Consider the following 57,671-nt stretch of genomic DNA (forward strand, 5'->3'; position numbering starts at 1 on the left):
CAACATTCTGGTTACTTCCTGCTTAAAATCAGCGTCATAACTCCTTCGGGTCTTGATCCCTTTGTGAACTCCCATTTCGCATCATGATGTGCAAAAATGTGTGCCGCTTTTCTGAGCCACCTCAACCAGCGCCAACTCCTATTGTACCCCGTCCCCGAAACTAAAACTGCATTGCTATTGGTTTAAGAAGTGACCACATTCTTAATTGTCTTATGCACATTGAACAGATATACACGGGATGCCTTGCCCAGGGTGCTTATTTTATTGTTTCCAACGGGGAGGCGGCTGTGATAGATCCTTTGCGTGAAGTAGAGCCTTACATACGAAAGGCTGAAAAATCAGGAGCAGGTATCAAATATGTTTTCGAGACCCATTTTCATGCGGATTTTGTCTCAGGACATATTGATCTTGCTGAAAAAACCGGGGCGGAAATCGTGTACGGACCCAATGCCAAAACTGGTTTCAAAGCACATATAGCGGAGGACGGGGAGGAATTTCTGCTGGGTAATGTGGTGATCAAAGCACTGCATACGCCGGGGCACACACTGGAATCGACCAGTTATCTGCTTCTTGACGAAAACAGAAAACCTGTTGCCTTGTTCAGCGGGGATACATTATTCATAGGTGATGTAGGGCGGCCGGACCTGGCCCAAAAAGGCGATATTACGATGGAAGACCTGGCAGGAATCCTTTTCGACAGTCTCCGGACTAAAATCATGACGTTGCCGGACGACGTTATTGTGTATCCGGCTCACGGTGCAGGTTCTGCCTGTGGTAAAAACATGAGCAAGGAAACTTACGACCTGCTGGGCAATCAGAAGAAATTCAATTATGCCCTGAGGTCAGATATGACGAAGGAAGAGTTTGTTGCGGAGGTTACGGCCGGTTTGCCCGAACCTCCGCAATATTTTCCTGAAAATGTAAAAATGAACCGGGAAGGATATGAATCTTTCGATGATGTGCTGGAACGCGGAGCACAGCCGTTTTCGGCGGAAGCGTTCGAGGCGAAGGCCAATAATACCGGAGCTCTGATCCTTGACACCCGCAGCGAGTCGGACTTTGCGAAAGGTTTTATTCCTAATTCGATCAACATTGGTATTGACGGCGGCTTTGCACCCTGGGTTGGGGCTTTGATACCCGATTTAAAACAAAATCTCCTGATCGTTACCGAACCGGGCCGGGAAGAAGAAGTGGTAACACGTCTTGCGAGGGTTGGCTACGATTATACCATCGGATATCTCAACGGAGGTTTTGAATCCTGGGAAAAAGCGGGAAAAGAAACGGATTCGGTCGTGTCGATTTCCGCCGAGGAGTTTGAGGAGCGTTTTGGAGCAGGCGAAATAGCGGTGATTGATGTCAGGAAGCCTGATGAATTTGAGTCAGGACATATAAAAGGTGCCAAAAACCTGCCTTTGGACTATATCAATGACCTGATGAAAGAATTTTCGAAAAACCAGTCGCTATATATTCATTGCGCGGGCGGCTATCGTTCCATGATCGCAGCCTCCATCCTCAAATCGAGAGGTTTTGATGATGTAATCAATATTGAAGGCGGTTTCGGAAAAGTGTCGAAAACGGAAGTGCCGGTTGTTTAGGCGCAAAAGGCGAACCCAATAGATTTTGATTTGTAATCCCTGAACTAATCAGGGGTTATTTTTTATTATATTAACCTATAATCTCTATATATTAATTGGGATAATGTTATGAATGTTTTTGAAATTATTCGCGGTCCGTGGCCGTGGTATGTCGCCGGACCGATCATTGGCCTGACAGTTCCGGCACTCCTGCTTTTGGGGAATAAATCCTTTGGTATTTCTTCCACGCTCCGGCACATGTGCGCGGCTGTGATCCCTGCTAATATTTCTTTTTTTAAATATAACTGGCGGAAAGAGGCGTGGAATTTATTTTTTGTAGCTGGAATTGCTTTGGGCGGTTTTATAGCTACTTTTTTCCTGGGCAATCCACATGAAATTGTCATTGCGCCTGAGACGCAAAACGCCCTCGCTCGATTGGGTATCTCCGATTTTTCGGGACTCATGCCGCAGGAGGTCTTTTCTGTATCTCATATTTTTTCTGCAAAAGGCGTTATTTTTCTCGTTTTTGGAGGATTTTTGGTTGGATTCGGAACGCGCTATGCTGGAGGCTGTACCTCCGGACACTCCATTATGGGGCTATCTAATCTCCAATGGCCGTCGCTGGTGGCAACGATCAGCTTTATGGTAGGCGGACTTGTTTCTACGCATTTTCTGCTACCGGTATTATTGGACTGGGTACGTTAGTGCCGGGTTTTAACAGAAAAATAATCGCAACAAATATGGATTTAGCAAACATTCAAAATAAACCACAGCTAGCGGGCGAAGAAGAGATTTTTGACGGAGCCAACCACCAGCGGCAATCCGAAGGTGTTGTGGCCAATCTCAAATATTTGATCGTGGGAGTACTTTTCGGGGTTGTTTTTGTAAAAGCAGAAATTGTCTCCTGGTTCCGTATCCAGGAAATGTTTCGGTTTGACTCATTTCACATGTATGGCGTGATCGGCTCGGCGGTGCTCGTTGGACTTATCTCTATCCAGCTGATCCGGAGATTCAAGATCCAAACGTTTCAGAAGGAAGACGTGGTGATTTCGCCAAAAACATTCGACAAAGGACAGATTTTCGGGGGGATTCTTTTCGGGGTAGGCTGGGCTATTACCGGGGCTTGTCCCGGGCCGCTTTTTGCACAGATCGGCAGCGGCTTTCTAGCTGTGGTCGTGACGTTATTGAGTGCTATTGGCGGAACCTGGACCTACGGATTGTTAAGATCCAGGCTCCCGCACTGATATTATTTTTTTCGCGCGACCAGATACAGCTGCTCATCGCCCAACACAAAAGGATCGGCTTCCAGGTTTCCAAAAGTCCCGGTAACCTGCAGACCGGCCGTTTGGAACATAAAACATATTTCCGCGAGGGTATAAATGTGCTGGCGCACGGTATGCGTCACTTTTTCGGTCCCACGAATAAAGGTCTGTTCAGCCTCGATAAACCCTCCTTCGGGGTGGTATTCGTTTTCGGCAAGGTAAATGATGTCCCCTTTTACCGGCATCCAGTTCCGGGCCTGGAAGTTGGGCAGGATACTTTCGGCAAGATTTTCAGTATGGATCGCAAATTGTCCTCCCGGGGCCAGCAGTTCGGCGATCCGGGAAATGAAACGCTGCATTTCGATGCGCGGAAAAAAACTGAAACTGTTTCCGAAACAATATGCGGCGTGAAATCGCTGTTCTGTAAAAGAGTAGTCAAGGATATCCGCACAGATTACATTGATCGGCAGCCTCTTTTTTTCGGTAATGTCCTGCAATTCGTCGCAATATTCAGTTGAAATGTCGACGCAGGTCAGGTTAATGCCTTCTTCCGCCAGTGGCACTGCATGGCGGCCATAGCCTGCAAGTACGTCCAGAACTTGACTTTCCGACGTTAATTCCAATACATCTCTCAGAAAATCAACTTCGTATTCGGTGAACTCTTCATCCTGATGCGCTTTCCACGCAACCTGAGGAAGCCCTTCAAAATAAGTATGGTACCAGGCCAAGGTCTATAATGGTTAATGTTCCGCAAAAGTATCTATAACTTACTTCCCGTTTCGCATTAATGTGCAGCCGCAGTTTTCCGGCAGCAGCTCGGCAGCTTATCGTGGGCTTTCTGATTGGCCACCTGCTCATCTGCATCATAACCAGTACCGATAATAGTCGCCTTGATCGCCTCGGGAGATGTCTTACCGGGATTATATTTGACCGTCACAACTTTATCTTTCAGATTGAGGTTTGACTCTTTCACACCTTTCGATAATCCGAGGTTACGCTCGATCCGGGCCTTGCACATTTCGCATATTGCCGAAGTTTTGATTTTAATTTCCTTGTCGCCGTCTGCAAAAGCAATGTTGACTCCAAAGAAAACTATGGTCAGAAATAATATGATTGTCTTTTTCATGATAATTGAAATGATAGTGGTCAGTTATTATTGGTGGTCATGTGCAGTGGAATCGGTATCCAGCAGCGCTATTTCCTCTAAATCCATTTTACAAACCGGACATTTGCCGGCCTGGGTGTAAGTTTTATCGCCTTCGCATTGCATCGGGCATGCATAGGTTTTTGCATTGGTCGCCTGTGTTGCGTCGGCGTTCGCTGTTTTTTCCGAACTTTCATTGGTCCCTGAGCAAGCTGCGGAAAAAAATACGATCAAAGCGAATAGTATCCTGTTCATAGTCTTTTAATTAAAAATATATTTTTGATTAATTCCCCACCTGGTCCAGTGCTTTGCGTGGGTGCGCGGTACTCTTTTTAAATTCACCCGGTGTCATGCCGGTTACTTTTTTAAACTGGTTACTTAAATGCGCCGTACTGCTGTATGACAGCCGCCAGGCCATTTCGCTCAATGTAAGTTCATTGTAGGAGAGCAATTCCTTTACTTTTTCAACTTTTTGAGCAATGATATATTGTTCGATCGTGTGCCCGGTTTCCGAGGAAAAAAGATTGCTCAAATACGAATATTCATAACCTATTTTTTCAGAAAGATAATCCGAAAAGTTCATCTGCACCGGCTTGTGGCCCTTGAAAAGCTGTACTTCCTCAATAATCAGGGTTTTGATATGCTCAACCAATGCCGACCGCTTGTCATCCAGCAGTTCAAAACCGCTGCTTTCCAGTACATCTTTTACGGTTTTTAATTTTTCGGGGTCAATTTCAGCCAGAGTTTCTACTTCGCCCAGTTCTACAAATTTAAGATCGACGCCCAGTTTTTCAAGCTCCTCACGGACGACCCGCTTGCAGCGGTCACACACCATGTTTTTTATCCGTAATATCATATTGATTTTGATTTTATCCGTCCCGGGCGATGCCACGGGCCTATGGTATTTGAGCCCGTTGCGCTCTGGTTGTTGGGTTTATTTTAGATTTTTTTTCTGCTTTTGTTCTTCTCCTTCGTCCCGGGCGATGCCGGGGGCCTAAGGTATTTGAGCCCGTTGCGCTCTGGTTGTTTGGTTTATCTTAGATTTTTTTTGCTTTTGTTGTTCTCCTTCGTCCCGGGCGATGTCGCGGGCCTAAGGTATTTGAGCCCGTTGGGCTCTAGTTGTTTGGTTTATTTTAGGTTTTTTTCTGCTTTTGTTGTTCTCCTTCGTCCCGGGCGATGCCGCGGGCCTAAGGTATTTGAGCCCGTTGCGCTCTGGTTGTTGGGTTTATTTTAGATTTTTTTTCTGCTTTTGTTCTTCTCCTTCGTCCCGGGCGATGCCGCGGGCCTAAGGTATTTGAGCCCGTTGGGCTCTTGTGGTTTGGTTTATTTTAGGTTTTTTTTTCTGCTTTTGTTCTTCTCCTTCGTCCCGGGCGATGCCGCGGGCCTAAGGTATTTGAGCCCGTTGGGCTCTTGTTGTTTGGTTTATTTTAGGGTTTTTTCTGCTTTTGTTCTTCTCCTTCGTTTCTCCTTTTCCTTCCTTTCTTCCCCTTCCTCCGTCTTCCCCTTCCTCCATCGTCCCTTTTCTCCTTTATTTTATAATCTTATAACGTATTCCCGCATAAATCATTCGGCCGGTAACGGGTCCCCAGGCCATTCCTGCGTCAAAGTTTTCCCCGAAAGGGTAGTTCGCATTCATGATCGGATCTTTCTGACGGAAATGGGTCAGGTTTTCGCCGCCGATATAAATGTCCCATTTAGGAAAGGTGCGCGTAACCTGGGCATTTAGATTGTAAAATGACGGAGACATGGTAGATTCCATCGTACTCGCCTCATGCTGGTGATCGGAAACCGGTCCCATGTACGGAATGCGTCGTTTTCCATTCCATTGTAAAGTCGCATCAAATTTCCATTTGTCGTAGGGAAGGGCATATCCCGCATTGAAAAGCACCCTGTCGCGGCTTACCATCATGCGCGGCAGCAGTACATTTTCATTGTTCATATCCCGTATTGTCTGCTTCACGTCAAATAGCCGGTAAGCCAGCTTTAATTCGAATCTTTTGAGGGGCGTCAAATTAGCCTCGGCCTGAAAGCTGTTGGCATAGGCTTTACCTTCCAGATTGTAAAATACAATGTAACGAGGATCTTCCATGTCGGCAATAAGCTGATTGTCAAAGTTGGTCCTGTAAAAGTCTACAATCAGATTTCCATCCATCTCGCCGAGCTTGAATTCCTGCGTAACACTTGCCCCGAAATTCCACGACACTTCCGGGCGGATCTGCTCCCGGAAAACAACACTTCTCGAACTGACCAGATTGCCATAATATTCGGCCAGCGGATTGGCTACCCTGAATCCTTTTCCGACCGAGGCACGAAGCGTGGTTTCGTCGGTAAGATTGTATTTCAGGTGCAACCTGGGTGTCCATTGCGTCCCGTACAGATTATGAAAATCGACCCTTCCACCGCCTACAAGCACAAATTTGTCGAGATGATTGTAGGTATACTCGAAAAATGCACCGGGCACCGACTCGTTTCTGGTCAGCGGCATGTCCCGGTAACGTTCTTTGTATTGATCAAGGAGATAGCTCAGCCCGGCTTTGTAAGTATGGTTGGTATTGCCGATGATCGATTGATAGATCAGGTTTCCGTACAAAGTTTCCTGCCGGCCATTGTAATTGGAACGTCCGAAATAGGATTTTGAATCATACAAAGAGGCATTAACTATTAGACCAAGGCCTTTGTAAGGTTTGTCGGGAAACAGCCGCGCGACCTTGGAAAAGAACTCGTAACGGTTTACTTTCGCTCCAAAACCGTAAACGGCATCGCTGCCTTTCATTTCGGATTTAAAATTTTTCTGACCTCCGAGCCTGTCTTCATACAATGCTTTTACGCCAAATTGCGCCATCACCTTTTCACTCTGGTATTTCCAGCGGTTGACCACATTATATTGCGTATAGAGCGGAAGATCCAGGAAACCATCCTTGTTCTGATCGATACGGCTTCGCAGTGCGCTTGCATGGGTTAGCAGGGCAGTACTCCATTTTTCATTCAGCTGATGTGCGAGGTTCAAGTTTGTTTCGGCCCGGCCAAAACTGTTTATATAAGTATTAAGATAAAGTTTCTCGCGGGTGTCCGGTTTCTGAAGTTCCACGTTGATCTGGCCGGTCATGGATTCGTAACCATTTACAACCGATCCTGCACCTTTTCCGATGTCGATGGATTGGATCCAGGTACCGGGCACAAAATTCAGCCCGAATGTAGAAGCAAGCCCCCGGATAGACGGGATGTTTTCAATGTTGGTCTGGATGTAAGTTCCGTTTAACCCCAGCATCTGGATCTGCTTTGCCCCGGTTACTGCATCGCTGTATGAAACTGACACAGACGCATTGGTTTCGAAGCTTTCGGAGAGGTTGCAGCAGGCAGCTTTGGCCAGTGCCCGGGTAGTGATAATTTCGGTCTGGTGTGGGGAGAGCCTGTCGATAGTGGTCGCGTTGCCCCGGACGGTCACTTCATTGAGTGTCTGATCGTTCTGAAGCACAACCTGTAACTCACTCTCGGCTCCGACTCTGACTGTATCGTTTCGAAAGCCGACAAAGCTGATCACCAGCAAGTTGGACTGGGTAATTCTGGGAATACTAAATTTTCCCGCGGTATCCGTTGATACGGCCTGGGACGTGCCAGACCAATAAACATTGGCACCGGTAATCGGTCTTAATGTTTTACTTTCAGCGAGTTGTTCGTTCACGGTGCCGGTAATACGCTGGGCTGAAACCGAGATAGCAATGAGGAACAGCATTCCTCCTACCAAATATTTTACCATCGTTATTTGAAATCATTGAATAAAAGAATTCCGACGCAAAAGGGAATTTAATCCATTTGTGCATTTAAAATACTGATAATCAAATCAATCAAATCAGGAAAGACTGGACGAAAAAGAGCATACTGCGCCCGTGAAAGAGCGAGGAGAAGGATATAATAACGTCAGAACGTTCCGATGAAGGTAAAATCCATTCCGCTTGAATAAACGAAAAGGATCTTACCGACCAGAGCATATCATCGGAAATGGCTTTTGATGCTTTTGCGAGATGCTGCGTAAGCGAAGAAAGGACGTCGAGCTTTTCGAATTTCTGGTTCTCCTTACAGCAGTCGGTTTTTTTAAAAAATACGCCTGTGGACTCTTTCAGTGCTTTGCTTTTCGCGCAGCATGATGAAACGACTTTCGTCTCGCAGGACCCGGATTTTTTTTCAGAAACAAGCTGCACCGACTTACCGCGCATCATACATTGATGCTCGATGAACGCAAACCCGGTGCTGCTCAGCAGGACCAGAAGCGCCATTACGATGGTAAGTGACTGATGTAGTTTGTTTTTCATTTTGATTACGGCTTTCGGCGGTCAGCTATCGGCTTTCGTTTTATCAAATTCTTATTCAAATATATTAATTATCAGGCTATTTCTTCTGCGGTATAGCCTGCCTTATTTACCAGTTCGGTCACTTCTCCGGCGGAATGATCTGTTTCAACTGTCAGAATCCTTTCTGGGCTCAGGAGGTCAACCTGCCATTTTTCGATATTGTCGTCAGCATTCAGGAACGGTGTCACAGTTGCGATACAGCCGCTGCATTTGATATTGGTTTTAAATTTCAGTGTTTCCATTTTCAAGTTTTTACTTCTATGCAAAGATCGCCATCAAATCCCGGCGGACTATTACAGAATTATGAATATGATTTACAGAGTTTTTGGTTTTGGGAAATTTTGGTTTTTTTTTCGAGCGGTCGCGTTACTTTTTTGAAAAGCCACGTCTTAATGTCAATTTTTCGGTAATCTCTTGTGATATCGTACATCATTTCATGGGGATATCTCAAAACTGGATTCGGTGATATTTGTTAACTATGGATATATTAAAAATGAAAATGATGCAGACATCGGTAAAAGGTACATACGAAAACGGGAGGCTGTTTCTGGAAGAACCTCTTCCAATTCCCTATGGAAAAGTAATCGTGACCGTGGTTGAAGATGCTGATATAGTTTCGTCTTCAGCAAATAAGCCAAAACGCAGATTTGGAAGCATGAAAGGAAGCGTTACACTGCCGGATGATTTCAACGAGCCGCTTGGGTAACCCTACAACCTCAGCCCCTTCAGCCGCAAACTATTCAAAACCACCGATACCGAGCTTAATGCCATAGCCCCGCCTGCGATCATGGGATCGAGCAGGAAGCCGTTGAACGGGTACAAGATCCCGGCTGCGACCGGAATGCCGATCACGTTGTAAATAAATGCCCAAAACAAGTTCTGCCGGATGGTAATAACCGTTTTTCTCGACAATTTCAGAGCTTTCGGCAGGGCTAGCAAGTCAGAGGTAATGAGCGTCATTTTTGCAACATCCATCGCAATATCCGATCCTTTTCCCATTGCAACGCTTACATCCGCCTGCGCCATTGCCTGGGAATCGTTGATGCCGTCTCCTACCATAGCCACAATCTTACCTTCGGACTGCAGTTTTTTGATAAACTGCATTTTATCATCAGGTTTCAGCTCTGCCCTATACTCCTGAATGCCCACTTCTTTGGCCACTGCTGCTGCGGTCTGGGCGTTGTCGCCTGTGAGCATAAACACTTCAATTCCCTGCTTTTGCAGCTTCGAAACGGCTTCCGCGGAGGTGACTTTCAACTGGTCTGCAATAGCGATCAGAGCGATGTGTTTTCCGCTGGCCGCCACGCCAATAACAGTCTTAGCCTGGTTCCGAAGATTCCGGGATTGATTTTTCAGCGTATCATCCAGGATTATACCTTCTTTTTCAAGGAAGGAAAATGTCCCGATCAGGTAAGTTTCAGCATTTACAGTTCCCCGTATACCGCTGCCCGTAACGGATTCAAATTGCTCAACGTCAATCTGCCGTAAACCCGATAATTCATTCACAACAGCCTGAGCCAAAGGGTGCTCGGAGCGGCTTTCCAATGCCTTGACGGCGGCTTTACGTGAGTCCTGGCTTTCAACTCCGCCAGCCCAGACCCAGTCGGTGACTTTTGGATGTCCTTCGGTAAGTGTACCTGTTTTGTCAAGGATCACGGTATCAACTTTATAAGCTTTTTCCAGGCTTTCGGCATCCCGGATCAGGATATTGTTTTCAGCTCCTTTGCCTACGCCTACCATCATGGCTGTGGGTGTTGCCAGGCCGAGCGCACAAGGACAGGCTATAACAAGCACAGAAACTGCTGCCAGCAAAGCATGGGTGATAGCGTTTTCCCCTCCCAAAAATATCCAGGCAACAAAAGTCAGGATTGCGATCCCGATCACGACTGGCACAAAAATACCCGCGATTTTATCCACCAGACGCTGAACCGGCGCCTTGCTTCCCTGCGCAGCTTGTACCGTTTTAATGATTTGAGCTAAAACTGTATTCTTCCCGACTTTCTCAGCAATGAAACTGAAACTTCCATTCTGATTGATCGTACCCGCAAATACCGGATCGCCCGCTTTTTTTTCGGCTGGGATAGGTTCACCGGTCATTAAGCTTTCATCTACAAAAGAACTTCCGCTAACTACTTTTCCGTCCACAGGGATTTTTTCACCGGAACGGATAACAATTTCATCTCCTGATCTTACTTCCTTGATGTTCATTTCTGCTTCAACGCCATCCCGGATTACCCGGACAGTTTTGGGCTGCAGTCCGATCAGTTTTTTCAGCGCATCCGAGGTATTTGATTTGGCACGTTCTTCCATGAGCTTGCCAAGAAGAATGAAGAAAATGATAACGGCAGCCGCCTCAAAATATACATGCGGATGCAGTCCCCTGGCATGCCAGAATTTAGGGAAAAATGTGTTGAAAGAGCTAAAAATGAACGCTACACCTGTGCTGAGCGCCACCAGCGTATCCATATTGGCTTTTCCATGCGTGGCCTGTTTCCAGGCGTTGATAAAAAAGTCTTTTCCAAAGAAAGCCAGCACCGGAAGGGTGAGCACCAGCATGATATAGTTGTAAAGGTTTGACTGATCCATGAAAAACATGCCGATGATCACAATAGGGACAGTCAGGATCCCGGTGCGGATCGTATTGGTTTTCAGCTCCTGATAATGTTCCTGCCTGATGTGGTCCTGTTCGGCAATGGCATCGTCCTGGTCTTCCTGAATAATCAGCCCGTAGCCGATTCCCTGTAAAACCTGGTCCAGTGCCGGAAGGTTGGTTGCTTTCGGATAATAATCTATATAAACCGATTGGTTGGCATAATTGACGCCAGCATCCGCCACGCCGGCTGTATGTTTCAGCATTGATTCAACGCTCACCGCACAGGCTGCACAAGACATGCCTGTTACCGGGACCGTAATTTTTTGTGTTGCTATTGTCGTTTCCATATTCGCTCACATTGATAATACAAAATTAACGGTATCGGAAACCGTCCGCATTACACAATTATGGCTGGAAGATACATCATTCACATTCGGGGACATATTCTCAGGCTAGCCTGGTGCCGTTGGGCACCGGAAAGTCCGGGGCCGGAAGAATAACCTCTCCATCCGGCAAAATGAAGCCGGTAGTGAGCACTTCCGACCTGAAATCAGCGATTTGTTTGGGCGGGAAATTCACCACGCATAAAACCTGTCTGCCGACCAGTTCCTCTTTGTTATAACGTTTGGTGATTTGGGCGGAACTTGGTTTGATACCTATTTCAGGGCCCAGATCGATCCAGAGTTTGAATGCAGGTTTTTTTGCTTTCGGGAAATCTTCTGCCCTTACAATGGTGCCTGCCCTTAAATCTACATTTTCAAAGTCTTGCCAGGTTATAGTGTTCATTTGCTCCATGAGGTATGGCACCAGGTATTGTTTATAAATTGGAAAAAACCATTAAAAAAGTACAGGATCTCACTTTGATCCATAAGTTGATCCATTTTCAATAATAAAAACTTCTCATGAAAAAGTTGATAGCGATGACACTCTTATTGCACACAGGTTTTACGGCTCTTGCTTTTCAGGATAAAACAGTTCCCTTTTATGTAGGTACGCAGGATAAAGGAGCGAACTCTTCGATATCTCTTTGCGAGCTTGATCTTTCCACCGGCCAAATAACCTTAAAAGACACGTTTAACAACTGTGTTGGGCCCGGTTATGTGGCCATTTCTCCTAATAAAAAGAACCTGTACGCGGTTTCCGGAGATAATAAAATCACAGCGTTTGCAATTGGCCAGGATCATAAGCTGGCTTATCTCAACAGTCAGTCGTCGGAAGGGATGAACCCTTGCCATGTCGCGGTTCACAGTTCGGGGAAAATGGCTTTTGCTGCCAACTATACGGGCGGAAGTTTTTCGGCCTATACCATACAAGCCGACGGAAAAGTGACGCCGCCGATCTATACGGAACAATATACGGGCACAGGCCCCAATACCAAACGTCAGGAAAAAGCGCATGCACATTTTGCCAGCTCCACGCCTGACGGGAAATATGTTTACGTGACTGATCTGGGGAGTGACAAAGTGATGAATTACGTGGCCGATATCAAATCCGGAAAACTGGTCGCTAATCCTGCGCAGCCGTTTTTTACAGGAAAACCAGGAGCCGGGCCGAGGCATTTGGTAGTGCATCCGTCGGGTAAATCATTATTCCTGCTGAACGAACTGGATGGTACCGTGACCTCCTGCTCTGTGGATAAAAAGGGCGTGATCACCGCAATCGGGACCTATGCCAATGTGCCGGCTGATTTCACAACCCCAAATACCAATGCTGCTATTCACCTGCATCCCAACGGAAAGTTTGTTTACGTTTCCAACCGTGGGCATAATTCCATTACAGCGTATAAGATCAAGGCAAATGGTGAGCTGGAAATGACTGACCAGCAAACCAGATCCATTTCCACGCCCCGCGACTTCAATTTTGACCCTACCGGGAAATTGATGATTGTAGCGAACCAGACAACCGATAATCTGGTGGTTTACGACGTAGATGCAGTTACCGGTAAACTGACTTTCAAGCATGAAAGCATTGGGATCAAAACACCGATCTGCGTCGCTTTTTACTGACCGCGGATCACATTTTCCGGGCTATTTTGGTCTGATAATAGTTAAGAAAATCATCGAGCTGCTCCACGGGCATTTTACGCGCGATGATTTTTTTATCCTTATCCAAAATATAGATTGTTGGAGTTGTTACCACATCGAATTTTTTGAGAAAATCAATTTCCTGCAATGCATCAAACCCGTTGATCAGTTCTTCCAGGTGGTAAGTTTTGATAAACGAAGCCCATTCTTCCTTGTTATGCTCCGTTGAAATGGCCATTACCTTGATGCCTTTCGCTTTGTTTTTATCATAAAAAGCTTTCAGTACCGGCGATGCTTCCTTGCAGTGGCCGCAGGTAGGCGCATAGAAGAAAAGTACCGTATAATTGGCTGCAATAGACTGCACGCTCACTTTCTTTCCGGCAGGGTCTACGAGCGACAAGGCCGGGAAAGTTTTGTTGACCAGCAAGTCTTTCATGGTGTTCACCTTATCAGCTATACGTTTTTTCACATCCTCTGAAACGCCCATTTCTCCGGACAGGTAATATTTGTTTGCCATGTGCACCCAAACCGCCTCCGTACCTACCGTTTTTGGGTTTTCATATTGATTGGTGATATAAAATACCACTACGTTTTTAACGTCCTTATTAGTAGCTCTTCTCGCCAGCATATCCGCATCCCGGATCAGTGAATCAGGTGTTTGTACAACCAACGATTTAATATAACGTTCGAGTCGGGGTTCCAGAAAAGGTGTATTGAGAATCCTGGAATCTGAAAAATCGTAGTAATCCCAGTAATGTGATTTGTAGTAGTTAAAAACCCACGCAGAATCCGTTTTGCCGTTGGGCAGCTTCGGCGCAGCCGGGATTTCCGGGTCACTCGACATGTTCAGGAGCTGCGCAGTAAAGGTTTTTGGGTTTTCGTTCAGGAACTTCTGGCGGTATACCTTAAAGTTGTCCTGCAGCGTCTTTACTTTGGCCGGTGTGTCTGCGTTTTTGTTTTTATTCAATGCCTGAATTTCCTGAGAGACGGATTTAAGCCGCTTTTGATAGGTATAAAACAATTCGTTTTCGGGTGAACCGGTCACTTTCATTTTTCCGATCACATCTGTCGAATCGGTTTCAAAAGAAAAATTGGTCTCTTTTCCGGAGTAAACAAGCTCTACAAGACTTTTGTTGCCTCCTATAATAATGACGTATAATCCGCCCGGCAGGTCTGTTTTTCCTTCAAATAGCACTTTGCCTTCTGAGTCGGCCTTTGCCGTATCCTTGGGTACAAACAGCGTGTGGTTCCGGTTGTAATGGCCCAGCACCAGCGATGAATCTTTGATGCCTTTAATTGTAGCTTCAATGCGGTAACCCTGGGCTGAGCTGCCTGAAAAAAACACGACGGCTAAAAGAAAAGCGAAGAGCGCATTGCGGGTATAATAGTTCATGGAGAAAGCGGCCGTTTGTTTATGAATTCTTTATTTAATTATTTCACCTTTATCAGAGCCCAAAATTAAACTCAAAACGACAACTTCTATCAGCTTCTTATCCAAATGTTCTATTTTCTCTCCAAAGCAATAGATTTCCTTATCATGCCCCTCAGCATTATTTTTCTGCTGATGCTGTACGGTCTGGCAACAAAAAATAACAAGAAAAGAAAGCTGATGCTGCTGCTTACCTGTGTTTCCATGCTGCTGCTTTCCAATACCTGGCTGGTTAACAAAGTATTTAACTGGTGGGAGCCGCGGCCGGTCAATATCAGCGCCCTTGACGGTACTTACGACGTGGGTATTTTGCTCTCCGGCGGGTTGATAGGTGCCAATATGCCCAGTGAGGACCATGCAGTTCTCGGTTCACATGGCGACCGGGTACTTCAGACTTTTTTACTTTACAAAGCGGGCAAAATAAAAAAGGTGCTCATCACAGGTACGAGCTCCAAGCCGATGATGGAGGCCGGCCAGGGAGAAACCCGCCGTGCCGCCGCCTTAATGGTCCAATGGGGAGTGCCTGCGCAGGATATTATTTTTGAAGAAAATGCGCGAAATACGCGGGAGAATGCGCTTTTTTCGGCAAAAATATTAAATCAAAAATTTCCTGGCGGGCGTTACCTGCTGATTACGTCGGCATACCATATGCCCAGGTCAGCCGGGTGTTTTGCAAAAGTGGGTGTTAAAACGGATCAATTCCCGGCCGACTACTATGGAAGTTATTATTCCGTGGCTTTTAAAAATGCCCTTGTTCCCGATCCCAACGCCCTCGCATATTTCAGCTTTTTATGGCACGAATGGGTGGGTTACATCATGTACAAACTGGTGGGTTATTCGTAAGGTCAGACACTCAGTATCTTCACCATCCTCAGCAAATCTTCATTAATTGGTTTGGGAAGCCTGATTGTATCTTCAAAAGGGGTATAAACCAGGTCATTGTTGATAATCCCTGCCATTACATTCTTTTGTCCTCCGATCAACCCTTCCAGTGCGCCAAGCCCCAGACGGCTGGCCAGGATACGGTCGTATGCAGATGGCTGACCGCCGCGTTGAATATGCCCAAGCGTAGTAACCCTGATGTCCGCGTTTTCATCCACCTGACCTTTGATCTTATCCGCTACTTCCTGGGCGCTGCCTTCTTCGTCACCTTCTGCAACGATGATGATGGAAGACGACTTGGAACGGCTCCAGCCTTGTTTCAATGTTTCCACCACATGTGAAATGGGCGTCAGTACTTCGGGTACCATTACAAGTTCAGCTCCGCCCGCAATACCGCATTGCACGGCAATGTAACCGGAGTCGCGGCCCATTACTTCAATAAAAAAAATACGATCGTGGGAGCTGGCCGTATCACGGATACGGTCGATAGCATCGAGCGCCGTGTTTACTGCCGTATCAAAACCGATGGTATAGTCTGTACCGTACAAGTCATTGTCAATGGTTCCCGGCGCGCCCACTGTGGGTATGCCGTATTCATTGCCAAATATCATCGCACCTGTGAAAGTACCGTTTCCACCGATCGCCACAAGGCCTTCAATGCCGAGCGACTGTAAATTTTCATGCGCCTTTTTGCGTCCTTCCGGAGTCATGAATTCTTTACTCCTTGCAGATTTGAGGATCGTTCCTCCCCGCTGTACTATATTGCTTACCGAGTGTGATTCCATCTTGTAAACATCTCCGGCAATCATCCCGCTATATCCTCTTCTTATACCATAAACCTCAATGCCGTGATATACCGCTCCACGGACAACGGCCCGGATACAGGCGTTCATCCCCGGCGCATCTCCTCCTGAGGTAAATACTCCAATTCTTTTCATCTAAATTTCGGGTTACTTCTAATCAATCTCTAATTGGGTGCTTTGAAACCTTCAAGGCACAATTTCTGCAAATTTATCCGGTATTTTCTTAAAATATATGACCTGTTTCTTAATTATATTAAAAAAAAGCCGGGCGAAGATTCAAATTTAAGACCTCAAACATATATCATTACTTATATATTTGCGACGGTTAATAATTATTTAATATGAATTCCGGTGCAATTATCTAAACTGTTGCTGATGGAAAAGTCATATTTGTGAAAAATTCCTGTCATCAGTGCAAACCGAGAAAACGACTGGTTTAGCTTAATGTTATTAAAATGAAAAATCTGATTTCCTGGCAGCGTATCTGGCCGCATCTGGTAGCTGTAATTGGTTTCATGGCTTTGTCGGTCATGTATGTTTCTCCGGTTTTACAAGGCAAGAAACTGAATATGGGTGACGATCTGCAGGCCAGGGGGGCTGCGCGCGAGGTAATCGATTACCATAAAAAAACAGGAGAGTGGTCCAGCTGGACGAACGGGATGTTTGCAGGAATGCCCGCCTACCTGGTAGCTACCGACTATCCTACCAGTATACCTACCAAGCTTGGGCAGGGAATCAATAAACTTTTACCGGAACCTGCCAATTACCTTTTAATTGGTCTGGTAAGTGCCTACGTGCTTTTTCTGGTTTTGGGGACAGGCATCGGGTTGGCCGCATTGGGAGCAATAGCCTTTGCTTTTGCCTCATTTAATCTGATCAGTCTTGAAGCAGGCCATGTTTCAAAGGTGATTGCGATCATGTATTCGCCGGGAGTGCTGGCGGGTGTCCTGCTTGCTTTCCGTAAAAACTGGCTGGCGGGATCGGCACTCACCGCATTGTTTCTTTCGCTCGAACTTTATGCAAATCACATTCAGATCACCTACTACCTTGGAATAGGAATCATTGTTCTGGTGGCGATTGAGAGCTTTTTACTGATAAAAAAAGGGGACATCAAACAGCTCACCTTCATTATAGCCGGGCTTGTGCTGGCAGCAGTTGTTTCCGTCGGAACACATACCACCCGTTTATGGAACGCCTATGACTACAGCAAAGAAACCATACGCGGCAAGCCTGAACTTACTGCTTTGAAATCCGCCGGAACAGCTCCGAAACAGGATGGGCTTGATCCGGGATATGCGTTTGAATATAGCTATGGAATCGGGGAAACGCTGACGTTGCTGATCCCGAACGCTTACGGCGGTGCGTCTAGCGGTGGTTTCTCGCCTTCTTCTGAAACTTTCAAGGTTTTGGCGAGCCGCGTATCAGATCCGGCTGCATTGCAGAACGTTGCGCGGATGATACCGTCATACTGGGGTGACCAGCCCATCCTGGGTGGTCCGGTTTATGCCGGGGCGATGGTGTTTTTTCTTTTCGTTCTCGGACTTTTGATTGTAAAAGGACCGCTGAAAAACTGGGCCGTCGGGATCATTATCCTGTATGTGATATGGGCCTGGGGTAAAAACTTCGCGCCGGTCAATGATCTTTTCTTCTATTATTTCCCAATGTTCAACAAGTTCAGGGCTATGACAATGGTGCTTGCGCTGGTGCAGCTGCTGATGGTTTTCGTGGCGATTTTAGCTTTGCAAACATTGGTTCAGCGGAAAATAACCTGGAAAGCTTTTCAGCGTCCGTTCCTGATCACATTGGGTATAACAGGTGGAATTACATTACTGATGGCTTTGATGCCCGGCGTTTTCTTCAGCTTCCAATCGGCTAACGACCAGAATTTCGTTGCGAATTTTACGCAGATGTCGGGGGATAAAAATTTCGCCCAGCAGATATTTGATGCGGTATTGACAGACCGCCAGGGGATGATGAAGGCCGATGCCATGCGTAGCCTTGTTTTTGTTCTGCTCACCGCGGGCCTCGTCTGGTTATGGATGAAAGATATGATCAAACCTTTCATTTTTTACCCAGCATTCATTCTGATCATGATTTTTGACCAGTTTGGTGTGAGTAAGCGATACCTGAACAATGACGATTTCGTAAGCAACTACGCGGCACAGGCCGTAACCACTCCTTCGCCTGCCGATGAGCAGATTTTAAGGGATACCGATCCAGATTTTAAAGTCCTCGATGCTTCAACCTCTCCGTTTCAAAGTGCAACTGCATCTTATTTTCACAAATCGCTGGGGGGATATCATGCTGCCAAGCTGCGTCGTTACCAGGAATTATTTGAACGCCAGATTGCCAAGCAGAATGCCAATCCGGGCATTCTCAATATGCTCAATACCAAATACATTATTTCGGCTGATGAGCAGGGCAACAAAGTAGCTCAGGCCAATCCGGGTGCATTAGGGCACGCATGGTTTGTTGAAAAATATAAAATTGTCCCCAATGCAGATGCCGAAATGAGTGCGCTCGATTCTCTGAATCCACGTGTTGAAGCGGTTCTTGATCAGCGTTTTGCGGATAAGCTGACCGGCTTGACGCTACTGCCGGATTCTTCCGCCAAAATCAGTCTGATCAGTTATGCGCCCAATGCACTGGTGTATGAAAGTGATGCTAAAAATGAAGGGCTGGCTGTTTTTGCAGAAATATATTACAATGTCCGGGACGAATGGAAAGTTACCATCGATGACAAACCTGTCGATCTGCTGCGGGCCAATTATGTGCTCCGGGCTTTACGTGTACCTGCCGGAAAGCATACCATCAAGTTCAGTTTTGAGCCCGTGTCGGTAAGTGCAGGCAGCAAAGTGGACCTGATCAGCTCATTGCTGCTGGTCGCGTTGATTATTGGTGCGTTGGTAGTGGAAGCGAGAAAACAAAATGCCTGATATCCAAGCCACCGGCAAATACCTGATTATCATCGGAATTTTGGTGGTTGTTGCCGGTGGCCTGGTTTATTTTTTCGGTGACAAGCTGCACTGGCTCGGCAGGCTGCCTGGCGATATCCGTATCGAAAGGGATAATTTTCGTTTTTTCTTCCCGATTACAACCATGTTGCTGCTGAGCGGCGTGTTGAACCTTGTTATCTGGTTGGTCCGCAGGTTTTTAACCTAGAAGATAATGTTGGTGATCAAACATTATCTGGCAGAAGTAGAAAATCATTCATCTTTTTAGTAACTATGAGATAGAATTTTAGGCATTACTTAACACACACTATTTCATGGAGTATTTTGAAGAACTGGTCAGGTTCCTCGCGCAGTCGGGTACCGGCGATCTGAAAACCGCACATTTTAAGGATGAATACGCAGGCCTCAAAGTCAAAGTAAGTTTTGGCAAAGGAAATCCTGCAAGAGTTACCTGGATATCTTTCCTGGCAGGAGGTCAGCAGATCAGCAACGGTATATATCCGTTTTATCTTTACTACAAAAAGCAAAACATCCTCATTCTGGCATATGGCGTCAGTGAAACGATATCGCCGGAAATCAGCTGGAAAATAACGTACCCTGAGAAAATTGGTGCCTATTTTAAACAGCACAATATCGGAAAGCCGGCGCGTTACGGAGATTCCTTTGTGTTCAAAGTATACGAAGACCCTCAAAATCTGAGCCGGATAGAAGTCGAAAAAGATCTTCAGGATATCCTCAAAATTTATCGTCAGACATTAAATCAAACCTCGGGGCGGGATGACGTTACCGCTCCGGAATTTATTTACACCGACTTTCAGGATAAAATCGCTGCCTGTAATCTTCATATAAGTGCTCAAATCACACTCCGTTTCATTGCCTCGCTTCTGAGTAAGCCTTTTGTGATCCTGACAGGGCTTTCAGGGTCGGGAAAGACCAAGTTGGCACAGGCATTTTCGGGCTGGATTTGCGGTGGCCGTGATCAGATTTGTGTCGTGGCCGTCGGTGCGGACTGGACCAACCGCGAGCCATTGCTGGGCTATCCCAACGCATTGGAGCCTGGAAAATACGTCAGGCCCGAAAGTGGCGTGCTCGATCTGATATTACGTGCCATGAACAATCCGGACAAGCCCTATTTCCTGATCCTGGATGAAATGAACCTTAGCCATGTAGAGCGTTATTTTGCGGATTTTCTGAGTGCTATGGAATCAGGAGAGGAAATTTTGTTGCATCCGGAACTTAACGGTACCGAGGATAACATTCCTTCCAGGATCAGTTTACCCAAAAACTTGTTTATAATCGGTACGGTTAATATCGATGAGACCACCTATATGTTCAGCCCCAAAGTACTGGACAGGGCCAACGTGATCGAGTTCAGGATTACGTTACCTGAGATGGAGGGGTTTCTGGAATTTGAGGCTGCGCCGGACCTGGAAAACATACATGCAGGGGGAGCTGAGATGGGGGCGCATTTTATCCATATTTCCAGGGATAAAAATTTCAAGTTGAAACATAAGGAGCAAATTACGGCTGTTCTTCTCAGCTTTTTTAAAGAGTTGCAACCCGCTGGTGCGGAATTCGGATACAGGAGCGCATCGGAAATTTTGAGGTTTGCATCTATGGTTAACCGGATCGAACCCAGCTGGACTGCTCATGAAATTATAGACGCGGCGCTGATGCAGAAGCTGTTGCCTAAGGTATATGGCTCCCGGAGAAAGCTGGAACCGGTTTTAAGGGCGATCGCCAGGCATTGTGTAAAGGATAGTGAAAAAATTGACGATTATTTTAATTCGAAAAAAGAGTTGTCTGAACTGGGTCCCATATATTTTCCCGTCACTTTGGAAAAACTCGGCAGAATGTACAGAGGGTTAATAGACAATGGTTTCACGAGTTATGCCGAAGCCTGATGTTTATCAATGAAATAAATATCAGGATTCCCGTGGCCAATGAGCTGGTAAGCCTGAAGATTATCGGTCTGGAAAATGCGTATGAAACACTTTTTGAAATCAATGAACTGGAAGCTTTCGAGAATGCGGAAGCACGGATACAGCTGCTGGAAGGGCACTTTTACGAATATATTATTTCGGATCATTATGCTTTGGAAGCTTCGGAAGTTGTCAATCCTTCCAGGATAAATGCCTCCTCGGGCAGGCTGGCCCCCAACATCTATACAGGCACGTTAGCGATTGATATCCTGAATCCTGCGAAGGGAAAATGTGCAACCATCAAGCTGGAAGTCAGATCGAAAAAGGCAAGTTACCGTCACGATTACAGGTTTATGCTGGAAGGGATCACTGAGAAGTGTACCGATTTACTATTGGAGCACAGCTCGCCGGTGACACATCATTTCACGCCTGATTTTAAACAGGATTCGAGGACCATGTATCAGCGGTTTTCTTTTATCCGGTCTATCCTCGAATCGGAGGAGTTTGGTAACGCCGTACAGAAGATCGTCGCCAACCCTGTTACAGCCTGGGCAAGGACGGAGGGGACGAAGGATATCAGGAACCTTAAAAAAATGGGTAGTAAGGTGGGCAGGCAAATTGCGGGATCGGGAAACAGGATATTTTTGCCGGATGCACATTTACAAAAGAACAGGCTGAAATCAGTTCCCGTCCGGATCTACGTTGATGCCAAAAAGCAGTCGCCCGACACTGCGGAGAACAGATTTGTAAAACATGTCTTGCAAACTTTCTGTGCCTTTATCGGCGATTTCCGGCAGCGGGCACGGAAGGGAAGCAGGCTTTATGATGAGGCAGTGCTGCTGGAAACTCGGCTCGATCTGATGCTGGGGCATGCCATGTTCAGGGATGTTGAAAAACCCGTGGTGCTGGCATTGAACAGTCCGGTGCTGCAGCGAAAACCAGGTTATAAAGAAGTTCTTAAAGTATGGCTGATGTTTGACCTTGCTGCACGGCTGATCTGGCGGGGCGGGGATGATGTGTATGAAGCGGGCAAAAAGGATGTGGCTGCGCTATATGAGTACTGGCTGTTTTTTCAGTTACTCGAACTCGTCAGAAAGGTTTTTTCGATAGAGCCCGCGAGTATTGACAACCTCATCAAACCCACGCGCGACGGCCTTGGGCTGCAGTTGAAGCAGGGAAAACATATCGCAGTTAATGGAGTTTTTGACGGGGATTCGCGGAAGTTGAATGTGGAGTTCAGTTTTAACAGATCGTTTTCGGGGAAGAATGATTATCCGCAAGCTGGCAGCTGGACAACCGGCATGCGCCCGGACTATACGCTTTCGATCTGGCCCGCAGGTGTAAGCCAGATGCAGGCCGAAACCGATGAGCTGATCGTTCATATTCATTTTGATGCCAAATACAAGATCGAAACCGTAGCGGCGATTTTTGGGGAAGAAACTAAAACGATCGATTCAGCAGACGTGACGGCACAGAGCCCGGATTACCGGCATGATGATCTTTTGAAAATGCATTCCTATAAAGACGCTATCCGGAGAACTGCCGGAGCTTATGTTTTATATCCCGGCAGTGCGGAAAAGCCTTATAAGTGGAAAGGGTTCCATGAGCTTATACCTGGGCTGGGTGCCTTTGCGGTGCGGCCGTCGCGGGTGAATAGCGGCGTGGAAGACTTGAGAAGCTTTCTGGACGATGTTATCCGGCACTTTCTCAACCGCGCCTCGCAACGGGAAAAGGTGGCTTTCAGGAATTATGACATTTATAATTCCCCCCAGACAGATGAAGTCAGGGAAGTACTGCCTGAGACTTTCGGTGAAAACAGGGACCTGATCCCGGATGATACTTTCGTATTGGTAGGGTTTTACAAAAATGAAAAACAGCTGGCCTGGATCAGGCGCAACGAGCTTTACAATTTCAGAACGGGGACAGACAGCGGTTCATTGTCGCTTGGGGCCAGGGAGGTAAATGCCAGGTATCTGCTTCTTCACGGGCCGGGGGAAAAGGTTACCGGGAAGCTTTTTAAAATGAAAGAAACCGGTCCCAGGATTTTCTCAAAGCAGGACCTGATCAGGAAGAAGTATCCTTCCCCGAAAGGTGATTTGTACATCGTTTACCGTATCGATCTCGAAGTTGATCCCGAGTTCAGGACCCAGCGCTGGGATATATCGAAGCTGTCGCAATACAAAACGAACCGGGCTTCCGGGATTCCGTTTTCAGTGAGTTTGACGGAGCTGATGAAGGTGTTGGTGAAGGAATAGGATAAAAGAAGTTTTGCAGGTTACTGTTTTAAACTTAAATTTCACAATCCAGCAATTCCGATCCATTCAAACCCGTAACCAATGAAAAACCGCTTTGCTTTTTGTCTTTTTCTTTGCCTTTTCAGTCTGCATACTTTTTCCCAGACGAAGCTTTCCATCGTTTTTGTTGGTAACAGCATTACGCAGGGAAAAGGGGGCCCGAATGGGTTTCCGCCCCCTACCCACGCAGTTAATTTTCTGAAGGAACAAAAGGGGATTGAAGACGTATCCTTCGCTAATGTCGGGCGCAGCGGTTCCACAACCGTAGACTGGCTTCCTGAAACGGGTAAACTGTTTCCACTGGCCACGAAAGCTGCTGATAGTTTGTACCTGCTAAAGGATCACCAACTTATTTTTTCTATCAAACTGGGTACCAACGACAGTGCGATGGAGGGCCCGAATGGTGCGCCGGTTTCGAAAGAAGGGTATAGAAAAAACATGCAGACGATTGTTTCGGAGCTTCTTAATAAATACCCCGGCAGCAAGGTAGTGATCCATCATCCGATCTGGTACAGTACCAACACCTATAACAGGTCCAAATATCTCGCGGAAGGTTTGGAGCGGCTGCAATCGTATATTCCTGAGCTTGACGGCATGATTTCGGATTATAAAAAATCGGAGCCGGGACGTGTTTTTAAAGGTGATACCAAAGCATTCAAATACTTCAAAAAACATCATCTAAAATATTTCAAACCCGAAAACGGCCAGCAAGGGGTATTTTACCTGCATCCCAATGAAGAGGGCGTAGTGGTTTTGGGGAAATACTGGGGGAAAGCGATCGGGAAGATGAAGTTTTGAATTTTTTAAATACATGCGGGAGACAGACTCACCATATAAGCTCATATGCTGTGCTTCTCCCGCCCGCACCGTCTTTTTTCAAAATTCCTTTTTCGATCAGATCCTGGATATCTCTTCCAGCAGTATCCTGCGAGCACTTTGCGATTTTGGCCCATTTGGACGTGGTTAGCTTTCCAAAAAAGCCTTCCTGCATTTTGGTGACCAATAGTCGTTGTCTTTCATTTAATGGGACAGTCGCATTTTTATCCCAGAAAGCAACACGTTGCAATATCGAATTAAGCGTTTCATTTGTAACGTTTAAAGCATCTTTAAGGCAGGAAAGAAACCATTCGAGCCAGTCCGTAATGTCCAGCGTTCCCTTTTGTGTTTTCTCCAATACGGTGTAATATTCGTTCCGGCGCTGTCTTATCTGCGCCGACATGCTGTAAAATCGTTGTGAATTTGCCTCTGCCCTGGCCAGCTGCATGTCTGCAATCGTTCTGGCAATACGGCCATTTCCGTCGTCGAAAGGGTGAATAGTTACAAACCAAAAATGTGCTATTGCTGATTTAAGAACCGGATCGATATCGATATCACTATTAAACCAGAGTAGAAATTGATCCATTTCCTGATCCAGGCGTGCAGCTTCTGGTGCTTCAAAATGGACGGTTTCTTTACCTATCGGTCCGGATACAACCTGCATCGGGCCCTTTTCATTGTCACGCCAGTTACCGGTGATGATCTGGTACATGCCGCTTCTGCCGGAAGGAAACAAAGACGCTTGCCAGCCCAATAGCCGGTCTTTCGTTAGTTCCTGATTATAATTTTGAATTGCGTCCAGTGTCATCTCAACCACACCGTCAACATGGCGATCCGAAGGCACCAGTCCGGCGACATCCAGGCCCAATCGCCTTGCTACCGAGGAGCGAACCTGATCTGTATTCAATACTTCTCCTTCGATCTCATTGGATTTGGTGATATCCTGAGTAATAGTATGAAGAACAGTTTCTGTTTTTTCCGAAAAGCCGAGAGAATCCATTCTACCGGAAATTTTTCCCTGCTCATACCTTACCTCACCCAATACACAGGCCAGTTTGTTGTCGTTCCAAACGAAGTCGGGCCAGTTTTTTCGCTGATGGATGTACAAAGGCATAACGTCTTTTTGCGGTGAATATACAAATTATTCTCCGCAAATTTGCGGAGAATAGAAAGGTTAATCTCCGCATTTCAAATTTCACTCCTCAATCGCATCTTCCTCGTAATCTACAAAAATGTTGATCCAGATTGCCCGGCCGAGGCGTATGATCAGGGGTTGCAGTAGAAAAAGGATCAGGGTGAGCGTTACAAAAAACCAGTTCAGGTCCATTTTGATGAAGACGAGCAATAAAATGGAAAGCAATGCCATGATGAAAATGACAATCGGAAAGCTGGTCCATAGCGCCCCTATGTAAAACCCCGGCTCGATCTGAAAATCCTGCCCGCAAACCGGACAGCGGTCGGGCATCTTCATCCCGTCTTTGAAACTGTAAGGATTTTGCTTCACAAACAGGTCCCCTTTGTGGCATCGGGGACATTTGAGCCGGGCAACGCTAAATAACTTTGACATTTTTGATGGGAGAGGCTGTGAAAAACAATGTAGCACATATTTTAACGACTTTTCGCCCGCAAACATCTTTTTTGGAGATTATACACCGGAACAGACACAGGAGTGCCTACTTCCGTACCGGTTTCAGGCCTTTCATCGCCGTGGTGCCAATGGCAGGGGCTTTTGATGGCAGGGTCAGTAATTTTATTTCTTCCGGCTTTGCAGGGAAAGGGATTACACCCGACAAATAACGCTCTATGATAAAAGATTCTTCACGCTCAAATGCAATGGAAGGCTCGTTTACAAGGGCCGAAATATCGTATAGCTTCTTGTGCCAGATCGCCACTTCCAGTTCACTGTCAAAAAAATAATTGTTTTCAAAGCCTCTGTCGAATTTGAAGGTAATAGGCTTTTGCACATTGGCAAGCAGGCTTTCTGGTGCGCCGGTAAGTGTGATAGGTACGTAGGTTTTCTTTTCGTAAACAAATCCGCCATGATTGTTTTTGATATATTCCCGCATATCCCTGGGGGCGTCACCTACAAAGAGTACATCAACAAGCAGTATCTGTTTGGCGGCGTGGAACTGCTCTGTACTTTCGATGAGCGGGAGTGTTGAGATTCTGATCATTTAACGTGTCCATTTTTACGCAAATATTGAACATGTACTCGACATATGTCCATTTTCTGGACAGATTATGACCTCATGTCCAGTTTTCGCCAAAAACTGGACATGTTATTTCGAAAAAGGGCAGCGTAGAGGAATGATAATTTTATACTTTCAGGATTAAATTGGAAAAGAGGCTAAGAGGTAACCTATTATTTGAAAACCGATGACTGTAAAAAATTACAGATTTATAGCCTTGCTCGGCGATGGCAGGGAACGTTTCAGTGACAAAGAGTTGGATCAGGAATGGCCCACAGAGCCGGTAGTGATCGACGCGTTTGGTGTTTCGGATGTGTACCGCTACGATGGGTACGTTTTTCTGAGCGAAAACTGGTTTACCAAATACAGCAAAATATGGCGCATCGACACCTCTGAGATCGACACACTTCTTGTAAAGCTCGTGAAGTTGTCGTCAAAAGAATCGCTTTCGATAAATCTGGCCAAAATGAAAGCATACCTGGCCGAGCCGCCCGAGACGGCGGAGGAAGCTGCCGAGGTTTGGAAAAGTTTTTACGATCCGGAATTAAAGGTTATTTGATAACAATGAAACCTTCCGCTATCCTCAGATGGTGTCCTCTGGTTCAGGTAGCTTAACGGTTGTCCCGTTGAGATTCTCTGGTTCGATGGAATGGTAAAGCTCCTGGTAGGCCGAAAACATGGATTTTACAGTAAAATGCTGTTCATAGGCCGCCCGGGCGTTTGCTTTGGCTGATTCGAGAGCATTCGGATCGTTCATGTAATGCAGAATGGCGGAAACGAAAGCTTCTACGGTATTCTCCAGTGCTATGCCATTTTGCCCGTTCAGCATTTCAGAAATACCTCCGACGTTGGATGCGGTCACTGGCACTGAGTAGCATAATGCCTCAATGATGGATATCGGCATCCCTTCAAAATTGGTAGGAAGCATAAACAGATCTGCGTATTTCAAAAGCAGATGTGCATCTTCTACCTGGCCGAGGCAATGTACATTGGCTGGGGTATCGAGAACTTCCTGCTTATTCCCAATCCAGAAAAAGTGGACCGGGTACGATTTCATTTCTTCAGCTACCTGACAGAAGAGCGTAAAGTTTTTTGGAGGGGACAGGCGGGCTATGCATAGGACCCTGAAACTCTGTTCCGCTAAAATCTTGGTTTTGATCCTGGTAAAAGAGTCTGTCTGCGGCTCGGGGAATTTTCCATAGGAATCGCTTATGCCATTGTAAATGCAGCTCACATGATGCCTGATGCCTTCCTCAACCATATTTTTGAGGTCGTAAATGCTTACGCCGACAATATATCTCGACCGGAACTGTAATAGACGCTCCAGGTACAAAAATTTGCGGAATGCCAGCCTTATGGAATCAAAGCCGTGAATGGTATAGATGATTTTTCGTGCAGGGAAAGCGATACGTCCGAGGATACCTATTTTCGACGAATGCAGGTGGATCACGTCCGGCTTATACGCCCGGTTAACATGTCTCAATTCATAGATCACTTTCAAATCGTGGTACAAGCTGATCTTTCTTTTCAGAGACGGTATCTTTGCCTTCTGAACTTCTCTGGGCAGGATATTCCAAAGTTCACCGTTTGAAGAGGATGCAACCATTACTTCATCGCCAGCCCGCACCGATTCTTTTACAAGATTCAATAAAACTGATTGGGCTCCGCCAAGTTCCGCTAGTGTGATTACGTGGAGTATTTTCATGGATGGTGTGTAGTGTTTGTTTCGGTAGCAGCGGTTTTGATTTCCGGGACGACTACCCAGAGCCTCCGCTGATCTGGTCGATAGCAGCTGTCAAGGAATCCGCATAGGTTACGACTTCTTTAAAGTGCTCGAAACAGTTATTTGCAATTTGTTGATACATGATCGGGTCGCTTGCACAGGTTTCGAGCTTTTCAAGAGATGCGGCCCATTCTTCCTCGCTGCCTGTATTTGCAAAAACCGCTGTATGCATGTCTTCTGCATAATTCTGAATTTCCCCGACGGGTGTGACGAAGCAAACCAGCCCGTTTTGCATAGCCTCAGCCACACTCATAGCCATTCCTTCACGGAAACTCAGCTGAATAAGAAAATGATGTTCGCGGAATGCCTGCATCTTTTGATCTGCATTCAGCTCACCTTGAAACTTTACAAAAGACTGGAGATTGTTGCGTGCAATATGCTTTTGAATATCAGCGAGCATTCCGTCGTCACGGCCGAATATATCCAGATGTGCATTTAATCCTCTGGAACGTAACGCACCGATTGTGTCAATCGCCAGGGGTAAATTTTTGACAGGATTGAGCCTGCCAAGAAACATGAACCTGATAACATCACCTGACAACGGGGGATTGGATTTTTCGGCGGGCGATTTTTGAGTAAAAAATGATATAGCCGTAACCGGGCATCCCGGGGAATGCTCTTTCTGTATAAAATTTGTAGCGGCAGATGAATCGGTGAAAACCTGGTCTGCGGAACGGATCGCGAGCAATGTAAATATCTTGTCACACAGGTGAAAAAAGGTAGTACTGTGGATAAACGGGATAAACACAATGGTGCGGTCGATAGCCTTGACGATCCTCCCGGCAAGAGACGCTCTCCAGAGAGAGGAGATCATGATATCGGGCTTCATTTTCAAAAGAGAAAAGGCAATTCTGAAAATATTGAACGGATAACTGATCAGCGGATAATCAAAAGTCTTGAAACAAGATTTTTGGCTATCACTAAGATGCGAGATCATCTTGGGGTCGATTTGGCCTAAGACGGCTACTGTCAGGTCGTAATGCTCGCTGAGCTTCGGAATTGCCGACACCAGCGCGACCTCCACGCCGCCCAGCTGAATATCATGAATGATGTATAAAAGTGTGCGTTTTTTCAAGAAGTAGAGATAGATAAGCGGCTGAAAAGCCAAGGTTTCGGTCTAAAGTTAGGAGCCATTTGGTTATTTTCCAAGAAACATGAAGGCGCAATGTCACCGCTGGGGGATTAGGGTTTCAGGGGGCAGTTTTTGCTAAAAAATGGTAGAATAGTAACTTCCGCGCAGCAGGGCTGAATGATATATAGAAGCCTGTGTTTTTCAAAACATGAATCGGTAACTGGTCAAAAGAAAGGAGTTCGGCCCTAAATTAGGGGCCATTTGTTTTTAGCCTCCTGATAGTTATTCAAAGGCTTATCTGAGTTTTCGAACGGCGCAGGATACCGTCGCCATTATATTAGCCCATCTCTTATTTCTCCAGCGTCAGGTGCCCGCAGACTTCTGTCAGAATTTCGCTGGGATTTACGCTGATGGCGAGCGCAATCAGATACAGTTCATCAGCTCTGAGCTTTGTTGAGAGGTTCAAAGTCAGTTCGCTCAGGCGGGCTTTGCTGATTCCGGTTTTTCTGGAAATCTCAGATTTGTTAACCGATTTTTTATTGAGATACTCCCCCAGCCGTGTCATGGATAAATGATTTTTTCATGACAAATTAAAGACTAATAAATTAAATGTAGACCAAGCTGAAATATTTGATTGACTGTATGAAAAGTTATCTCTAAATTTGTCAAGAAAAGCTAAAAGTATTTATCGAAAATCAAAAATATCATGACATACACTAAAGCTGACCTGGAATGCATAGTAATGACCCAGCTCGAAAACCTGGACGCTATGCACGACCTTCTGACGATCATGAAAGTTCAGAACGAGCTGATCCGGAAGACCAACAAAAAATTGCAGAATGATATAGCAAAGCTGAAATGCAAGGAATATCCGGTGCTTGCCCGAAAGCGCCGCAGCGAGTGATCTGGACGTTAGCTGTATACGAAATGTTTTCACAGTTTTCCGAAATAAAAATTACCTTGTGGCTATATTGAAATGACAAACAGGTAATCCATCCATACGATTTTCGGAATATGCAGGAAGATATTCTATTTCAGATCAGCAACAAGTTAAAGGAAGTCAGGAAAAACAAAGGTGTTACCCTCCAGGAGATTGCCAATGAGGCGGGTGTTACCAAAAGCCTCGTTTCGCAGATAGAAAACAGCCGGACAATCCCTTCACTCCCGGTAATGCTTGGCCTGATCCAGGCCCTGGATATCGATTTGAATGCTTTTTTCAAGGATATTATTTCAAAAGGCCCGGAAGAAAACGTACTGATCCGCCGGAAGGAGGAATATCAGCCTTTTACAAAGGAGAATGCCAAAGGGTTTTTCTACCACCGGATTTTCAGCAAACAGTTCAAGGATAATCATATAGACGTAGTTTTGCTCCGTCTGGAAAAAGATTCGCGACGGCCTATGGTGCGTACCAATGCATTTGAATTTAAGTACGTACTGCAGGGTTCGGTGGAATATACGGTCGGTAAAAACAAGTATATCCTCAATCAGGGCGACTCGATGTTTTTTGACGCCAACGAACTTCATAACCCCAAGTGCATCGACGGCGACGAGGTGTTGCTGCTCGTCATTTATTTCTTCAACGAAGCGATGTGACCCGCCCAGCCGGGTACTTTTTCTGGAATCGTTAAAAACTATTAAAAGTTAAATATTAATTAACATTTAGGTAATCTGCATCTGCTCCATTTTGCCTAATATTGTAACCGGCAAAATATTAGGGAGGTTATTATGTAATATTAATTAACTTTTACTTGTAATTTAAAGTGATAACGGATATTTTTATGGCTCAGAGTTCTGGCAATAGGTCGTTCGTGATAATTTTTAGTTCAATATTACTTTACAACCGTTGAGTGGTCTGTCGGATCATTTCAAACTGCCCGGATTTCCTGAAAGTTCAGTATTAGTTCACTAATTATTAGAAGTAAAATGTCGATAGAACTTGTTGTTTTTGATATGGCCGGAACCACAGTCAGGGACAAAAATTTTGTAGGGCTTGCATTTCAGGAAGCGATGAAAACCGCGGGTTACGAAATAGCTATTGAAGATGTGAATCCGCTGATGGGCTACGAAAAGCCCGTAGCGATTAAAATGATGCTTGATATTTTTGAGGCTGATAAAGATAAGATCACAGAAGAACTGATCGACCGGATCCATACGGAATTTGTCGAAGGCATGATCGCTTTTTATAACACTACGCAGGATATTGCGCCGCTTCCCAACGTGGAAGAAACTTTCAGTACTTTGAGAGAGAGCGGGATCAGGATCGCGCTGAATACAGGTTTTTCCAGGGATATAGCTGAGGTGATCCTGCGCCGGCTGAACTGGGAAGATAAAATTGATATTTTGGTAGCGAGCGACGAGGTGGCCGATGGTCGTCCTTATCCGGATATGATCAAAAAAATAATGGGTGCGCTCGGCATTGATTCGGCGGAAAAAGTAGCCAAGGTCGGCGATACCGAAGTAGATATAAATGAAGGGTTCAATGCCGGCTGTAAATATGTGATTGGAGTGACCACGGGCGCGTTTACACGCGAGGAATTACTGCCTTATAACCCCACGCATATCATAGATGATATTGCCGATGTCGTCAGGATCATTTCGTCGAACCGGACTTACTCAACCCAGGAATAAATTACGCATTTAATCAGTACTTTCAAATGAGCAAATCTGCTATTGTAATCGGGGCAGGAATTGTTGGGCTGGCAACAGCCAGGGCTTTGGCTACGAGAGGTTATCAGGTAACGGTGATCGAACGTTCGGAAAAAGCGGTGGGCGCATCTATCCGGAATTTCGGTATGGTATGGCCTATCGGGCAGCCGGAAGGAAAGTTATATGAAAGGGCATTGCATGCCAAAAGTATCTGGAAAGAGGTTTTGACAGGTGCTGATTGCTGGTTTTATGAAGGCGGAAGCCTGCACATGGCTTATCACCAGGATGAGCTGGAAGTTATTGAACAGTTTGCCGAGGTAAGTGCTTACCGGCCGGTAAAAGTGCTCAGTGCAAAAGACACATTGGAAAAATCCCCGGCGGTAAACCCGGCAGGCCTGCTGGGTGCGCTGTATTCCGATGACGAAATGATCGTCGACCCAAGAGAGGCAATAGCGGGCGTGCCGCGCTATCTCCAATCGAAGCTGGGCGTAACTTTTATCTGGAACACGGCCATATCCAGAATAGAATATCCGACTGTTTACTCTGGTTCGAAAAAATGGTCTGCCGATGAGATTTTTGTCTGCAGCGGCCAGGATTTCGAAACACTTTACCCCGAGGTGTTTGCTGCTGCGCCGCTGACCAAATGCAAACTTCAGATGCTCCGCCTGGAAGCCCAGCCGGACGACTGGAAAATTGGCCCGGCCCTTTGCGGCGGTTTGTCGCTGATCCATTACGACGGGTTCAAAGCCGCGGCTTCGCTGCCTGGCTTGAAAGCAAGATACCAGCAGGATTATGCCGAATATCTGAAATGGGGCATCCATGTGATGGCCTCCCAGAATGGCCTTGGAGAAATTACCGTGGGCGATTCGCACGAATACGCACTCACTTTTGACCCTTTTGACAGGGAATTTATCAATACCATGATCCTCGATTACCTGGGGACTTTTGCCCGGTTCAAGTCGCCAAAGGTGTTTCAGACCTGGCACGGGATCTATCCAAAAATGAAAAACGGGAAAACCGAAATCGTTCTAAAACCTGAAGAAGGCGTGACAATTATCAACGGGCTCGGAGGAAATGGCATGACGCTTTCTTTTGGTCTTTGCGATGAAGTGGTAGGGGGGACATATCAGGAACTTTAAAAAGCATTCATACAAAAAGCTCACTTATACGCACTGTGGAATAATGCAGAAAGGGAAGAGATTTTGGCAATAAGCCGGAATCAGAACACAATAGACCCAATCATAGTAATGAAATCCGCGTTTCCAAAAGCCGTTTTGCTGATGTGTTACGGTTGCTCGCCCTGAGCTTCCTTGCCATCACGCATCAATCGCTCTACACCCGATTTGACAAAAATCGCTTGCATGATACGATGGGTACCAGGACTGAGAAGAAAAAAATATCAGAAACGTATATGACAGTGCCGTTAGGAGAGTCTATTCAAAAACGCGCGGTTATACAGCGGTAGATATCAAAGGTAAAGTAATCGATAAAACCGGGCAGGCTTTGCCGGGGTCAATATCATTGTAAAAAATACTAATAAAGGAACTTCAACGAACGCGCACAGACATTAACAGTCTCAAATTAAAAACCCATGTTTGGTGGGATAAACAGTAATCTTAATTTAAATTTATGTTATCAAGAATCTCTTACATGCTGTCAATAGCCACTTTGCTGTTGACGGCATGCTCGAAAAATGTTCAGGACAGTCCGTCGGGTATCGAGCACGTGATCGTGATCGGGGTGGACGGATTAAGTCCTGATGGTATCAAAAAAGCTGAAACGCCGGTAATCGACAGTATGACCGCCAATGGAAGCGTGAAATGGAATGTACGTACCGTACTAACCTCCGCCAGCAGTCAGAACTGGGCTTCGATGATCATGGGCGCAGGGCCGGAGCAGCACGGGATCATTGACAACGACTGGGAAATGGATGATCATTCTTTGCCGCCGATCGTGCAGGAAGCCGACGGACGTTTTCCGACTATATTCAGTATCCTGCGGAAAAACAAACCTGATGCGGAGATTGGTGCAGTTTACCACTGGGGCGGTTTTGGCAGGTTGTTTCAGAAAAATGCGATGAATTATGACAAGCATTTCGAGACGGAAGATTCAACGGCTGCCGATTTTATAAAATATATCAAGGAAAAAAAGCCAACACTGGGTTTTGTCCATTTTGATCATGTGGACCATGCAGGCCACCACGACGGGCACGGTTCTGCGGCATATTATAAGTCTGTTGCCAAGACGGACTCGCTCGTCGGAAAAGTGCTGGCTGGTATTAAAGAAGCTGGCATTGAAAACAATACATTGGTTATTATCTGGGCCGATCATGGTGGTGTCGGCTATGGACATGGCGGTGCCACCCCTCAGGAAGCTGAGATCGCGGGTATTTTTTATGGGAAAGGCATTAAAAAAGGATACGAAGTAAAACAACAGGTTTATACGTACGATCTGGCTTCTACAATTGCTTTTGTTTTTGGTATAGAACAACCTTATGCCTGGACCGGACGGCCTGTGAAAGCTGCGTTTGAAGGATTTGCAGAGCCGGAGAACTTGTGGATGGGGGAGGAGTCAGTGGCTGCGCCGGTGATTTATCCTGAGAGAAAATTGTATCAGCAAGCCGGTGGATTGTATATCAATGAAAAGCCTCAGGTGAAGATCGATACAAAAAGTGAAAAAGGTGTAACCCGGTATACCACTGATGGAAAAGATCCGGATAGTACTTCCCAGGTTTATAAAACACCTTTTACACTGGACAAAACAACGGTTGTAAAAGCGAGATCTTTTGACGAAAGAGGAAATTCCAGCTTACTGTCGACGGCTTATTTCAGATTGGTAAAATCAGGTCAGGGTAACGGATTGAAAACAACCTTTTATCAGGGCAATGAATTGAAAGAGGTTCCTGCTTTTTCCAAGCTCAAAAAAGGATCATCCTGGACCAGTTCTGAATTCAATATCAACCGTGACCAGATCAACGGACTGCTCGAAAAAGACAATTCCAGTTTTGCGTTGCAGTTCGAAGGTTTTCTACAAATCGATACAGCTGGCAAATATATGTTTGCGACCCAATCTGATGATGGCAGTAAATTGTACATCGATGGAAAAGAGGTGGTTGATAACGACGGAAACCACGGTGTGGAAGAAGAGACAGGTAATATCGAACTCACAGCAGGTAAACACGCCATCCGTGTTGAATACTATAACAATGGCGGCGGCTTCTGGCTGGACGCATTTTACAAAGGACCGGGGCTGACCAAACAACTCATCCCGGCGGATAAACTTTTCATAAACCCGTAACCTATCCACCGACCCCGGGATCCCATTAACCCCGGACTTAAGTCCGGGGCTGGGGGCTGGGGACGTCCGGGGCACGAACATGACGATGACTATGAGACCATGACAGAAACGCACAACAGAACCGAAGGCGACATCAATCTATCATCAGCCCGGCAAAACTGGTACTCGGTTTTGAACGATCCGGAAACGATTGCATACCTCGATGAAGACGCGGAACATTTCCTGCACCAATCACTTTCCACACCTTGTCTGGATGTGCTGGCTTCTTGTGAAGGCATTTACCTTACTGATATTCAGGGGAAAAGGTACATGGATTTTCATGGTAACAACGTGCATCAGCTCGGTTACCGCCATCCTTATGTCGTTGAAAAGGTCAAGGAGCAGCTTGATATCCTGCCGTTTTCGCCGCGCCGCTATACCAACATTCCGGCCATAGCGCTCGCCAGGAAGCTGGGAAGCCTTATGCCGGGCGATCTGAAAAGAGTGCTGTTTGCACCGGGAGGCACATCTGCGATCAGTATGGCGCTGAAACTTGCCAGGATCGTGACCGGAAAGCACAAAGTGATCTCCTTATGGGATTCCTTCCATGGCGCGTCGCTGGACGCCATTTCTGCGGGGGGAGAAACGGATTTCCGAAAAGATATGGGCCCGATGATGCCGGGCGTGGAGAGAATTCCGCCGCCAATGACCTACCGAGGGCCGTTTGTATCGGCAGGTAACGGTGATCTGGCCTATGCGGATTATCTTGAATATGTGATTGAAAAAGAGGGTGATATCGGTGCGTTTATCATCGAAACCATCCGTAATACCGATGTTCAGATTCCTTCTCAGGCCTATTGGGACAGGGTCAGGGAAATTTGTAACAAACACAAGGTCCTCCTCATTCTCGATGAAATCCCGATCGCATTCGGGCGTACGGGGAGGATGTTTGCTTTTGAGTTGTATGGCATTGAGCCGGATATTATCTGCCTGGGAAAAGGTATGGGCGGAGGCGTGATGCCGATGGCCGGGATTGTTGCCCGGGAATCCTATAATGTCGCGCAAAGTGTTTCGCTGGGACATTTTACACACGAAAAAAGCCCGCTAGGAAGTGTAGCAGCACTGGCGATGCTCGAATATATCGAACAGCACAATATTCTCGGAAAAGTCCAGGATGATGCCCGGTTTATGGAATACGAACTAGGCGTATTGAAAGATAAATTTACCCTCGTCGGTGACGTGCGGGGTGTGGGGCTGCTGTGGGGAATTGAACTTGTGAAAGACAGAAATACCCGTGAAAAAGCAGTTAAGGAAGCCGAAATCGTGATGTACGAATGTCTCAGAAATGGATTAAGTTTTAAAGTTTCCCAGGGGAATGTGCTGCAATTGTCGCCCCCGCTGATTATCAGCCGGGAGGAACTGACAACGGCGCTGGGTATCCTGGAACATGCCCTCATGAAGGCTTCGGCTATTGACTAAAATATAAAATAACTGGGTTATGCGTCTGAAAGAAAGGCTTTTAAGTTCGAATGCACTATTTATATTTTGGGCAGTTGTTGCTTCTTTTGGCGCTTATTTTTGTATGTATGCTTTTCGTAAACCCTTTAATTCCGGCCTCTATCAGGGGCTGGAGTTATGGGATATCAGCTACAAAGCCATCCTGATCATTTCACAGGTAGCGGGGTATACGCTCTCTAAATTCGCTGGGATCAAGGTGATATCGGAACTCAAGGCCAGTTCCAGGATCATGCTGATCGTCTGCCTGATCCTTATCGCAGAAGTTGCCCTGGTGTTTTTCGGACTTGTTCCTTTTCCTTACAACTTCGTGTTTCTTTTTATCAATGGTTTGCCGCTCGGGATGGTTTATGGCGTGGTTTTCAGTTTTCTGGAAGGGCGCCGGTTTACCGAAATGCTGGCAATGGGTCTAAACATCAGTGTAGTGATCGCTTCTGGGATCATGAAGACCACCTATATTGAAGTGCATGCGGTTTTTCCCGGCGTTTCCGAATTCTGGATGCCTGCGCTGATGGGTGCGCTTTTCCTGCCTTTATTTATCATGTTCGTGTGGATGCTCTCGGTAATTCCGGCCCCGACGCCGGAGGACATCAGCCTGCGGACGGAGCGGTCTCCCATGACCAAAGAAGATAAGCGGCGGGTGATGAAGGAATTCGGGTTTCCGATCATCTGTTTGGTTGCCTGCTATGCAACGCTGGTGGTCGTGCGCGATTTCCGGGATAATTTCACGATAGAAATTTGGAATGAAATCGATGTAAACTGGTCGAGCAGCGTACTCTCCTCCACCGAAATGATCACAGGTGTGGTGGTACTGTTTGTGGTAGGAAGCCTCGCTCTGATCAAAAGCAATCTGATCAGCTTCCGGATTACGAACCTGATCCTCGCCACAGGTATGACGATGACCGGACTCGCAACTTATTTGTTTGAAAGAAAACTGATCAACGGGTTTTACTGGATGCTATTGGTCGGGTTAGGTATGTTTTTAGCTTATACAGTGCTGCAAACGGTGTTGTTTGAACGCATGATCGCGTTGTTCAGGATCAAAGCCAATGCAGGGTATTTTGTTTATATATGTGAAAGCATCGGGTATCTGGGTAGTGTTGGCCTGCTGCTGTATAAAGAGTTTTTTATGAAAGACCACAGCTGGTCCAATGTGCTCATGCAGTTCACCTATTTTCAGTTCACGATCTGCTTTTTACTGCTTATCATGAGCAATGTATATCTTGAACGGCACCGGGTTAGCAAAGAGCAGAAAGACGCAGGTTCTTCGCTTGCTGCTGCATAGCTGTTACCGGTTTTTACAAAAAAAAGGAGAGCGATCTGCCCTCCTTTTTAAATCTCAATTTAACCTCAATAATTATTTACCGATATTCTCTGTCATTTTAAGCTCTACGATAGATGCTTTTTGTGATGCTGTATATTTTGCGTAATCATTGGCCGAAGCTTTGTGCTGTGGAGCGGGAGTTTCTATGGATGGTGTCGAGGCCGGTAATGTATTTGTTGCCGAAACCTTTGCTTTATCTTCTGTATTACCAAATGCGACAGTAGTACTCAGCGCCAGGGCGAAAACCAATGTTGTGATTGAATTTTTCATTGCTAAATTATTTTTAATTCTTGTCTTTGTCTTATTTGACTCTGCAAATCTAATCCGGTTTTACGCGACCTGTTTTGGTTTTTTTACCAATTGGCGAATTGTATGTTTAAATGGTTTTAATTGATGATGAGTTATTTATATTAAAACTGAGATCTGTATTTCTAAAAAAGAAATGCCTGATCTGCTTTAATGGCTACGATCAGGCATCTTGAAAAAGTATAATAATTTGCTGTATGAGGAATAATGTTTCCTTATTCGGCTTTACTTTTGACCAGTATATAATCGATCTGGCCTTTGGACGAAAACGCAGAGATCTGAGTGTACTTCCCGTAATTCTCCCATTGTTTCATTCTGGCATCTTCGAAAGTAGGTTCGATGTTTTCCTTAAGATTCAGTATTCCCAGTATGACACGGTTCTCAAAAGCATAACCGGATAACTTGTTGAGCGTGATCCTGTCGGCAATGTTTTCGATAAAAATGATCTTTACTTTCCCGTCACGATAAGTTACTTCCGGGCATTTTTCGCAACCTGCTTTGGCATCCTTGTAATAGTTGACCAGCTTCCCGGTACCCAGTATGGCCGCTACTTCTTTCTGACTCCGGAAAGCAACCTCATTGAGATCAATCTCCACGGTAACCGGGGCATTTTCATCCCTTTCCTTGATTACATAAAACTTGATGAATATTGCTATCAGAATTATAATAAAGGCCACAAACTTCCAATTGGCCCATTTGCTTTTGAAACTCGTTTCCGTCATGAGGATGGTGCAGATTTTTAATAGGTTTAACTAATTACCTGAGCAGGCTAGAAATATCATGCCATTACCTTATCAAATTATCATGGACGCTCCAATGTTGAACTACGGGCAGCTGACCATCGCCGAGGCGACGGCATTACAACAGAAATTGCGTACAAAAGTCAAACTGAATCCTTTGACCACCCCAATTTCAACCATTGCCGGCGCAGACATTTCATTGTCGCTTTACAGCGAAACCGTATATGCCGGAATGGTTGTTCTCAGCTACCCGGAGATGCAGCCTATTGGATATTCACTGGTAAAAAGCAGTACGATTTTTCCTTATGTGCCTGGTTATCTGGCGTTCAGGGAGATTCCGGCTCTACTCTATGTTTACGAACAGATCCCGGTAAAACCCGATGTGATCATGTTTGACGGCAACGGTATCCTTCACGCTAGAAGAATGGGCATCGCGACGCATTTCGGTATTATAACTGATACTGTGACGCTCGGATGTGCAAAGAAAAAGCTTGCAGGGCAGTATGAGGAGCCAGGCGACAGCAAAGGGGAATTTTCGCCTGTGAACGATCATGGGGATACGATCGGGTTTGCATTAAGGACAAAGGACAATGTAAAACCTGTTTTTGTATCGCCTGGAAACGGGATGAGCCTCGAAAACAGTCTCGATTTGATCATGCAATGTGTAAACAAGCACCGGCTGCCGGAACCCACGCGGCAGGCACATGAATATGTCAACCTGTTCCGGTTGGGCAAGTTAAAGGAAGGATATCATCCCATAAGTCAGCCGAGTTTGTGTTGACCAAAACAAAAAAGCAAGATGCAGGTCGCGGCATCTTGCTTTTTTAGCAGTGATTTGGGAAGCTTATTTTTTCAAAGCCTTGTCCACTGCATTCAGCAGGTAGCTTTTAGGGTCGGAGGTATATTCCCAGAACATAACCCCGGCCATTTTTTTGTCCAGTACATATTTACATTTCTCGCTCACCGAAGTTTCGTCTTCATAACTCAAAATTTCCCCGGTCGAGGCATTCAGTAAATAAGGCACTTTGGAGACCTCGTCCCGGTATTCCTTGAACCCCTTTTTATTGACAAGACTGTCTTTGATATAGGTATAACCGTCGATATACTCCTGAGATGTCTGTTTCTGGCCCAATCCTCCTTCCAGCTTGGCTACCTTGAACATCCTGCCATAAAACGGCAAGCCCATTACCAGTTTTTCAACAGGTACACCGGCTGCGGTATACGCTTTTACAGCATCGTCGGCGGATTTTTCAGTTTTGTATTTGTCGGTAGCGTACAGGCTTGCATGGTGCACCACCGTATCGCCCTGAAACAGGTCATAGGTCATCAGATTGACATAATCCAGATACTGCTGGGCTTTGCCCATTTCCGTAACGCCCAGGAAAGAAGCGAACCCCGGTACTGCGGTGGTCAGGAGCTTTTTCTTGCCGATTTCTTCTTCAAGCAAATCGAGCTCATTGCGTATTGCCTGGAACATCAGCGTGAAGTTCTGCTTGTCTTCCGGACGGTATACATTGCCTTCTTCGCCTGCCATACCCGGATATTCCCAGTCAATGTCTACACCGTCCAGATCATATTTTTTGATGATATCAACAGAGCTTTTCGCAAATATTTTCCTGGAAGCATCCGTTAAAACCGCGTCCGAGAAATTCTCGCTCCATGCCCAGCCACCCAGTGAGATCAATATTTTGAGGTCAGGGTTAACTTCTTTCAGCAATTTTAGTTTCCGGAAATTGGTAGAATCGGTTTTTTCATTGGTCAGAAATGCTTTTCCATCCTGTACATTGACGAAAGCATAATTGATATGCGTCAGTTTTTTTGCCTCTATTTCTTCTGTGTTGACAAGGCCTTTGAAGCCGCCCACATAACCGATCACTACTGGCTTCGTTCCTGCTTCGGTTTCAGCCTCTTTTTTCTCTTCCGACTTGCACCCGTTCAGGGCGAGTATGAACGTGGTCGCCAAAAGACAGGAGAGTGACGGGAGAAATTTCGTACGTTTTTTAAATGTATACATGATCATAGAGTATGGTTGAAGCGATAAAGTAACTACTACTTCAAAACATCTCCTAACATATTTTTACTGCTCATGCATTGCTTCCAGGCGTTGCAGGGCTTTTTTCATATCAATACCCTTGCCCAGCACACCTTCAAAAAGGTCGCCTTTTTCCTCCACGCGCTGCATCATATTTTTGATTGTAAAATCCTGCATTTTAAGTCCGTGTTTCACCTCGCTCCATTCCAGGGGTGCGGACACAGTTGCACCTGGTTTCGGCCTCGCGCTATAAGCCGATGCAAGCGTCTGGCCAATCCTGTTTTGCAGATAGTCGACATAAATATGGTTTTTCTTCCTTTTCGATAGTGATCGTTCCAGCGTGGTTGTATCGGGCAGTTTTTCTGTCACCATACCAGCCAGTATCTGTGCGAAGTCGCGGCTTTCGTCATACGTGTATTTTTTGTTAAAAGGGATATATACATGCAGGCCACGGGAACCGGAGGTTTTACAGTAACCTTTTACATCGATCTCATCCAGTATTTCCTTGATCGCCTGCGCCACATCGACCACTTGCTCAAACGTATTTTTGGGTGACGGATCGATATCCATGACAATGTAGTCGGGATTGTCCAGCTTGTTAATGGTACTGTTCCACGGGTTCATTTCAATGCATCCCAGGTTCGCGATGAAGAGAAGGCTCTGTAGATCGTTGCATACGAGGTAATCGACCATTTTGTCGGTAGATTCGGCATGTATCTTCTTCGTTTTCAACCAGTCCGGAGCGATATCTCCTGCATCTTTATGGAAAAACCCTTTGTCTTTGATCCCGTTCGGATTCCGTTTCAGTGACAACGGTCGATCTTTGAGATAGGGCAGGATGTAAGGGGCAATGTGACTGTAATATTCGAGCAATTCGCCTTTTGTAATATTTTCATCCGGCCAGTAGATCTTGTCCAGGTGCGTAAGTTCAGCTTCCTTTTTCATAACCTTTTCAGTTTGTTAACGATTTAAGACGCCTTTCTTTTGGATGAGGACGAACTGAGACTTTCTTTCAATTGGGCCATCAGATCGCGGCTTTTGGAATGGACGATCTTCATCTTTGGCGTGGATGTTTTTTTGCCTTTTGATTTGGCCATGATGAGTTTGAGAAGCTTTTCATTATAGGTATCCTTGTAACGGCTGATGTCAAAATCGGTGGTCAGCTGCTCAATGAGCTGGATCGCCATATTCATTTCAGCGGGCTTGATTTTAACATCTGGTGCTACCAGATCTTCTGTATCGCGGATCTCTTCCTGGAACCTGATCTTGTTCAGGATCAAGAAATCGCCCGCAGCTTTGATCAGTACCAAACTTTCTCGGTTGCGGAGCACATATGTGCCCAGGCCCGCCTTGCCTGTTTTTTTAAGGGCGTCTCTCAGCAGTGCGTAGGGTTTGTTACCCGATTTTTCGGGCTGCAGATAATAAGGCGTTTCATAATAGATGCTGTCAATGTCCTTTTCATTGACAAACTCAGCTATCTCTATGAGCTTGGTTTTTTCAGGACTGGCTTTTTCAAAATCTTTTTCGTCCAGCACCACATAGTCGTCCCCGACTTTGTATCCGCGGACGATATTGTCCCATTCCACTTCTTTTCCCGTATTGGAGTTCACGCGCTGATATTTGATGTTCGCGTGGTCCTTTTTATCCAGCATGTCCAGGTCCAGCTCGCTGCTCTGCGTCGCACTGAAAAGTTTGACGGGGATATTCACAAGCCCAAAACCTATTGCCCCTGTCCATATAGCTCTCATAATTTCCTGGTTAAGTAAATCACCAGATGAGGAAAATTCCGTGCCTGTGAAACGAACCGGGGAGGAATGGGCAATTTTTATTTATTATGCCAAGATACTTGTAATCAGTAAATTAAATTTGTAAATTCATTTCAAAGTTCGGCCCGTCACGAAAAGAGCTACTATACGTTTGCTGAAATCAACCAGTCTGGCATATTTATTTATTATTCCTGTCAGAATGCAATTCTTAATTCTCAACATCTAATAGTAACGAAAACTCTTAATCGGTCGTAACATGATAGCTTCACTTGAAAACAATACGATAGGTACTTTAAAGCCAGGCGCTGTTCTGACAGTTTCAGGCGCGTTAAACGAATCCGATGCCCACAGAGAAGTGGCGGATTTTCTACAATTGAGTAATAGGGACGATTTGGGTTACTTCCTGATTTCAAAAGATTATTTCTTGTTATATCGCAAATCAGAAAGTTCATTAAGTGGAATTGCATAAAGCATTTAAAAACTTTTCATTTAAAGAAGGCTATGGTACAGTCAGGTACATTTAAATTATTGGGTAAAAAGCTCATAAACATTATAATCCACAAGCAAGACGTAGTGAAGATTTCACCTATCAAAAAAGGACGTGGGTGCGTTATTTATCTCAAAAATAAAGTCCCGTATGCGGTAAGCGAAAGTGAACGCGAGGTTTACAAAAAACTAAATTGGGTGGCAGCTTAAAGGACACCCATTGCCGTGAGAAATATATAGCAGAGGGCCTGGTGAAAACCGGCCCTCTTTTGTTTTCAGAGTTACCTTATCATTAAAAATCTTCATTCACAGAACCCGCTTCACCTTGCCGGCGTTATCTGCACAATGCAAATATTAATACCACTGTGAATGTCTAATAAAACTTACTTCTTTTTAATACTGATTTTAGGGAGTTTAACAGCTCTGGGACCTTTTTCAATTGATATGTACCTGCCGGGATTTCCGGCCATTGCCCGGGATCTTCATACGACGGCTGCCAAGGTATCCCTTTCGTTATCAGGCTTTTTTATAGGAATTTCTGTCGGACAGCTTTTGTACGGCCCTCTGCTCGACAGGTTTGGGAGAAAAAAGCCGCTGTTCATTGGGCTTTGCGTTTACATTATCGCATCCCTCGGGTGTTCCTTTACCAAAAGTATCGATGGGCTCATTATGTGGAGAGTTGTTCAGGCGATCGGCAGCTGTGCCGCCACAGTCGCCTCGGTAGCGATGGTCCGCGACCTTTTTCCGGTGAAGGACAATGCCAAGGTTTTTTCTCTTTTGTTGCTTGTAGTAGGCGTATCACCGATGATCGCGCCGACGGTTGGAGGTTATGTTACCGCAGCTTTTGGCTGGAATGCCGTGTTTTTTATTCTTACCGGCATGGGCGTTGCCATTCTCGCTGCAACTGTTCTCTGGCTACCGGATAGTTATAAGCCCGATAAGTCGCTTTCGCTGAAACCACGTCCTATACTGCTTAATTTCCTTCTGGTAATAAAAGAACCACAGTTTTACACTTATTCGCTGACAGGAGCAATTGCCTTCGCGGGGTTATTCGCGTATGTATCCGGCTCGCCCCTGGTTTTTATGGAGGTTTTTCATACCGATGAGAAAGTATATGGATGGATCTTTGCTTTTCTTTCTGTGGGTTTTATAGGTTCAAGCCAGTTGAACACGCTTCTTTTGCGCAGATTCAAAAGTGAGCAGGTTGTGAACGTCGCATTGATCGCACAGGCTGCTATCGGGATGACGTTTCTGGCTGCTGCGCTCGCCGGGCTGCTGGATCTTCCAACTACGCTGGTATTCCTGTTTTTCTTTCTTTGTTGCGTCGGACTTGTTTTTCCCAACGCGGCGGCACTTTCCCTGGCACCTTTTACCAAAAATGCGGGTAGCGCCTCGGCTTTGATGGGCGCGCTGCAAATGGGGATGGGGACCCTGATATCGATTGCGATCAGCTTGTTTGAAGTGCCTTCGGTAGTACCGATGGTCACTGCCATGGCTGGCTCGGCCGTATTGGCGCTGCTGGTACTGGTGGCAGGTCGCCGCTTTATTGCCGAACAGGTTGATGTGAATCATGAAGCGGATACCGGAGTTTTGCACTAGGCAACTGCTTCCCTATTCCGCGAGCGCTGTGGCAGCAACTTCCTTTTTACCGAATAAGCGTTCCTCCATTTTTTTGTCATGCCCGTAAACGTCTTTCCGGAATTGCAGATTTCCCTGCCTGTCGACCCAGGAAGTGAAGTAGCCGATAAACACCGGAACCTCATTGGGCTTGCGCAGCCGCACATATTTCTCTTTGCCGGCATTCATGGCCTTTGTGATCTTTTCGCTCGTCCAGGTACTGTCTTTGCGCAGCAGCCACTCCGCCAGTTTTTTAGGTTCCGCGAGTCTTATACACCCGTGACTGAATGCCCGCTGGCTTTCGTTGAAAAGGCTTTTGCTGGGCGTATCGTGGAAGTAGATGTTGTAACTGTTTGGAAAAAGGAATTTAACGAGCCCCAGCGAATTGGATTTCCCCGGTTTCTGGCGGACGGTTCCGCCGTTCCATTCCATATTGTGCCGGGCAAGGTAGTTAGGGTTTTTCCGGATACCGGGGAGTATTTCACGTTTCAGAATACTGTTTGGAACATTCCAATACGGGCTGAACACCACCTGGTTTAATGTCCCCGAAAATATAACGGTACTATTGGCCTCTGATCCTACCACTACAACCATATCAAAAGCAAGGTTACCCTGCTCATACACATGCATAGTGAACTCGGGAATGTTTACCAGGATATAGTCCGTAGCAGGCGCAGCGGGCATCCAGCGGATTCGCTCCATATTAATCAGAATGGTGCGGATGCGGCTCTCTACCGGCACATTGAGTTCTTTGTAAAACGCAGGGCTGGTGACACCGGTAGCTTTTAAACCCGAACGCTGCTGAAATTGTTTTACAGCGGTCACAAGTGTTGAATCGAAAGTAAGGGAGCTGTCCGGTGCTGGCAGATCGCCAAGCAAGTGCAGGCGGTTTTTTAGTTTAAATATCAGGGAGTCACTGTCACCGTATTTGAATTTTTTATCTGTTTCAAGCAAAGCCGGTTCACCGTTTTTCGAAATAGCGTAATACTGTAATAGTTTCTCTTTCAGTAGGTTGTATTGGCGGTTTACAGGCTCGTATGCAGACAGATTTTTACCCTTGTTTTTCATCAGGGAATCGAGGAATATCTCTGGATTCAGCTTGTTTCGGGGAATAAACCAGTTGAGTTCATGGGTATTGATGCGGTGGTCACCGGAATAGGCCAGGTCGGTATATCGGAAAAACTGCTCTGTTAACTTCAGTTCGGTACTGGCTGCCAGAGAATCATTGGGATTTATTTTTTTCAGTTGGCTCAAAGAATCAATAGCCGCTTCCAGAGCAGGATCGTATAAGGAGCTATCGCCGGAATAATGGATATAGTCGTTTCTTAAGCTCAGGAATGAAGGTACAAACTCGGCCATTCCGTCTGGGAAAAACCAGGCAAACTGATAGTTACGATGGTTATAAAAGCTCTGGAATTTGGCGGAGAGACTGTCCTGCATGGGATGTGCGGACATGAACCGGCGAAGAAAAGTGCTGTCGATGAACAACTCGGTGAAAGAGGTTTCCACAGTAATGGTCGTATCCCTTTTCGCGATTTCGGGTGTATTTCTTTTTTTATCCTTACAGCCAAGGCCGAGTACGATCAGGGCAAAAAACAATACTAGTTTCTTCATCGGATTAAGGCTTTTGTGTATTCAGGCAATATAACATCATTTTTTAAAATCATAATTTGGATATGCAGGGAGTCGAACCCTCGGATAGACATTTCACTTCCTTAAATTTGCACATGGATTATTTCAAAAAGCTGCTTGATCTACTGAAAACTGAGCGGGAAGAAGACCGTCAGGCCTATATAAAACTAACAGAAATGTCGTCCGTTTCGGAACGCAGGGCCAATGGGCTAAGCTGGTATCCGATCGCGATCCGGGGAACCGAAATGAGCAGGGGCGACTATTTGACTGTGGAGGTGGAGCGTACCACGCACCAGGATATACCGCACCAGCTTCGCTTCGGAATGCCCGCCGTACTTTTCTCCAATCATGAACCAAAAAAAGACAGGGTTGAAGGCATTGTTGCCTATCAGGGTGGAAACAGACTTAAAATTACCCTGCGTACCGACGAGCTGCCCGAGTGGTCGCGGGACGGGAAACTGGGTATCGACGTGCTTTTCGACGACAACAGTTACGATGAAATGCAAAATGCCCTCAAAACTGCGTCGGCCTTGTCTGAAAAAGAAAAGGAAGGGCATCTGATCAGAATATTGACTGGCGAAAAGAAACCGTCTTTCCACCCGGACCTGCCTGAAATTACAATACCCCGGCTCAACACCTCCCAGCAGGAGGCGGTTAACAAAATTCTGTCTGCCAATGAGCTCGCTATCGTTCACGGGCCTCCCGGAACCGGTAAGACAACGACTTTAGTGCAGGCGATCAAGGCATTGGTCCGGCGGGATCATAAACAAATCCTCGTCGTAGCACCCAGCAACACCGCCGTGGATCTGCTGAGTGAAAAACTGACCGAAGAAGGCCTTGAAGTATTAAGGGTAGGGAACCCGGCCAGGGTTTCGGAGAGACTGATGTCTTTGACGCTCGACAGCAAAATGGCAGCTCATGCCCGTATGAAAGACGTTAAAAGTCTGAAAAAGCAGGCCAATGAGTATAAAAACCTGGCCCATAAGTACAAACGGAATTTCGGGAAAGGCGAGCGTGACCAGCGCAAAGCGCTGTTTGACGAAGCTCACAGAATTATGAAGGAGGTGGGTAATCTGGAACAATATGTGACGGAAGACCTTATTTCAAAAGCCCAGGTCATTACGGCTACTTTGGTCGGGGCCAACCATTATACTGTCAAAAACCTCAGATTCCAGACCGTAGTGATCGATGAAGCCGGCCAGGCGCTGGAACCTGGTTGCTGGATACCTATTCTGAAGTCAGAAAAAGTAGTGCTGGCCGGTGACCATTTCCAGCTCGCGCCGACGATTAAATCCCAGGAAGCTGCAAAAAACGGGTTAAGTACCACCTTGCTTGAAAAATGCGTTGCGTTACATCCCGAATCGGTTATTTTGCTGGAAGAGCAGTATCGTATGAATGAGGCGATTATGGGATATTCCTCCAAGGTTTTTTATCAGGACCGGCTCAAAGCGCATTCCTCGGTGGCTGGTCACTTACTGTTCCCCGCCGATTCGCCACTTGCATTTATTGATACTGCGGGGTGTGGTTTCGACGAAAAACTGGAAGGTACGAGTTCAACCAATCCCGAAGAAGCGACATTCTTATTTAAGCATCTCACCCAGCTGTTAGCTGAGCTGGAACAGGCCGGTGTAGAAAAGGCCGATTTCCCTACAATTGCCATTATCTCCCCGTATAAGCAGCAAATTAATATTCTGAAGGAGCAATTGCTTCATTCGCCAGAGCTCCTTGTTTATGGGAACAAGATTTCAGTGAATACGATCGACAGTTTTCAGGGGCAGGAGCGTGACATCGTATACATTAGCATGACGAGGAGCAACCCTGAAGGTGAGATCGGGTTTTTGTCTGATATCCGCCGGATGAATGTGGCAATGACCAGAGCCAGGAAAAAGCTCGTAGTGATCGGCGACAGCGCCACGCTTTCCCAGCTACCTTTTTACACGGAATTTATTGCTTACGCCGAAAATCTGAACGCCTATCAGAGTGCCTGGGAGTTTGTGGATAGCTGATTTCGTTAATCTGAATTTTTAGGCCATAATTTAGGAAACCCAACTTTTCAGGAATGAAATCCCAAAAGGTGTCAACTTTTTAGGATTCGATTCCCAAAAAGTTGAGTTTTCAGAATTTACACTTTCTGCAGAAACATCGTCTTTAAAACCATTACCGTCCGCTCCACTTTGCCTTCAATTTCTTCGGCATCGTCGGTAAGGCGGATGTTTTTTACCAATGTCCCTCTTTTCAGGGTTGTCGAAGAGCCTTTGACTTTTAAATCCTTTATAATTTTCACAGAGTCCCCTTCCGCGAGAAGAGTCCCATTGCTGTCTTTTACTTCCATGTTACTTGGGTATGATTGAAATTTTGCCAAAGGTAGCAAAAGCGGCTACGGAAATTATTTATCTTTACCTCATTAAAATCTCCTGATAAAATATCGCAAACAGGCCATTGAGCCACGCAGTCCCGCTTTTCAAGGCGGGGGTAATATGTTACGTATATTTTATTCAGAGAGAAATGATTCAAAAATCAAAAATAGCCGTCATCGGCGGAGGCGGACGTACTGGTCAGTACGTTGTTAGCCAGTTACTTGAAAAGGGATTCCAGTTGAAATTGCTGCTCAGGAACCCACAGGATTTTCATATCGAAAGTTCTTCCATCGAAATCATCAAAGGGGACGTGATGGATCCGGCCGCTGTCGGTTCGCTGATCGAAGGTTGCGATGCGGTGATCAGTACAGTCGGACAAAGAAAGGACGAGCCGCTGGTTTCAAGCCAGGCGACTTTAAACATTCTGAACACGATCAGGAAAATACTGCAGGGCGGAAAGCATGTCAGGTATATTTCCGTCGCCGGACTCAATGTAGATACGCCTTTTGACAAAAAGAGCCCTGAGACAAGAACGGCCACGGAATGGATGAAAACCAATTTTCCCGCCATTCACGACGACCGGCAGAAAGCATACAGGATATTGTCGGAAAGCGGGCTCGACTGGATTTTGGTAAGAGTGCCTTTTATCGATTTTACCAGCGACAGGGCTGAAATAAAAGCAGACCTTGAAGACAGCCCCGGCAAGAAGATAAGTGCTGCCGATATCGCCGGTTTTTTGATCGGACAATTGTCGGATGATAAATATTTGAGAAAAGCACCATTTATTGCGGAGGTGAGCTAGTGGGTTTAACAATCAAAAAAACCAGCCGAACGATCAATGTTTGGCTGGTTTTTTGATGATTTATGTTCAAATTTTCTTCGTCTACCGGCATCTAAACCAATGCATCCCATAATATCTCTGCCGGGTGCAAAGCCTTTCTGCCGGTTCCGTCGTGGATCTGGTGACGGCAGCTGGTGCCCGGGGCAGCGATAATCACTTCCTCTGCCTGCTGGCGCACAGCAGGGAAAAGTACCAGTTCCCCGATTTGCATGGAGAGATCATAATGTTCTTTTTCATAACCAAAAGAACCGGCCATTCCGCAGCATCCCGATGGAATCAGTTGTACGGTGTAGTTCTCAGGGAGTGAGAGCATTTTCTTGGTTGGGATTACACTGGAAATTGCTTTCTGCTGACAATGTCCGTGCAATTTGATCAGCCGTTTTTCTTTGGTGAACAAATTTTTCGAAATATGTTTCAGCTCAATTTCTCTCGACACGAATTCATCAAACTGTAGTGCATTCTGGGCCAGTTTTTTGGCTTCCTCCACCAGTTCCTGGCTGACAAGATCAGGATATTCGTCACGGAAAGTAAGTATAGCGGAAGGCTCAATCCCGACAAGCGGTGTATCATAAGAAATGATATCTTTCAATAACCTGATGTTCTCTTCGGCAATTTTTTTTGCATCTTTTAATAACCCTTTCGAAAGTTGTGGCCGACCCGAGGCAACATGTTTAGGGATGATCACTTCATACCCTAGTTTTTCCAATGTCAGAATAGATTTTTTGCCAATTTCTACATCATTATAATTGGTAAACTCATCACAGAACAAATACACTCTGCGGGCATCCGTGGTTTTTCCGGGAGCTTTTGGTCTGTTATCATACCATTTTTTCAAAGTCGTGGCGTGCAGCAGAGGCATGGTACGTTCAGGGTGAAAGCCTACGACACGGTTGGCAATTTTACGCAGGGGCGCGTTCTTGAAAATCAGGTTATAGGCCCAGGGAACGTAACTTGCGATTCCTGTCATTTTAGAAAAATTACCAACCAGCCAGGACCTCAGCGGTACACCATGTACGTCATGATATTGCTGAAGAAATTCCATTTTCAGCTTGGCAACATCCACATTGGAGGGGCATTCACCTTTACAGCCTTTACAAGCAAGGCAGAGGTCGTAAACTTCCTTAATTTCCTGATGATCAAACCGGTTTTCCTTGGTCGAGCGCGTCAGCATTTCACGCAAAATATTCGCCCGGCCTCGGGTCGTATCTTTTTCATTCCGGGTTGCCATGAAACTCGGGCACATTGTTCCGCCGCTCATTTGCGTTTTTCGGCAGTCGCCGGAGCCGTTGCACTGCTCGGCATGTTGCAGGATGTTCTGGTCCTGAAACCGGAAGTACGTTTTGAATTCGGGCGTTTGCTGATCTGCTTCGTAGCGAAGGAACGTGTCCATCGGGGCAGTATCCACGATTTTTCCGGGATTGAAGATGTTATTCGGATCCCAGGTTTTTTTGATTTCCTTAAAAAGCTGGTAGTTGTGTTCGCCGACCATTTTCGGGATAAATTCCCCTCTCAGCCGTCCGTCGCCGTGTTCACCGGAAAGCGATCCGTCATATTTTTTAACAAGGTCAGCAATCTCCTCAGCGATCATCCTGAATTGCTGGTGCCCCTCCCTTGTTTTGAGGTTGATGATCGGACGGAGGTGGATTTCACCGGTCCCGGCGTGTGCATAATGTACCGCCGACATCCCGTGTTTTTTCAATATCACATTGAAATCGCGGATATAATCGGGCTGGTCGTATACGTCAACGGCGGTATCTTCAATGACTGCCACGGCCTTTTCGTCGCCTGGAATATTTCCGAGCAGCCCGAGGCCGGCCTTGCGGAGTGCCCATATTTTTTTTGTATCATCGCCAAAAAGAAGCGGATAATGGAATCCTATGCCTGCTTCTTCCAATTCCCTCTGCATCGCGGCAGCCAGCGACTCCACTTCCTCTTTGGTTTCCCTCGACAGATCCACCACCAGAATAGCAGGAAATTTACCGTCCGGTTTATTTTTAACAAAAAACGCATTCTTTTTCTGCTCCACATTCATGGTAGCACATTCCAATACATAGTCGTCGATCAACTCTACAGCGTGCGGCTGGTATTTCAATGTCAATATTGTGGCCCGCAATGCTTCATCGATAGAGTCGCAATGCACACAAACCAGTCCCTGCGTTTTTGGTGGAAGCGGTACAAGATTCAGCTTAATCTCCGTCAGAAAACACAGCGTTCCCTCTGAACCGGCGATCAGGCTGCACATATTGAAAGGCCGTACTTCATCACTTTCATTCCCTGAATAGGGCGCCATGTGCAGCAGCATATCCAGCGCATAACCCGTATTCCTTCTGCCGATGGTAGGTTTTGGGAAATTTCGTCTGATCTCCTCCTGATTTTCAGGCGATTTCAGGATTTCATTTGTCTTGAGGTATATTTTATCAAGAAGCGAAGCGCTGCCATTTTTTTGCTGCGCGTTGGCCAGCAAATTGGTGAAATCACTACTATCGATATTTTTGAATTCAGCGTCGGAACCGTCTGCCAGGATTGCTTTTACTTCCAGGGTATGTTCCCGGGCACTTCCATATACGATGGAATTGGAGCCACAGGAATTATTGCCGACCATGCCGCCTATCATCGCCCTGTTGGCTGTGGAAGTCTCGGGGCCGAAATAGAGACCATACGGTTTCAAAGCCATATTCAACTCGTCCCTTACTACACCCGGCTGCACCCGTACCCAGCGCTCCGCTGCATTGATTTCCAGTATCTTAGTAAAATTCTTGGAAACATCCACCACAATTCCGCTCCCCACCACCTGGCCAGCCAGAGACGTTCCGGCAGTGCGGGGAATGAGAGAAATCCTGTTTTGGGTTGCGTACGAAATCAGTGTTTTGATGTCGGTTTCTGTCCTTGGAAACGCTACAGCCAGAGGCATTTCACGATAAGCGGAAGCATCCGTTGCATAAAGTGTCCGCATTACGTTATCATAGAACAGATCACCTTCAAGTTGTTTGGCAAGTTCGCTTAAATCAGTATTTATTTCAGGGGACGGCGATGTCATAAAAGCAATTAAACTGGGAATATATCTGCCTCAAAGTTACACAGAACCGTGAATGATTTCCAGTAATTTTATATTAGAACTTTTCCGGTATCGTACCCGAATTACCCTGCTGATTCTGTCCCGTCAGCTGCCTGGCCCACCTGTATTGCATTTCTCAAATGGCGGGTTTGCATTAAAATCAGATATTATAACTTCTTGACATGGTATTTGAATTTTTGGCAGATTTATTTGTGAAACTGGTATTGTATTATCCGAACCTTTTATATTATTTTGTACAAGCGCCAATGCTAATTTTATATTTTTTCTTAATTAAACCCATCGCATATAGCGGTTTTTAAAAATAAAGCCGCCTTGGGAGGAAAGACAGAAGAATGTTAAGATGATACAGAAAGCGTAAACAGACCTAATTAATTTATAACCTATGATGAATCTATCCTTTCTAGAGTTTAGAGGGCGAAATCTTTTTATTAACAACCCTGCCAGGAAACGGTCGTCGGCCACTGGTTCAGGATTTTTAGAAGTTTTGCTTGTTTTAATGATTATTACTTCCGCGGTATCTGCGCAGGATGTGAAGGTGTCGGGCAAGGTGTCAGACGGTAAAGGTACAGGTCTCCCGGGCGTGTCCATTACGGTAAAAGGTACAACTACGGGTACCAACTCGGATATGGACGGCAACTATGCTATCTCAGCCCCGTCGTCAGCCACCCTGGTTTTTAGTTTTATCGGTTTTACCACCAAGGAGGTACTTATCGGAAATCAATCCAAATTAGATGTTGAACTGAGCGATGATATCAAAGCGCTCGAAGAAGTTGTCGTTGTAGGATATGGAACCGCGAAAAGAAAAGATGTTACAGGTTCCGTACAGTCTGTAACTTCCAAAGATTTCAACGCGGGTGTAAACCCGAACCCGCTTCAGGCCATTCAGGGCCGGGTAGCTGGTCTGGTGATCACGCAGCCCAATGGAGATCCTAATACCAGCCCGACAGTAAGGCTAAGGGGATATACTTCACTTGCCGGAGGTAGCGATCCTCTATATGTTGTCGATGGGATTATCGGTGTTCCTATTACTACCATTTCCCCGACGGATATTGAAACGATGGATGTTTTGAAAGATGCTTCTGCTTCCGCGATCTATGGTTCACGTGCGGCCAATGGAGTAATCATCATAACTACGAAACGCGGGAAAACCGGACGGGCAACTGTTACATTTAACAATTACGTTGGTGTCGACGTGATTTCTAACAACCTTAAACTGCTCGACGGGCCTGGCTATATGTCAGAGGTAAGCCGGATCAAAGGCGATTCCTCTTTGCTAGACTCGCAACGTTTTCCGAAGGATGCGTCCGGAAAGAACTACAATACCGACTGGTGGGATGAAATATCCCGCTCGGGTTTCACAAACAGCCACGATCTCGCTATTTCCGGAGGTTCGCCAACATTCTCTTACCGGGGATCGCTGAATTACATCAAAAGACAGGGTATTATCAAAAACACTGGGTTTGACCGTACTACTGCGCGTATCAACCTGGATCAGAAAGCACTGGACAATCGTTTGAATATCCAGTACAGCCTTTCTTATACCAATACAAATTCAGATCTCACAGATCCGGGCATATTGGTAAACGCTACATTGTTCCTCCCTACTTTGCCTGTAAGGAATGCAAACGGTTCATTTTATGAAGTACCGGGTGCATTTGACCTGAACAATCCGATGGCCATGCTAGCCAATGAGACATTTGAGCGTCAGAAAAATGTACTGGTTGGAGGTGTTAACCTGAAATACGAATTATTCAGTGGTTTTACCCTAGGCGTAAATGGTGCGATCAAAAGTGACCAGGAGGTAACAAGCCGTGCGCGTGACAGGTCCGTAAAGGCTTTCCAGATCACCAATGGTGAAGCGTCAAGGAACCTCGGACAGACCAACGACAAACTTCTCGAATTGACAGCTACTTATGTAAAAGGTTTTGGCGATAAAGGAAGTAATTTCTCTCTGTTGGGAGGTTATTCATACCAAGATATCATCGATGATGGTTTTGGCGCAAATAACTCGCAGTTTGTAGCGACAGGCCTTGGTTTTAACAACCTCGGGCTGGGTGCCGGATCTTTGATTTTACCTAAAACTTCATACACAAGTTCTTATAAAAGAAGGACTTCTCTGGCATCTTTCTTCGGAAGAGGTACATTGAACTTCAACGAAAAATATAACCTTACCGGAACATTGAGGTACGATGGTAGTTCCAAATTCGGGGACAATAACAAATGGGGCTTGTTTCCGTCAGTTGCCGCAGGATGGACGCTTTCAGATGAATCCTTCTTCCCGAAATCGAACGCATTCAATTATCTGAAACTACGTGCCAGCTGGGGTAAAACAGGTAACTCCGAAGGGTTGATTCCTTACCAGTCACTGCAGCTTTATGGCCCTACCACATCTTATTACGACGGAGGGATCAATAACTTTTTGCCGGGCTATGCGATCACGCAGAATACCAACCCAAACCTAAAATGGGAAGTGGTGGCGCAGACAAACCTTGGTCTTGATTTTCAATTTGTTAATGGCCGCTTTACCGGATCTATCGATTTGTTCAACAAGAAAACCAGTGACATGCTTTACCGGTATTCGGTACCTGCGGACGGCGTGAAGTTTTTCACGAATTCAATCTATGCGAATGTAGGTTCGATGCGTAACAAAGGAATAGAGCTTTCATTTGGCGGCGCGGTGATCGAAAAAGATAACTTCAACTGGACGAGCCGGGTAGTGGGGTCTTATATTAAAAATGAAATCATCAATCTGAAAAGCGACGAATTTGATTCTGGTATCATCCGTTTCAATGCTTTTGGTGGACGTGGTTTGTCCAACGTTTTTGCTTCCATTCTTACCCCGGGACTTGCATTGGGAACCTTTAACAATGTGGGCCATTTTGTAGGGTTCGATGAAAAAGGACAGATGCAGCTGCAGGCTGCTGATGATGGCGCTCCGGTAACCGACCCCGCGAAAGCCAAGCTGAATTTTAAGGATAATCCGCAGCCGTTTTTAACTGCGGCCTGGGTCAACAATTTCACCTATAAAAAGTTTGATCTTAGCTTCCAGTTCAGAGGTGTTTTTGGCAACAGTATCCTGAATAACCTTCGTTCCAACCTATCAATTCCGGGCTCTATTCTTGAAACGAATATGTTGCAAAGCGTGTCAGAGCTTCCAGCTAATTTCAGCACCAATGCCTTGTCGGACTACTGGCTTGAAAAAGCTACTTATGTCCGTCTGGATAACTGGCAGGTTGGTTACAATCTTGCGATGGACAGTAAGTATATTACGAATGCGCGGATATATTTGGGCGGAAACAATCTGTTGATTTTTACCAAATACCGCGGCGTGGATCCTGAATTGGAGGTAAAGGGAGATTTGCCAACCAATTCACAAACACCAAACAGTCTTGGTCTGGATGCTACGGGTATTTATCCAAAAACACGTACATTCCAATTGGGTGTGAACTTAACCTTCTGATTTAACAAACCAACAGGAGCAGCAGGATCAGGCGGCTATGAAGCCGCGATCTGAATTTCTCTACATATAAATAAAATATTGAGATGAAAGTTAACATAAAACACATATTACTGGGCTCTGCAATGTTACTGGCAGGTCAGTCCTGTACTGATCTGAAAGAAACGACTTATGATGTAATTCCAACAGATGAGTTTGGTTCAACGCCGGATCAGCAGGCTGCGTTGCTCGGGCCGCTTTACAGCGCACTTGGCGATTATTTTGGAAGATATGCCGAATTGAACACCGTTACCGACGAACAGGTGATCCCAACAAGAGGGGGTGACTGGAAAGATGGCGATGCCTGGAAACGTTTGAAACAACATAGCTGGACACCGGCGGGCGACGACGATAAATTCAACGGCATGTGGACCTGGTGCTATAACAGTATCACGTCCATTAACCAGCAATTGAATAATCCCAACATTACCGACGAAAGCACAAAGGCGGAGCTAAGAGCACTACGGGCTTTTTTCCATTATGTAGCGCTGGATCATTTTCGTAACATCATTATTGCAGACAAACTCGGCGGAGCCAGCCCTACACAGAAAACGGGTAAGGAAGTTTTTGATTGGATCGAAAAAGAATTGAAAGAAGTATATCCGAACCTTAGCACTACCACCGGTGGGGCATTTTACGGACGTTTTAATAAATATGTGGCTGATATGCTTCTTGCAAAATTGTATATCAACGCAGAGGTTTATACCGGAACCCCTAAATGGGCCGAAGCAAAGGCGGAATGCGATATCATCATTGCGTCAGGTAAATATGCGCTTTCTGCAGACTTTTTCAGCAACTTCTCTACACAAAACCAGGCGTCGAAAGAGAACATCCTGGCAGTTCCTTATGACGCTTCCAAAAGAGGAGGTTTCAACATGAACATGCGTACGCTGCACTATCTCAGCCAGCTGACTTACAATACGCCCCAGGCTCCCTGGAACGGTTACTGTACTGCGACAGAGTTTTACAATTCATTTGCCGAAAGTGACGACAGGAAAAAAATGTGGATCGTTGGCCAGCAGTATTCGTCTGACGGAAAAGCTTTGACCGACGATGGAAGACCGTTCATTTTCACTCCTGAGATACCTGCTTTCGAAATGCCTGCTGGTCCCGTGGCCCGTTTGGCCGGTGCCAGAAGTCAGAAATATGAAATTCAGAGAAACGGAGCCAGCAATGATCAGGATAATGACTACGTGATTTTCCGTTTGGGAGATACCTATCTGATCAGAGCGGAAGCGAATCTGCGTCTTGGCAATACCGCAGATGCGATCAAAGATGTGAACGTAATCAGGGAGCGTGTAGGCGCTACGCCCGTGACAAAGCTTACATTGGCCGACATGCTTGCCGAAAGAGGCTGGGAAATGGCGTGGGAATATACCCGCCGTCAGGATCTGATCCGGTTCGGTCAGTTCAACAAGGCCTGGCAGTTTAAAGAAGCTTCTCCGGAATTTAGGAATATCTTCCCGATCCC

The 57,671-nt window shown here is 45.9% G+C and carries 51 protein-coding genes (1 of these 51 running past the window's edge); 26 read left to right on the forward strand and 25 right to left on the reverse strand.

What is annotated here, in order from left to right:
- The first annotated feature begins 212 nt into the window (after positions 1–212).
- From FBF61_RS25725 to FBF61_RS25735, 3 genes are all read left to right on the forward strand, one after another.
- Complete coding sequence (locus tag FBF61_RS25725) at positions 213–1,595, forward strand: MBL fold metallo-hydrolase (protein WP_138482802.1); 1,383 nt, start codon at positions 213–215, stop codon at positions 1,593–1,595.
- Between the two features lie 108 nt (positions 1,596–1,703).
- Positions 1,704–2,279, forward strand: coding sequence for a YeeE/YedE family protein (locus FBF61_RS25730; protein ID WP_138482804.1), 576 nt, complete (start codon positions 1,704–1,706; stop codon positions 2,277–2,279).
- 35 nt (positions 2,280–2,314) lie between these two features.
- Positions 2,315–2,818 (forward strand): DUF6691 family protein, encoded by a 504-nt coding sequence (locus FBF61_RS25735; protein ID WP_138482806.1) that lies wholly within the window; start codon positions 2,315–2,317, stop codon positions 2,816–2,818.
- A 2-nt stretch (positions 2,819–2,820) separates the two neighbouring features.
- Here FBF61_RS25735 and FBF61_RS25740 read toward each other — a convergent pair whose 3' ends face one another.
- The 7 genes from FBF61_RS25740 to FBF61_RS25770 all read right to left on the reverse strand — a co-directional run bounded on the left by FBF61_RS25740 (position 2,821) and on the right by FBF61_RS25770 (position 8,571).
- On the reverse strand, positions 2,821–3,564 hold the full coding sequence (locus FBF61_RS25740; RefSeq protein WP_138482808.1) for a class I SAM-dependent methyltransferase: 744 nt from the start codon (positions 3,562–3,564) through the stop codon (positions 2,821–2,823).
- A 56-nt stretch (positions 3,565–3,620) separates the two neighbouring features.
- Positions 3,621–3,962, reverse strand: coding sequence for a heavy-metal-associated domain-containing protein (locus tag FBF61_RS25745; RefSeq protein ID WP_138482810.1), 342 nt, complete (start codon positions 3,960–3,962; stop codon positions 3,621–3,623).
- A gap of 27 nt (positions 3,963–3,989) precedes the next feature.
- Positions 3,990–4,235, reverse strand: coding sequence for a heavy metal-binding domain-containing protein (locus tag FBF61_RS25750; RefSeq protein ID WP_138482812.1), 246 nt, complete (start codon positions 4,233–4,235; stop codon positions 3,990–3,992).
- A 28-nt stretch (positions 4,236–4,263) separates the two neighbouring features.
- Entirely contained in the window at positions 4,264–4,836 is a 573-nt protein-coding gene (locus FBF61_RS25755) for a helix-turn-helix domain-containing protein (protein WP_138482814.1), read from the reverse strand.
- Between the two features lie 672 nt (positions 4,837–5,508).
- Positions 5,509–7,713 carry a TonB-dependent receptor gene (locus FBF61_RS25760; protein ID WP_229215223.1) on the reverse strand — a complete coding sequence of 735 codons (2,205 nt, stop codon included), beginning with the start codon at positions 7,711–7,713 and terminating at the stop codon, positions 5,509–5,511.
- Between the two features lie 112 nt (positions 7,714–7,825).
- Complete coding sequence (locus FBF61_RS25765) at positions 7,826–8,290, reverse strand: HYC_CC_PP family protein (protein WP_138482819.1); 465 nt, start codon at positions 8,288–8,290, stop codon at positions 7,826–7,828.
- 71 nt (positions 8,291–8,361) lie between these two features.
- Positions 8,362–8,571, reverse strand: a complete 210-nt coding sequence (locus FBF61_RS25770; protein WP_138482821.1) for a heavy-metal-associated domain-containing protein — start codon at positions 8,569–8,571, stop codon at positions 8,362–8,364.
- Positions 8,572–8,807: 236 nt separating this feature from the next.
- On the opposite strand from FBF61_RS25770, the gene FBF61_RS25775 reads away from it, so the two are divergent.
- Positions 8,808–9,035, forward strand: a complete 228-nt coding sequence (locus FBF61_RS25775; protein ID WP_229215224.1) for a DUF2281 domain-containing protein — start codon at positions 8,808–8,810, stop codon at positions 9,033–9,035.
- Positions 9,036–9,037: 2 nt separating this feature from the next.
- Here FBF61_RS25775 and FBF61_RS25780 read toward each other — a convergent pair whose 3' ends face one another.
- Together FBF61_RS25780 and FBF61_RS25785 are read right to left on the reverse strand one after the other, a co-directional pair.
- Positions 9,038–11,269: a heavy metal translocating P-type ATPase gene (locus tag FBF61_RS25780; protein ID WP_138482824.1), complete on the reverse strand. Its 2,232-nt coding sequence runs from the start codon at positions 11,267–11,269 to the stop codon at positions 9,038–9,040.
- A 100-nt stretch (positions 11,270–11,369) separates the two neighbouring features.
- Positions 11,370–11,708, reverse strand: coding sequence for a tRNA-binding protein (locus FBF61_RS25785; RefSeq protein WP_138482826.1), 339 nt, complete (start codon positions 11,706–11,708; stop codon positions 11,370–11,372).
- Positions 11,709–11,824: 116 nt separating this feature from the next.
- On the opposite strand from FBF61_RS25785, the gene FBF61_RS25790 reads away from it, so the two are divergent.
- The gene (locus FBF61_RS25790) at positions 11,825–12,928 is read left to right on the forward strand and encodes a lactonase family protein (protein WP_138482829.1); all 1,104 of its coding nucleotides are present in this window, start codon (positions 11,825–11,827) and stop codon (positions 12,926–12,928) included.
- A gap of 7 nt (positions 12,929–12,935) precedes the next feature.
- Here the strand turns inward: FBF61_RS25790 and FBF61_RS25795 are convergent, their stop codons facing one another.
- Positions 12,936–14,339: a TlpA family protein disulfide reductase gene (locus FBF61_RS25795; RefSeq protein WP_138482831.1), complete on the reverse strand. Its 1,404-nt coding sequence runs from the start codon at positions 14,337–14,339 to the stop codon at positions 12,936–12,938.
- 105 nt (positions 14,340–14,444) lie between these two features.
- Between FBF61_RS25795 and FBF61_RS25800 the strand changes: the two genes are divergently transcribed.
- Complete coding sequence (locus FBF61_RS25800) at positions 14,445–15,218, forward strand: YdcF family protein (RefSeq protein ID WP_138482833.1); 774 nt, start codon at positions 14,445–14,447, stop codon at positions 15,216–15,218.
- A gap of 2 nt (positions 15,219–15,220) precedes the next feature.
- Here the strand turns inward: FBF61_RS25800 and pfkA are convergent, their stop codons facing one another.
- On the reverse strand, positions 15,221–16,195 hold the full coding sequence (gene pfkA, locus FBF61_RS25805; protein ID WP_138482835.1) for a 6-phosphofructokinase: 975 nt from the start codon (positions 16,193–16,195) through the stop codon (positions 15,221–15,223).
- Between the two features lie 320 nt (positions 16,196–16,515).
- Here pfkA and FBF61_RS25810 point away from each other — a divergent pair, with 320 nt between their 5' ends.
- The 5 genes from FBF61_RS25810 (at position 16,516) to FBF61_RS25830 (ending at position 24,028) form a co-directional block, all read left to right on the forward strand.
- Positions 16,516–18,996, forward strand: coding sequence for a YfhO family protein (locus tag FBF61_RS25810; protein ID WP_138482837.1), 2,481 nt, complete (start codon positions 16,516–16,518; stop codon positions 18,994–18,996).
- Positions 18,989–19,222 carry a DUF2905 domain-containing protein gene (locus FBF61_RS25815; protein ID WP_205748318.1) on the forward strand — a complete coding sequence of 78 codons (234 nt, stop codon included), beginning with the start codon at positions 18,989–18,991 and terminating at the stop codon, positions 19,220–19,222. The genes FBF61_RS25810 and FBF61_RS25815 overlap by 8 nt, the downstream gene beginning before the upstream one ends.
- Before the next feature lie 106 nt (positions 19,223–19,328).
- On the forward strand, positions 19,329–20,918 hold the full coding sequence (locus FBF61_RS25820) for a DUF8727 domain-containing protein (RefSeq protein WP_138482839.1): 1,590 nt from the start codon (positions 19,329–19,331) through the stop codon (positions 20,916–20,918).
- Positions 20,918–23,191, forward strand: coding sequence for a DUF2357 domain-containing protein (locus FBF61_RS25825; protein WP_138482841.1), 2,274 nt, complete (start codon positions 20,918–20,920; stop codon positions 23,189–23,191). Before FBF61_RS25820 ends, FBF61_RS25825 begins: the two co-directional genes overlap by 1 nt.
- Positions 23,192–23,272: 81 nt before the next feature.
- Entirely contained in the window at positions 23,273–24,028 is a 756-nt protein-coding gene (locus FBF61_RS25830; protein WP_138482843.1) for a GDSL-type esterase/lipase family protein, read from the forward strand.
- 28 nt (positions 24,029–24,056) lie between these two features.
- Here the strand turns inward: FBF61_RS25830 and FBF61_RS25835 are convergent, their stop codons facing one another.
- From FBF61_RS25835 to FBF61_RS25845, 3 genes are all read right to left on the reverse strand, one after another.
- Positions 24,057–25,160, reverse strand: a complete 1,104-nt coding sequence (locus FBF61_RS25835; protein WP_138482845.1) for a Fic family protein — start codon at positions 25,158–25,160, stop codon at positions 24,057–24,059.
- An 81-nt stretch (positions 25,161–25,241) separates the two neighbouring features.
- Positions 25,242–25,613, reverse strand: a complete 372-nt coding sequence (locus FBF61_RS25840) for a DUF983 domain-containing protein (protein ID WP_166444612.1) — start codon at positions 25,611–25,613, stop codon at positions 25,242–25,244.
- 106 nt (positions 25,614–25,719) lie between these two features.
- The gene (locus FBF61_RS25845; protein ID WP_138482849.1) at positions 25,720–26,220 is read right to left on the reverse strand and encodes a hypothetical protein; all 501 of its coding nucleotides are present in this window, start codon (positions 26,218–26,220) and stop codon (positions 25,720–25,722) included.
- A gap of 202 nt (positions 26,221–26,422) precedes the next feature.
- Here FBF61_RS25845 and FBF61_RS25850 point away from each other — a divergent pair, with 202 nt between their 5' ends.
- Positions 26,423–26,794: a hypothetical protein gene (locus FBF61_RS25850; RefSeq protein WP_138482851.1), complete on the forward strand. Its 372-nt coding sequence runs from the start codon at positions 26,423–26,425 to the stop codon at positions 26,792–26,794.
- Between the two features lie 24 nt (positions 26,795–26,818).
- Here FBF61_RS25850 and FBF61_RS25855 read toward each other — a convergent pair whose 3' ends face one another.
- The 3 genes from FBF61_RS25855 to FBF61_RS25865 all read right to left on the reverse strand — a co-directional run bounded on the left by FBF61_RS25855 (position 26,819) and on the right by FBF61_RS25865 (position 29,655).
- Positions 26,819–27,940 (reverse strand): glycosyltransferase, encoded by a 1,122-nt coding sequence (locus FBF61_RS25855; RefSeq protein ID WP_138482853.1) that lies wholly within the window; start codon positions 27,938–27,940, stop codon positions 26,819–26,821.
- Positions 27,941–27,992: 52 nt separating this feature from the next.
- The gene (locus FBF61_RS25860) at positions 27,993–29,093 is read right to left on the reverse strand and encodes a glycosyltransferase family 4 protein (protein ID WP_138482855.1); all 1,101 of its coding nucleotides are present in this window, start codon (positions 29,091–29,093) and stop codon (positions 27,993–27,995) included.
- 346 nt (positions 29,094–29,439) lie between these two features.
- On the reverse strand, positions 29,440–29,655 hold the full coding sequence (locus FBF61_RS25865; RefSeq protein WP_138482857.1) for a helix-turn-helix domain-containing protein: 216 nt from the start codon (positions 29,653–29,655) through the stop codon (positions 29,440–29,442).
- A 141-nt stretch (positions 29,656–29,796) separates the two neighbouring features.
- On the opposite strand from FBF61_RS25865, the gene FBF61_RS25870 reads away from it, so the two are divergent.
- The 7 genes from FBF61_RS25870 (at position 29,797) to FBF61_RS25900 (ending at position 37,812) form a co-directional block, all read left to right on the forward strand.
- Entirely contained in the window at positions 29,797–29,994 is a 198-nt protein-coding gene (locus FBF61_RS25870; RefSeq protein WP_138482859.1) for a hypothetical protein, read from the forward strand.
- A gap of 110 nt (positions 29,995–30,104) precedes the next feature.
- Entirely contained in the window at positions 30,105–30,683 is a 579-nt protein-coding gene (locus tag FBF61_RS25875) for a helix-turn-helix domain-containing protein (protein WP_138482861.1), read from the forward strand.
- 330 nt (positions 30,684–31,013) lie between these two features.
- Positions 31,014–31,718, forward strand: coding sequence for an HAD-IA family hydrolase (locus tag FBF61_RS25880; protein ID WP_138482863.1), 705 nt, complete (start codon positions 31,014–31,016; stop codon positions 31,716–31,718).
- Between the two features lie 26 nt (positions 31,719–31,744).
- Positions 31,745–32,875: a TIGR03364 family FAD-dependent oxidoreductase gene (locus FBF61_RS25885; RefSeq protein ID WP_138482864.1), complete on the forward strand. Its 1,131-nt coding sequence runs from the start codon at positions 31,745–31,747 to the stop codon at positions 32,873–32,875.
- Positions 32,876–33,365: 490 nt separating this feature from the next.
- Complete coding sequence (locus FBF61_RS25890; RefSeq protein ID WP_138482866.1) at positions 33,366–35,033, forward strand: alkaline phosphatase family protein; 1,668 nt, start codon at positions 33,366–33,368, stop codon at positions 35,031–35,033.
- A gap of 99 nt (positions 35,034–35,132) precedes the next feature.
- Positions 35,133–36,491 (forward strand): aspartate aminotransferase family protein, encoded by a 1,359-nt coding sequence (locus FBF61_RS25895; protein WP_138482868.1) that lies wholly within the window; start codon positions 35,133–35,135, stop codon positions 36,489–36,491.
- A 19-nt stretch (positions 36,492–36,510) separates the two neighbouring features.
- On the forward strand, positions 36,511–37,812 hold the full coding sequence (locus tag FBF61_RS25900) for a DUF5690 family protein (protein ID WP_138482870.1): 1,302 nt from the start codon (positions 36,511–36,513) through the stop codon (positions 37,810–37,812).
- 72 nt (positions 37,813–37,884) lie between these two features.
- On the opposite strand, the gene FBF61_RS25905 is transcribed toward FBF61_RS25900, so the two are convergent.
- Together FBF61_RS25905 and FBF61_RS25910 are read right to left on the reverse strand one after the other, a co-directional pair.
- Positions 37,885–38,121, reverse strand: a complete 237-nt coding sequence (locus FBF61_RS25905) for a hypothetical protein (protein ID WP_229215225.1) — start codon at positions 38,119–38,121, stop codon at positions 37,885–37,887.
- Between the two features lie 251 nt (positions 38,122–38,372).
- Complete coding sequence (locus FBF61_RS25910) at positions 38,373–38,879, reverse strand: hypothetical protein (protein ID WP_138482872.1); 507 nt, start codon at positions 38,877–38,879, stop codon at positions 38,373–38,375.
- 82 nt (positions 38,880–38,961) lie between these two features.
- Here FBF61_RS25910 and nfi point away from each other — a divergent pair, with 82 nt between their 5' ends.
- On the forward strand, positions 38,962–39,678 hold the full coding sequence (gene nfi, locus FBF61_RS25915) for a deoxyribonuclease V (protein WP_205748319.1): 717 nt from the start codon (positions 38,962–38,964) through the stop codon (positions 39,676–39,678).
- A gap of 63 nt (positions 39,679–39,741) precedes the next feature.
- Here the strand turns inward: nfi and FBF61_RS25920 are convergent, their stop codons facing one another.
- The 3 genes from FBF61_RS25920 to ku all read right to left on the reverse strand — a co-directional run bounded on the left by FBF61_RS25920 (position 39,742) and on the right by ku (position 42,677).
- Positions 39,742–40,911 (reverse strand): glycoside hydrolase family 18 protein, encoded by a 1,170-nt coding sequence (locus FBF61_RS25920; protein WP_138482874.1) that lies wholly within the window; start codon positions 40,909–40,911, stop codon positions 39,742–39,744.
- A gap of 63 nt (positions 40,912–40,974) precedes the next feature.
- Positions 40,975–41,874, reverse strand: coding sequence for a non-homologous end-joining DNA ligase (gene ligD / locus FBF61_RS25925; protein WP_138482876.1), 900 nt, complete (start codon positions 41,872–41,874; stop codon positions 40,975–40,977).
- A gap of 23 nt (positions 41,875–41,897) precedes the next feature.
- The gene (gene ku / locus FBF61_RS25930) at positions 41,898–42,677 is read right to left on the reverse strand and encodes a non-homologous end joining protein Ku (protein ID WP_138482878.1); all 780 of its coding nucleotides are present in this window, start codon (positions 42,675–42,677) and stop codon (positions 41,898–41,900) included.
- 274 nt (positions 42,678–42,951) lie between these two features.
- On the opposite strand from ku, the gene FBF61_RS25935 reads away from it, so the two are divergent.
- Both FBF61_RS25935 and FBF61_RS25945 read left to right on the forward strand, forming a co-directional pair.
- Entirely contained in the window at positions 42,952–43,164 is a 213-nt protein-coding gene (locus FBF61_RS25935) for a hypothetical protein (protein ID WP_138482880.1), read from the forward strand.
- A gap of 386 nt (positions 43,165–43,550) precedes the next feature.
- The gene (locus FBF61_RS25945) at positions 43,551–44,780 is read left to right on the forward strand and encodes a multidrug effflux MFS transporter (RefSeq protein WP_138482884.1); all 1,230 of its coding nucleotides are present in this window, start codon (positions 43,551–43,553) and stop codon (positions 44,778–44,780) included.
- A 12-nt stretch (positions 44,781–44,792) separates the two neighbouring features.
- On the opposite strand, the gene FBF61_RS25950 is transcribed toward FBF61_RS25945, so the two are convergent.
- Entirely contained in the window at positions 44,793–46,412 is a 1,620-nt protein-coding gene (locus FBF61_RS25950; protein WP_138482886.1) for a L,D-transpeptidase family protein, read from the reverse strand.
- A 113-nt stretch (positions 46,413–46,525) separates the two neighbouring features.
- On the opposite strand from FBF61_RS25950, the gene FBF61_RS25955 reads away from it, so the two are divergent.
- Positions 46,526–48,436: an AAA domain-containing protein gene (locus FBF61_RS25955; RefSeq protein WP_138482888.1), complete on the forward strand. Its 1,911-nt coding sequence runs from the start codon at positions 46,526–46,528 to the stop codon at positions 48,434–48,436.
- 116 nt (positions 48,437–48,552) lie between these two features.
- On the opposite strand, the gene FBF61_RS25960 is transcribed toward FBF61_RS25955, so the two are convergent.
- Positions 48,553–48,762, reverse strand: a complete 210-nt coding sequence (locus tag FBF61_RS25960) for an alkylphosphonate utilization protein (protein ID WP_138482890.1) — start codon at positions 48,760–48,762, stop codon at positions 48,553–48,555.
- A gap of 173 nt (positions 48,763–48,935) precedes the next feature.
- Between FBF61_RS25960 and FBF61_RS25965 the strand changes: the two genes are divergently transcribed.
- Positions 48,936–49,589, forward strand: a complete 654-nt coding sequence (locus FBF61_RS25965; RefSeq protein WP_138482892.1) for an NAD(P)-dependent oxidoreductase — start codon at positions 48,936–48,938, stop codon at positions 49,587–49,589.
- 91 nt (positions 49,590–49,680) lie between these two features.
- Here FBF61_RS25965 and FBF61_RS25970 read toward each other — a convergent pair whose 3' ends face one another.
- On the reverse strand, positions 49,681–52,665 hold the full coding sequence (locus tag FBF61_RS25970) for an FAD-binding and (Fe-S)-binding domain-containing protein (protein WP_138482894.1): 2,985 nt from the start codon (positions 52,663–52,665) through the stop codon (positions 49,681–49,683).
- 421 nt (positions 52,666–53,086) lie between these two features.
- On the opposite strand from FBF61_RS25970, the gene FBF61_RS25975 reads away from it, so the two are divergent.
- Both FBF61_RS25975 and FBF61_RS25980 read left to right on the forward strand, forming a co-directional pair.
- Positions 53,087–56,164, forward strand: coding sequence for a SusC/RagA family TonB-linked outer membrane protein (locus FBF61_RS25975; protein WP_138482896.1), 3,078 nt, complete (start codon positions 53,087–53,089; stop codon positions 56,162–56,164).
- An 83-nt stretch (positions 56,165–56,247) separates the two neighbouring features.
- Positions 56,248–57,671, forward strand: partial view of a RagB/SusD family nutrient uptake outer membrane protein gene (locus FBF61_RS25980; RefSeq protein WP_138482898.1) — the 5' portion only. The gene runs 52 nt beyond the window's last position; the window shows 1,424 of its 1,476 coding nt (coding positions 1–1,424); it begins with the start codon at positions 56,248–56,250; its stop codon lies off the right edge, out of view.

Origin of the sequence: Dyadobacter bucti, assembly GCF_005869225.1 — a bacterium.
Taxonomy (GTDB): Bacteria; Bacteroidota; Bacteroidia; order Cytophagales; family Spirosomataceae; genus Dyadobacter; species Dyadobacter bucti.

Bases quoted from the DNA above. Each gene is read 5' to 3' on its own strand.
- FBF61_RS25725 (WP_138482802.1), top strand. From the start codon at position 213: ATGCACATTGAACAGATATACACGGGATGCCTTGCCCAGGGTGCTTAT.
- FBF61_RS25730 (WP_138482804.1), top strand. From the start codon at position 1,704: ATGAATGTTTTTGAAATTATTCGCGGTCCGTGGCCGTGGTATGTCGCC.
- FBF61_RS25735 (WP_138482806.1), top strand. From the start codon at position 2,315: ATGGATTTAGCAAACATTCAAAATAAACCACAGCTAGCGGGCGAAGAA.
- FBF61_RS25745 (WP_138482810.1), bottom strand. From the start codon at position 3,962: ATGAAAAAGACAATCATATTATTTCTGACCATAGTTTTCTTTGGAGTC.
- FBF61_RS25750 (WP_138482812.1), bottom strand. From the start codon at position 4,235: ATGAACAGGATACTATTCGCTTTGATCGTATTTTTTTCCGCAGCTTGC.
- FBF61_RS25755 (WP_138482814.1), bottom strand. From the start codon at position 4,836: ATGATATTACGGATAAAAAACATGGTGTGTGACCGCTGCAAGCGGGTC.
- FBF61_RS25760 (WP_229215223.1), bottom strand. From the start codon at position 7,713: ATGCTGTTCCTCATTGCTATCTCGGTTTCAGCCCAGCGTATTACCGGC.
- FBF61_RS25765 (WP_138482819.1), bottom strand. From the start codon at position 8,290: ATGAAAAACAAACTACATCAGTCACTTACCATCGTAATGGCGCTTCTG.
- FBF61_RS25770 (WP_138482821.1), bottom strand. From the start codon at position 8,571: ATGGAAACACTGAAATTTAAAACCAATATCAAATGCAGCGGCTGTATC.
- FBF61_RS25775 (WP_229215224.1), top strand. From the start codon at position 8,808: ATGGATATATTAAAAATGAAAATGATGCAGACATCGGTAAAAGGTACA.
- FBF61_RS25780 (WP_138482824.1), bottom strand. From the start codon at position 11,269: ATGGAAACGACAATAGCAACACAAAAAATTACGGTCCCGGTAACAGGC.
- FBF61_RS25785 (WP_138482826.1), bottom strand. From the start codon at position 11,708: ATGAACACTATAACCTGGCAAGACTTTGAAAATGTAGATTTAAGGGCA.
- FBF61_RS25790 (WP_138482829.1), top strand. From the start codon at position 11,825: ATGAAAAAGTTGATAGCGATGACACTCTTATTGCACACAGGTTTTACG.
- FBF61_RS25795 (WP_138482831.1), bottom strand. From the start codon at position 14,339: ATGAACTATTATACCCGCAATGCGCTCTTCGCTTTTCTTTTAGCCGTC.
- FBF61_RS25800 (WP_138482833.1), top strand. From the start codon at position 14,445: ATGTTCTATTTTCTCTCCAAAGCAATAGATTTCCTTATCATGCCCCTC.
- pfkA (WP_138482835.1), bottom strand. From the start codon at position 16,195: ATGAAAAGAATTGGAGTATTTACCTCAGGAGGAGATGCGCCGGGGATG.
- FBF61_RS25810 (WP_138482837.1), top strand. From the start codon at position 16,516: ATGAAAAATCTGATTTCCTGGCAGCGTATCTGGCCGCATCTGGTAGCT.
- FBF61_RS25815 (WP_205748318.1), top strand. From the start codon at position 18,989: ATGCCTGATATCCAAGCCACCGGCAAATACCTGATTATCATCGGAATT.
- FBF61_RS25820 (WP_138482839.1), top strand. From the start codon at position 19,329: ATGGAGTATTTTGAAGAACTGGTCAGGTTCCTCGCGCAGTCGGGTACC.
- FBF61_RS25825 (WP_138482841.1), top strand. From the start codon at position 20,918: ATGTTTATCAATGAAATAAATATCAGGATTCCCGTGGCCAATGAGCTG.
- FBF61_RS25830 (WP_138482843.1), top strand. From the start codon at position 23,273: ATGAAAAACCGCTTTGCTTTTTGTCTTTTTCTTTGCCTTTTCAGTCTG.
- FBF61_RS25835 (WP_138482845.1), bottom strand. From the start codon at position 25,160: ATGCCTTTGTACATCCATCAGCGAAAAAACTGGCCCGACTTCGTTTGG.
- FBF61_RS25840 (WP_166444612.1), bottom strand. From the start codon at position 25,613: ATGTCAAAGTTATTTAGCGTTGCCCGGCTCAAATGTCCCCGATGCCAC.
- FBF61_RS25845 (WP_138482849.1), bottom strand. From the start codon at position 26,220: ATGATCAGAATCTCAACACTCCCGCTCATCGAAAGTACAGAGCAGTTC.
- FBF61_RS25850 (WP_138482851.1), top strand. From the start codon at position 26,423: ATGACTGTAAAAAATTACAGATTTATAGCCTTGCTCGGCGATGGCAGG.
- FBF61_RS25855 (WP_138482853.1), bottom strand. From the start codon at position 27,940: ATGAAAATACTCCACGTAATCACACTAGCGGAACTTGGCGGAGCCCAA.
- FBF61_RS25865 (WP_138482857.1), bottom strand. From the start codon at position 29,655: ATGACACGGCTGGGGGAGTATCTCAATAAAAAATCGGTTAACAAATCT.
- FBF61_RS25870 (WP_138482859.1), top strand. From the start codon at position 29,797: ATGACATACACTAAAGCTGACCTGGAATGCATAGTAATGACCCAGCTC.
- FBF61_RS25875 (WP_138482861.1), top strand. From the start codon at position 30,105: ATGCAGGAAGATATTCTATTTCAGATCAGCAACAAGTTAAAGGAAGTC.
- FBF61_RS25880 (WP_138482863.1), top strand. From the start codon at position 31,014: ATGTCGATAGAACTTGTTGTTTTTGATATGGCCGGAACCACAGTCAGG.
- FBF61_RS25885 (WP_138482864.1), top strand. From the start codon at position 31,745: ATGAGCAAATCTGCTATTGTAATCGGGGCAGGAATTGTTGGGCTGGCA.
- FBF61_RS25890 (WP_138482866.1), top strand. From the start codon at position 33,366: ATGTTATCAAGAATCTCTTACATGCTGTCAATAGCCACTTTGCTGTTG.
- FBF61_RS25895 (WP_138482868.1), top strand. From the start codon at position 35,133: ATGACAGAAACGCACAACAGAACCGAAGGCGACATCAATCTATCATCA.
- FBF61_RS25900 (WP_138482870.1), top strand. From the start codon at position 36,511: ATGCGTCTGAAAGAAAGGCTTTTAAGTTCGAATGCACTATTTATATTT.
- FBF61_RS25905 (WP_229215225.1), bottom strand. From the start codon at position 38,121: ATGAAAAATTCAATCACAACATTGGTTTTCGCCCTGGCGCTGAGTACT.
- FBF61_RS25910 (WP_138482872.1), bottom strand. From the start codon at position 38,879: ATGACGGAAACGAGTTTCAAAAGCAAATGGGCCAATTGGAAGTTTGTG.
- nfi (WP_205748319.1), top strand. From the start codon at position 38,962: ATGGACGCTCCAATGTTGAACTACGGGCAGCTGACCATCGCCGAGGCG.
- FBF61_RS25920 (WP_138482874.1), bottom strand. From the start codon at position 40,911: ATGTATACATTTAAAAAACGTACGAAATTTCTCCCGTCACTCTCCTGT.
- ligD (WP_138482876.1), bottom strand. From the start codon at position 41,874: ATGAAAAAGGAAGCTGAACTTACGCACCTGGACAAGATCTACTGGCCG.
- ku (WP_138482878.1), bottom strand. From the start codon at position 42,677: ATGAGAGCTATATGGACAGGGGCAATAGGTTTTGGGCTTGTGAATATC.
- FBF61_RS25935 (WP_138482880.1), top strand. From the start codon at position 42,952: ATGATAGCTTCACTTGAAAACAATACGATAGGTACTTTAAAGCCAGGC.
- FBF61_RS25945 (WP_138482884.1), top strand. From the start codon at position 43,551: ATGTCTAATAAAACTTACTTCTTTTTAATACTGATTTTAGGGAGTTTA.
- FBF61_RS25950 (WP_138482886.1), bottom strand. From the start codon at position 46,412: ATGAAGAAACTAGTATTGTTTTTTGCCCTGATCGTACTCGGCCTTGGC.
- FBF61_RS25955 (WP_138482888.1), top strand. From the start codon at position 46,526: ATGGATTATTTCAAAAAGCTGCTTGATCTACTGAAAACTGAGCGGGAA.
- FBF61_RS25960 (WP_138482890.1), bottom strand. From the start codon at position 48,762: ATGGAAGTAAAAGACAGCAATGGGACTCTTCTCGCGGAAGGGGACTCT.
- FBF61_RS25965 (WP_138482892.1), top strand. From the start codon at position 48,936: ATGATTCAAAAATCAAAAATAGCCGTCATCGGCGGAGGCGGACGTACT.
- FBF61_RS25970 (WP_138482894.1), bottom strand. From the start codon at position 52,665: ATGACATCGCCGTCCCCTGAAATAAATACTGATTTAAGCGAACTTGCC.
- FBF61_RS25975 (WP_138482896.1), top strand. From the start codon at position 53,087: ATGATGAATCTATCCTTTCTAGAGTTTAGAGGGCGAAATCTTTTTATT.